Below are 42,353 nucleotides of genomic sequence, written 5' to 3' on the forward strand. Positions count from 1 at the left end.
AAGCTAATGTGTAATCACGCTGTGTGCGCTTAGGTCTTTGATTACTTGAAGTTGTCATAAAGAAGTCCTCTTTATGTCAACGTATTTTAGGACGGGACAATAGAAATAAAAAAGCCCAGCACGTGGCTGGGCTTAAACTTTTAGCCATTAAGGTTTATGACTTCACACGTTTGCGAGCGAAAAACATACCACCTAAAGCCAGAAGCGAAAGCGCGAAGGTACCTGGTGCAGGTACTTCTGCAATACTGAAACTTGCGCTACTTACTTGTATAGGCGTCAGCTGCCCCCCTTGAGAGCCTTGAAAAATGTAAGAACCTGACAACCCATCAATTGTAATGTCACCAACAGACTGTGCGATAAATTGCACGGTGTATAAACCAATCACTGGTGTCTGCAGTTGATAGAACAAATCAATTTGTTCCAAGTAAGCTAGTGAACCTATCTCTAAAATTCCCCCCGGTAGAAAAGGAGGTAGAAACATCTCTAACACTGGGTTCCCCAAGCTGCTAACTGAGCCAAAAGGATTTAACGTAGAAGCGCCAATAAAACTCAAGAGCGAATCGTTAAAACCAATTGTCGTGTTATATACATCAAACGGTTGAGGAAACGGTACGATACCTAAAAAAGCATCTTCATTAGAAAAGCTTACCGTCGCCGTGATAGTTTCTCCTACTTGATAAATTGATTTATCCGTAGAGATTTCAATTATTGCGGCATTTGCATTAAAAGTAGCAATTGCCAATACCATTAAAATAATTTTTTTCATTTTCTTTCCAACTACTGAACTGCACATGCGGTACGTGTACACATAGACATTAACGCGTATAAATCGTAGATATTTAATCTGCCGTCATTGTTAAAGTCGTGCTCTTCAACCGTCGCTTGACGTTGCAGAAGCAAGGTGTAGAACGCCACAATATCGGTGTTGTCTATGTCACTATCGCCATCAAAATCACCAACTACTGGCTCCGGCTCACTCGTTTCAGGGAAATCCAGCACAACAATTACTGGATCGTGATCTGACGAACGATAAGCATCAGCTCCGTAATAGCTAGAAAGCTGTGTTTCTGACTTATATTCAACGTTGTAGTCGAAGACACGAGGCTCATCAGCATTGATATGCCAAACCGTTGCGTCTGCCACATACTCAGTCAAAGTTGAGCTTGATAGCGCGTGATCTAAGTAACCCATTTCGCCGCCGAAGCTATAAGAATAAGCACTTTCGCCGTGGAAGAGGTTCACCAAGTTGCTGTAACCGGCGTCTTCGAGAGCAAGAATTGGATCTTCTTTCGCATAAGCATTTAGGTCACCCATTACGATAACTCGGTCAGACAAACCTTCACTGTTTTGCACAAGCGCTGTCAGCCCTAACGCAGCTTGGGTACGTAGCTCGTTCCAGCAGCCTTGTCCATCACCCAAATCAGCATCATTACCTGTTGCACTGCCACAGCTTCCTTTTGATTTGAAATGATTTACCGCGAGCGTAAACGCTTCGCTGTTACTATTTACGCTAAAGGTTTGTAACAGCGGCTGGCGGTTACCGTAGTCAAAAGGAGCATCAGAGGAAGTAACCGCTGCGCCTTGTGGTGTAACCGTTGCAGGCTTATAAATAATACCTACCGCAATTTCATCACCACCAAGTAATGATTCAAGTGCTACATAGCTATACACTTCACTACCAAGTTCAGCATTTACGCTATTTACAAGAGAAGCAATGGCAGAATCACTCCCGTATCCATCGTTTTCGATTTCTACTAAGCCAAGTACATCTGCGTCCATCGCAACGATGGCTGCTACTGTCTTCGCTTGCTGGCGGGCAAATTCATCTTCTGAGTCTGCACCACGAGAGGTAGGGAAGTTCGGACCATTAAAGTAGTTAAGCACGTTAAAGCTAGCCACTTTGACATCGCCTTGTACGTCTAACTGGGGCACATCTGTTCTTGGGTTTGTGCGTACAGTTTGAAGAGCGCCAACTGGAATTAAGTTATAAGCACCAAATGCGTAGTGCATTACACCTTCCAGGCCTTCTACACTGTCGCCTAAACGCAGAGGATTCGCATGAGATAAACCTCCAACTGGGAAAGGAATATCGTCAGCATTTTGTGCGCTTGAGCCATCATCAACCAACAATGTGTTGCGTGCATTCGCTTCAGCCAAGGCAATAGCTTCACTTGACCCCGCGGCATATTGGTTTGTAGGAATCATCAGGCGGCCTGATGACACGTTGAATTGCCCATATCGACCAAGATTGTAAACGTCTGTCACGTTCAAAGTTTGCTGGAATTGAACCTGCATACCTTCAAGTGACTCCAGGTTAACACTCTCGTCAAATGGCATTTCAATGCTTGTCGTTAGTATATCAGCACCTGCACCTAGCGTTTCAGCATTGGCGCTTAGTACAATTTCTGTAATGCCATTGTATTCAGCCACTGCACCGCTAACACGCACAGCATCACCAACAGATGGGTATTCAGTGAAGGTTGTCGAATAGGCAAATACACCTTCAGACGTCGCAGCATTGCCATCAGAGTCGGCGGCTTCTTCTTGAATAAAGAATCCGTTCATTTCCGGCACAACTTTAGTCACTACTGCCTCAATAACAACGTCATTGCCTGTAAGTGGCGAGGTATCGCCTTCGCCTTGGATAGCGCTAATTAAGACTACTTCACCAACTGGGTCAGTTGGGTCTGTAGGGTCGGTCGGGTCAGTTGGATCCGTAGGCTCGCTAACAGATCCATTGTGCGAACCAAAATTGTTAAGCGTATCTTTTGGTAGGCTATCCCATTCTTCAAGGGTAAACGCTGGGTTGCGGTTAGGATTGCCTGCTGTTACTGAACTCTTGCGTACCAAAGTAACGTCTTTACCCCAGTTAGTTTTAACGCCGTACGTACCTAGAGCATCAACAACCTGACCGTTAGCGACGAGCTCAATGTAGTCATCGCCATTGAAATTAATCACGAAGCTGCTAATCGTTGAGCCGGCAGTTAACAGTGCATCTGCACTTCCGTGAGCGAATGTTGCTACGCCACCTGCTGGGATTGTGCCTTCAAGTGCTAACACTTTACGGTCAGCATCTGCGGTCTCACCATTGGAGAGTAAAACTAACTCATAACCCGCTAGACTTACCGGTTGTGTCGAGCTATTGAAAAGCTCTATACCTTTATTGAAACCGCCGCCTTCGATGTATTCTGAAATGTAAATACTGCTGGTAGAAGGTGTTGTGTCACCGCCGGTATCACCACCTGTGTCGCCGCCGGTATCGCCACCCGTGTCACCGCCAGTATCACCACCTGTACCATCACAACTCTCGTTGAAGATAAGTGAAGCAAGTTCAGGTTTGTCAATAAACGGATTTCGGTTTCCTTGGAATTCATAAACGCGCTCGTTACGACGACGTTCGAAATCATCCACTGGATCACTTTCATGCCATTGAAGCAAAACGCAAAGCTTACCAAACGCGGCTTCGCTAGTAGAGGTAAGGCGATTTACTAACACTAAGTCGTCTTCGGTATCACCAGCTGTATTGCCATCGTAACGCACGTCCATGTATAGCATTGAGCGTGCTACATCTCCTTTTACTGCGTCACGAGGCTCAAAAGAGTCACCATCAACTCGGTTTAACGGAGCTTCAGAAAGCACGCTATCACTAAAATCAAAATCTAAGTTGCCGCGCGAGCTATTTACAGAAATATCGGTAGGACGCAGGTGCAGAATATCGCTGTATGCCGTTAGGCTTGAGCTAGGAAAACCATGGCTCTTAGCCCAAACATGTTCGCGATTCCAATTGTCTGGGTTGGTGCTTTGACTACCGCTACCGTTGGTAAACTTGCCTTGTGATATGCCTTTGTAGAACAAGATAACGTTATCGGTGTTAGCAGGATCTTCATCAGTGTAAGTGAGTGCTGTCCACACTTCTGAGTAAGAAAGCGTACGATGACCATTTTCAATGATGTTATGCGCCGTGTCTTTTAACGTTTGCGCACTTTCACCGTTTGCAATAGCTGTGTCGAGAGCTGCGTAATAGTCAGATGCAACAAAGTCGCTGGCTAGGTTAACTGCTTCCAAATCAGGGCAGTTAAAACAAGTACCACTTAAGAAAAGAAGTTCATTTGAAGGTTCACCGCCGTTGTCAGGGTCACCGCCAGTATCCCCACCATCGGTAGTTCCATTTCCACTTACTGAAATACTGTCTAAATTGAGATATTCGGTACCCGAGTTGTTAGCCATGGCTACTTTCAGTTCTAAAGTGCTTCCGCTACCTATCGTTTCGGTCAGTGTTGCAGAACCAAAGTCTTCCTGTACCGTATTCGTTGCCCCTTCTGAAAGCGTAATAAGCTCGAATGCGCCACCATCTAATGAGTAAAATACATCGATGTAGTCTGTCGACTCAAAATTTCCACTTTGAGAAAGCACGGCATTTATGGTGATATCACCGGCACCAGATATATCGATAGACTCGCTCAACCAGACTACTTCACCGTCAGTATCACGTGCTTGCATTGCGCCGCTTTCAACACGGAACCAGTCTGAAGTGGCACTTAGCTCACTCGCTGACACGTCTACTGACCAACGATCAACACCTTCAAGATCAACAATTGCTCCCGCTGGGTCTGAGCCAGTTGCGCCCTTGCCTTGCAGTTCATTTGCTTCGAAGTCCTCTTGCCATACTGTATCTGCAGAGGCATTAATAGAAACAACGCCTAACGACAATGCGCCCGCCAACAACGCGTTGACTACTTTAGCTGATTTCCTCAGCTTATACTTTTGTGTGTTACCCTCATGAATCATTTTGCTTTCCGCTTTTTTGTATAAGGAAGGTATAAATTCTTATACATACGTATATACAGCAAGCACTTAATAAAAATAATAATATAAACGTCACAAACGTTAAAAATCAGAAACTTAGACGTTTAAAATAAACTTACTTATTGATTAACTCTGCTGAACTTTGGTACAGGGAAAGTTGATTTGTCACAATGCGTAAATGTTTCAGCTTTGAAATATTTTAGTGACTCGCCGTGGTGCATGTTACAGTTTTATGCACAAAAAAAGAGCGCCTAGTGGACGCTCTTTCAATCATAACTTTAGGACAAAAAGCGCTGGGTAAACGCCTTTTCGTTGTTGCCTATAACTGCTCGTTTAAGAAGGCGTTAAAGTCTGCCTGAAATGCAGATTTCAGCCGCATACACTGTTGAGACTCGTCCTGCATAATTTCGACACCGCGTGCCATTCCTTGATAGGTCTCGCTAATTGGCGCGTAGAACGCATTGGCCATTTCTAAGTTTTCAGCCGAACAGGTTGTTGAAACAAATTCCGGCATTCTGCTTACATGGTAATCAGGCATTTTTGCTAGTAGCGCGTCTTTATTCTTACTAAGCCACTCGTACAATAGCGTATGATCGTCTAAGTTACGTGCCACTCTCACCACCATATACATGGTATTTGCAGGCGTAATATCATCGGTAAGCGCTAAATCTAACATTTTAAAGACGGTTGCTTTGTCTTCAAAGTACATCGAATACACCAGCGTGCTTTTCACATTTGGCAACTGTGCTTTTTTAAAAGCCTCTACAATTGTATTAAACCATGTGCCCTGCTCGCCTTGTTCACTATTTCGCGTAGCAATTTCAATTGCTGTACCGGCAATACCGGAAGGAACACTGCTAGTATCTGCAAGGTACTGTTTCGCTATTTTAACGCTTTGTTCAACAAGTTGATCATTGTTCGAATGAGTACCCAGCAAGCTGTATAGCTGGTTACGCAGGCGGATGACATCTGCGTTATCCTGCTCACTTTGAGACAAGGTTAGCTTGTTTAACAAAGGCATATAATTTTGATTTAGAAGCTTTGCATATGCGGCTTTATTGTCTTCATTTACTAAATAACTAAACTCAGCTAACACGCCAACAGCCGCACGAATGACCGCAGGGTCATCATCTTTTGACAAGCTATTAAGCACCTTCATCACGCTGTCTACACCTACTTGATCTGCGTTTAACAGCGCCTGGTAGTTGTAAAGCACATTTTTCTTTTCACGCTTATTTAGCGCATCAATGTTATTTAGCAGTGCGTTTAACTGAGCTGGTTCAATTGACCAACGGAAGTAACCTGTTGCATTGTCATTAGGGTATACCCAGTCTGCTTCAGCAAGCTGAGGTAAAACTGTGGTTTCTTTATCAATAAAAACCACTTCGTTTAGTATTTTTCCGTTTGATTGATAAGTCAGCTTTAATGGAACTGCCCATGTCTTATCTTCCACGGTCGCGCCTGCAAGGTGAAAACGGGACTGGGTTAATTTGCCATCTTTTGAAATATGAATAAGTGGGTAGCCCGGCTGTTCCAAGTAGGCTTTCATCATGGCGCTTAAGTTGAAATCGGACACTTCATCTAGAGCGCGCCACAAATCGTCTGCTACGGTATTACCCCAAGCATGGGTATTCATGTAGTTTTGAACGCCTTCACGAAACTTTTCTGTACCAATTAGCGATTCAATCATTTGTAAAATTGATTCACCTTTTGAGTAGTTCAAGCCCAACCCATCCATCACATCTGGCTGACTTTTCACTACCTTTTTAACAGGTTTCACCGTGGGACTAGCATCTGCACCAAATGCTCCCTCTTGCACTATGCGATCGGCGTAGTTCAACTCTGGATACAAGGTTTTCATGGTATGGCTTGCAGCCCAAGACGCAAACGCTTCGTTCAGCCATAGGTCATCCCACCATGCCATTGTTACCAAGTTGCCAAACCATTGGTGAGCAAGTTCATGCGCAATAACATTTAGCGGTCGTGAACGCTCTGTGACGCTTGGGTTATCTTCTAGCAGTAACAAACTATCGCGATAGGTAATTAAACCTACGTTTTCCATTGCACCGTGGGTAAAGTTGGGTACGGCAACAAAATCCATTTTTTTATAGGGGTACTTGATACCGAAAAAATCTTCTAGCGAGGCTAGGATTTCTGGGATGTGTTTGATAACAAATTTGGTTTTATCGGCATACCCTGTTGGAACGTATATTTTTCCTGGCACCGACAGCCCAGAAATTTCAGCACTATCAAAAGGCCCTACGGTATAGGCAATAAGATAAGTCGGCATGGGCTTAGTTTTTTCAAACACTACGGTTTTTATCCCGTTTTCCACTGTCACCTTTTCAACAGGTGTATTACCCACAATTTCCTGATGTTCAGGAGAACTGATGGTCATTTGATAAGGAATTTTGAAGTTTGGCTCATCAAAACTTGGAAACGCTTTTCGCGCATGCATATCTTCAAACTGGGTAAATATATAGTTGGTCTCTTCAAAACGTGACAGATACATGCCATCTGAAGACGTGTTCACTTTCCCTTCAAACGTAATCTCTAACGTATACTTCCCAGGCGCAATCTCATCTTGCGATTCGCCCCAATTGATGTCGTATTCTCCAATCGTAACATTTAGAGGAAAGCTGCTGCTTCCAGACACTAAACGCGCAGAAGTCACGGTCAAATCTTGCTGATAAAAGCCCACTTTCTTAGTTGGGGTTTTAACCGTTACATCAATATTCGTTTTTCCAGAATATGTAGGGTTATCAGGGTCTATATTTAAGTGAATACGTTGAAAAGTGGGAGCGATCGTTGACGGTAAGCGGTATTCAACATCAGCAAGTGTCTTTTTCGCGGGTGATACGACTGCAGATGCAGTTTGCGCTTCTTGCGCCACTACTGCCGTTGTCGATAGCGATGTGAATGCAAAAACACTCGCAACCACACCGGCTAGTGTAGATAGTTGTTTCATTATGGTTTATCCATGTTATGGGAAGATCCCTATATTCATCCATGGGTAAGAATAAATATCAAAAAGGGCCTTAGCAATCTAAAGCCCTTTTGGCATTGGTTCAAATTGTTACTATTCATGTCAACCGCAAGAATTGTGCATTTCAGCGTACATTGACTCTGGCGATTTATCTTGTTTCTGCTTCGCTGCCTGCTGACAGCCAAATCAATTGAATAAGCCAGCAACTCTAGAAATGGTATCGTCGCAACTGCATTTGCATTTGCTTAACTTGCTGAACTAAGGCTTCACAGTTATCTACCACTTCTTTTGCATAGGTAGTATTGGCATTGCCCACCTGTTGAATACTGCTTACCCCTTTATTCACATCGTTAGCAACCTCTGTTTGTCCTTCAGCCATTGTGGCAGCGTCTTGGTTTAACGTTGTGATGCGTGCAACAGCGTCAAGCGCCTGCTTTAACGAATCGCCAGCATGTTTTGTGGTGTCCACGGTTTTATAGGCGGTTTCTTTATTTTGCTGCATTTTCTCAGAAGCCACGCGGCTACCTTGCTGAAGGCGTTCAATCATATTGCGAATTTCTTCCGTGGAAGACTGCGTTCTGCTTGCTAGCGAGCGGACTTCGTCAGCGACAACGGCAAAGCCACGTCCCTGCTCACCAGCGCGAGCCGCTTCAATAGCTGCATTGAGCGCAAGTAGATTCGTTTGCTCTGCGATATTCCTGATAACTTCCATTACACCGCTAATTTCTTCACTTGCCTGAGCCAACTCAGTGATAACCTGTACTGACGCGTCCACATCGCTTGCCTGAGACTGGATGTCTTTAATGGTTTGCGCCAAAACGCTTACGCTGTTTCGCGTATCTTGATCGGCAGCGTGTGCCGCTTCACTTGAACTGCGAATGGTTGACGACACCGTTTGTGCATTCTGCTGCATTAATGAAATGGCGTTATTAATTGACTCCGTTTCTCGGCTAAGTTGTGAAACGGTATCTTTGGATTGCAACGCTGTTGCATTTAACCTTTCTGACTTTGCTAGCATGTGGTCGGTGGCTTCGTCCACACTCTGCAATGTGTCTTGTAACTGGCTAAGAAGCCCATTAAACGCTCTTGCCATGGTGCCAAACTCGTCGCTTCTTGATGCCTGAAAACGGAACGTTAAATCTCCCTCACCAGAAGACAAGTTGTTTACTACCCCAATGAATTCTTCAAGTGGCTTGCCAACAATATACTTAACGAGCAACCAAATGGTGATCAAAATTCCCACGCTCGCCAATACGATTTTAAGTACAACAACCAACACAGAGCTTCGAACCATAGCCGATTTTTCTGACGTCGACGCCACTAATATAATATCGTACCCCCAAGGCGAAAACGGTACCACTTCTACAACCCAGTCATCATTAGGTTGAAGGGCGTCGGCCACCTGCCGATCATTCACATGTGCGGAATGCATGCGAATGTTACCTTTTGCATCACGAAGGGCAACAAAGCCTTCTTTTAGCACGTGACTTTGCTTAATGGCTTGCTCTAAGACGTTAAGGTCGGCTGAGTATCCCACATACCAGATGCCCACAACGTCACCACTGCTGTTAAACATTGGCTCGTAACCTGTTAAATAAGGGCTACCCAAAATATCAACCGCACCGTAATACGCTTCCTGCTGATTAATCTTTTTGATCGCCTTGCCATCAGGGGCCAACTTAGTGCCAATCGCCCTCTCGCCATTTTTAATGACATTGGTACTCACGCGAATATAGTCGTCTCCTGTTTTACTAAAAAGCGTGGCTGTGCCTCCCATTACGCTTGTCAGGTTATCGACCAAATCGAATGTGTTGGCTTGCTCCGCATTGCCCAACCTAAGCTGCCGAGCCTGTGTATTTTTAACGGTAACAATATCGGTTTGATTAGGCTCACCGATTGCCTCACCTCGTTGTTTAAGCAACGCCATACTGCTTTTGACGCGTTCAAGCATGATAGAGTCAGTCACAGTAAGAATATTCACTAAACGATCGGCGGTGTTCTTCTTTTGCTCTTGAACAAGGGTTGAAACATTTGAGGAAGTGGTGATAACCGTTGCCACGGCAACAATTAAAGCGAACAAAGCGATAACAGCAGAAATAGAAAATAGAAACTTTCTTTGAATGGACATTTATCATCTCGATATGTAGACGTTTAATACAAAGCCATTCCGTTGCGCTTTCTAACCTCGGCCTTAAATTTTTTTACCAAACAGCACAACGGCTTGAGGCAGCAATCCCTTTATATTAATTTAGGCAAAAATTACGTAAGAGCAAATTATCCAAACGTTTATATTTTAAAAAAGTTGTCCAATTAACAACCGATTATCAGTCAGTGCTACTTCATGGTCACCTTTGTGCCAACAATTTTCAGGGCCGGTGCACCTCGAATTAAGGCATTCCTTGCAAACTGTCCGTGACAAGAAGGACATATTCCTTCTTCATGAGTAAAGTCCTCAACTATTCTCTCTTTAAAGCATTTAACCAACGCGCCTTTGCCGCCTTTTCGATATTTAAATAGCTGGAATTTGCACTTGGAGCAATAAATTTGCACGGTTCTGACCGGCCCTTTTGCATTAGGTTTTGCCATAATTTCTCTTTGTACGTTTTAGGATCCTTCAAATTTCACCTTTTGTCGAAATGCGACAAATTGTAAATCTCGGTTATACTTTCGTGAGGGCGCGTCGCCCTTGGGTACAAACCACTAGCATGCTTGCCTCGATGTTAGCGAGTTAAGAACGAAGGTAATATCAATGAAGATAGTTGCAGCCCTGTGCTTTTTAATGTCTGCGCCGATTTATGCCGGTACAGCCGTGATAATAAATGCCAACAACAATTCTGGGATCGATATCGATACCGTCAAGAAAATATATCTGGGAAAAGTAAAAGCATTTCCCGATGGAAGTCGCGCAATTCCCCTTACCTTCGAACAAGGTAATAATATCAGAGACGCTTTTAATAATAATGTGCTTGGAAAATCTGAATCACAATACTCTGCATTCTGGTCGAAGCTTGTGTTTACTGGCAGAGGCACACCACCTGAAATGATAGCAACTGAGGATGAGATGTTAAATCTCGTCGCGACCAACCCCAATACCATAGGTTTTGTGGATGAAGGTAAAGTTGATGGCACGGTAAAAGTTGTTGGTACATTTTAGGGCCTGCTGTTGTTTAATATTCAGCAAAGACCAACAAGCCCTGGTTATTTAAACTAGGAACAATTGGCGACGCCTTGTCTAAATGCGTCGCCCTTTTTAGGCGTCTAGCTTCAATCAGGAAGTGTCGAAAGATAGTTAATGTTTGCAAAAGCCATTATGACATCTTTGGCGAAGTCGACCCTAGGATGACGAAGCGCTCCCTTTTTCCACACTAAATAAACATCATTTTCTGGGCCTGGCTTGCCCAGCGCGACCAATTCGCCTTTTGCAATACCTTCTTTACATAAGTAGTCAGGCAAAACGGAATAACCAATTCCCGCTTTGATAATACTACTTATTGCTCTTATATCAGGGCAAACAGCCGCGACAGGCGACTCACACGCGGCATTAAATACCTCCGAAAAGTATCGCCGAACAAGCGGTAACTGTTCATCATACGTCACTACTTTATGTTGGTTGAGTAGCGCTGCCGATATTTCTCTTTCTCCCAGCAACTTTCCCTGCACACGGTTCATCACTAAGATTAAGCGCTCTTTATCCAACTTCTGATATTCATACATCGCGTCAGTTGGCTCAGAGGCGGTAATGGCAAGCTCCGCTACATCGTTCTCCAACAAATGATAAATATTACTTTTGTTGCCGGTATGGATCACTAAATTCACTTTATCGGCCTGAAGCAAGTTAGCGAGTGCCGGACCTGCCACCAGACTGAGGTACTCCGCAGGGCCTGCAAGGTGTAACGTGCCGTGATCGGTGGAAGCACGACTGCGAATAGAAGCCACTTTCTGCTCTAACGTATCAATGTGACTGGCGACCTGCAGCGCCAAGTCATCAGCGATAGCCGTTGGCTCAACGCCTCTCGCTTTTCTTATGAACAACTCTTTACCGACAATATTCTCCATGGCTTGTATGTGAGAAGTGACCGCTGGCTGAGACATATGAAGGCGAGCTGCAGCACGTGTAATGTTGCCGCTTCGATAAACTTCTACAAAGGTTTTTAACTGTGTTAAGTAAGACATAATCCCTACCCATCAGATTTTTGATGACTCATCACAATTTATCTGACTTCTCGATGTAAGCCAACCTCTCTAAGATACACGCACTTTCTAATGCGACAGGAGCTGCACATGAAATCAGCATCATCAATTTTATCGCTCGCCATTATTGCGGGTTTATCACAGTCGGCCTATGCGGCAGACGTTAAAGCTGCGAATGCCAGTAAAGGCGAAATACTTGTACTACTTTCAAGTGAAAATGTAATGCAGCTTGCAGATGGCAAAACAGAGCCTACAGGCTATTACCTTAACGAGTTTGGTGTGCCGGCAAAAGCATTGGTAGACGCAGGCTACAAACTGGTATTGGCCACGCCAAAAGGCAATGCGCCATCTGTAGATAAAAAGTCAGTAATACCGCAATACTTTGATGGCGGCGAATCGCAAATGCGAGACATTCAAACGTTTGTAGCGTCAATAGAAGGCATTGATGACACGCTGTCATTGAGCGAAGTGATTGGACAAGGGCTGGAAGAGTTTGAAGGCGTATTCATTCCAGGCGGTCATGCACCGCTTATCGACCTGGCAAACAATCCTCAAGTGGGTGAAATTTTGTCTCACTTTCACAATGAAGGAAAACCTACTGCCGCTATCTGCCATGGCCCAATTGCCTTACTTTCTGGGCAATCTAACCCGCAGGCATTTGAACTGGCATTGAAATCCGGTGAGCAAGCCTCATCTGAGAGTTGGATTTATGATGGCTACAAAATGACAATCTTCTCCACACCGGAAGAGGCCTATTTTGAAAGCACGTTAAACGACGCAACGTTATTGTACTACCCAGCAGACGCCATGGCGCAAGCGGGTGGCAAGATGGAATTCAAAGAAATGTGGGCGCCCAATGTAGTAGTAGACCGTGAGCTTATTACAGGCCAAAACCCGTTTTCTGATGAACTGTTAGCTGAAAAGCTTTTACAACAGTTAAATTCACAATCTAATTAAGGACAGGCAACACTATGCTTAATTTTACGTTTAAGAATCAAACCGAAATTCTGTTCGGCAAAGGGCAACTAAGTGAAGTGTCTTCACGTTTGCCGAAACAAGCAAAAGTCCTCTTCCTCTACGGTGGCGGCTCAATTAAGAAAAATGGTATTTACGATAAAGTAACGACTGCACTAGCAGGTGCTGAAGTCATTGAATTTCAGGGTGTTGAACCAAACCCAGAATTTGAAACACTGATGAAAGCTGTGAATGTCGCCCGTGAAAATGACGTGAACTTCATTCTTGCGGTTGGCGGTGGAAGTGTTATTGATGGCGCGAAATTCGTAGCTGCTGCCGTTAATTTTGCAGGCGATCCGTGGGACATACTTGTTAAAGGTGCAGCATTTGAAAATCCATTACCTATTGGCGCAGTACTTACTTTACCTGCGACAGGGTCTGAGAGTAACGGTAACTCGGTAGTAAACAGAAAAGAAACGTCGCAAAAACGCGCGTTTTCTTCTGAAACAGTTCAGCCTGTTTTTGCCGTACTTGATCCTGAGTTCACCTATTCACTTCCACCACGTCAAGTATCGAACGGCGTAGTTGATGCTTTTGTTCACGTGATTGAGCAATACCTTACCTACCCTGTAAACGCACCGCTTCAAGACCGCTTTGCAGAAGGAATTTTACAAACCTTAGTTCAAGAAGGTCCTAAAGCGTTAGCGACGCCTGAAGATTACGATGTGCGTGCAAACGTAATGTGGTCAGCAACAATGGCGCTTAACGGATTAATCGGCAAAGGTGTACCGCAAGACTGGGGCACACATATGATAGGTCACGAACTTACTGCGTTACACGGTTTAGATCACGCCGTGACCCTAGCAATTGTTCTACCGTCGTTAATGTTCGTGCAGCGCGACAAAAAGCAGGAAAAAATTCTGCAGCTAGGTGAGCGCGTGTTTGGCATTCAGGAAGATGACAAAGAAAAGGCCATAGACTTAACCATAAAAGCGGTTCAGGACTTTTTTGAAACTATGCAGGTTAAAACCCGCCTGTCAGACCACAACATTGAAAAGTCTGCCATTGATGGGCTAATCGAGAACCTTGAACGCAACGGCTTAACAGCGCTTGGCGAGCATGGTGACATCGACCTTGCTAAAGCCCGTGAAATTCTAACTCTCGCGGCATAACCCCTAGGTTTTAAAGCACTCAGCCTTCGCTGAGTGCTTTTTTGTTTATTTAAAAAGAGAGAAATATGACTGCATTATTTGAACAATTTTCGTTAAAAGACGTGACGCTTCGCAATCGTATTGCTGTGCCTCCTATGTGCCAATACTCTGCAGAAGATGGGTTTACAAATCAGTGGCATGAAGCAAACTACCAGTCATTTGCCCGAGGCGGTGCTGGATTGGTTATCGTTGAGGCAACCGCCGTCTCGCCAGAAGGACGCATCACGCCAAATTGCTTAGGTATTTGGAAAGATGAACACGTTAGTGGCTTAAAAAATGTTGCTGATCGGATAAAAAGCCAAGGCGCTGTTGCAGGAATTCAAATTGCACATGCCGGGCGCAAAGCGAGTGCTAACCGCCCTTGGGAAGGTGATGACCACATTCAGCCAAGTGAAGAAAAAGGGTGGCAGCCTATTGGACCTTCGGCAGAAGCCTTTGGGGCACACTTACCTGTTACGCCTACAGAAATGACCAAAGCCGATATTGAGCGCGTTAAGAGTGACTTTGTGAAAGGTGCCCAGCGCGCGCTTGAAGCTGGATTCGAGTGGCTTGAACTGCATTTTGCCCACGGTTATTTGGCTCAAAGCTTTTTCTCGAAGCACGCCAATAAGCGTACCGACGAATACGGCGGTGATGCGCAAGGCCGTGGTCGATTCTTACTTGAAACACTGAGCGCAGTGCGCGCGGTTTGGCCTGAAAACCTACCGCTTACCGTACGCTTTGGCGTTATCGAATACGATGGTGATGACGAACAGACGTTGAGCGAGTCTATCGAACTTGTAAAACAGTTCAAAGAAATTGGTACTGATTTCGTTAGCGTTAGCGTTGGCTTTAACACACCTGATGCGAATATTCCTTGGGGCCCGGCTTTCCTTGCTCCAATTGCTAAAAAGGTACGTGATGAAGCCGGGATCCCGGTTGCTACAGCGTGGGGAGTAGACACACCAGAGCTCGCCAATGATACCATTGAAAACCAACAACTTGACGTTGTTATGGTAGGTAGAATGCATCTTACTAACCCACACTGGTCTTATTTTGCAGCGAAAAAGCTAGGCGTTGAAAAACCATCTTGGGTAATGCCTGCACCATATGCACACTGGTTGGAGCGTTACGCACCATCAGACGAAAGGTAGTTATTGACTTTACAGGCAGCAGTGCTTTCGAGCACTGCTGTGTTTTTCCTCGTCTTTTGCCAATAACGTATAACGTTGCGTCTCTGCACTTGCTTTTTTCCAAGTTAGGTTTAAGGTTGCTATAAACCTCCTTCAAGATTTGGAAGAATGCAGGTTAAAGATTTTTTTTCCTCATCAGCAAAGCTTGCTGACCTAACGTCACTCCGAAGGCGCCGTGTCATTCAAATAAGCGCGGTAACAGGCTTCGGGCTTTTCGCTTCGTCTCTGGTCGCGAGAGGCATAACTTTTGATATCTTTTTACTGGGCTTGTTCTCATTAATCGTCACTGGCTCGCTCGCATACAAGTATTACGTTACCACCAGCAGTTACCTACTTTTAGGCGCTATGTCGTCAATGCTCTTTGCCCTATCCACAACAGGTGCAGGCGTATTTGATATCGCCATGATTGGCTATCCTGGCGTCATCATATTTGCGGCTTTATTAGGTGGAATTGCCCTATTTGGCACCGTTTTATCTTTAGTGCTTCTTCAGTGCATTACGCTTACGTGGTTGATAATGCAAGATGTAGTAACACCAAACCCGCCTATTTTGAGCTGGTCTCACGTGCTCTTCATCATGGTTATTTACGTTATTACGGGCTTCAGCGTTTTTATTTTGATACAGGATATTCGTCGGCTTATGCAGTCACTGCAGCAAGAGGTGTCTAAAGTTGAGCAAAATAGAGCACATATCCAGCACTTAGCACATCACGATCCGCTCACAAACTTGCCAAATAGGATTTTGGGCGAGCGACTTTTCAACGAAAAGCTACGCGAGAGTGAAGAAAAAGGGCTTCAGCTCGCGCTGCTGTTTATAGACTTAGACAACTTTAAACCCGTGAATGACGCTCTTGGCCATGCTGCGGGCGATCGGTTTCTTCAAAAAATATCTCAAACCATCACCGACCACCTATCCACAAAGCAAAGTTTAATACGCTTTGGTGGCGATGAGTTTATTGTGTTGGCGCCAGAAATATCAGACAAATCTGAAATCGATGACTTATGTAAGAACTTAATTACGTGGTGTTCGAACGAATTCGAAGTGCTGCAAACCAAAGTGGTAGTATCGGGTTCAATTGGTATAGCACAAGCGCCTTATGACGGAATTAAATTTAAACAGCTGTGCCGAAAAGCTGATATTGCCATGTACGAAGCGAAACGCAACGGCAGAAATAAATACGAATACTATGACGTGCGCTTTGACGAAGAAAACGATGAAAAATTCACACTTATTCAGCGTTTGCGCCCGGCCGTACAGGCCAATGAATTCGAAGTGTACTACCAACCGTTGATAGACCTTGCCTCTAACAAGGTTCAAGCAGTAGAGGCGCTTTTGAGATGGCCTCAGAAAGACGGCTCAATGATATTCCCCGACAAGTTCATACCTTTAGCGGAAAGCAGTGGCCTGATCATCCCTCTTGGTGCTTGGGTATTAAACCAGGCTTGTGAATTTTGCGCTAAACAGCATGAGAACGGTCATACTAATCTTACGGTTGCCGTAAACTTATCCTTTGCACAATTCAAAGATGGTACGCTCCCCGCTGTCGTTGAGCAGGCATTGCAAAATTCACAATTAGCACCGCAATTTTTAGAGCTGGAGCTAACTGAAACCATACTCGCGGATGAAAATGGCACCACTGGCGAACAACTCGAAGCCATTAAATCGTTAGGCGTGCACTTTGCTATTGATGATTTTGGTACCGGTTACTCTAATTTAAATTATCTACAGACATTTAGCGCTCGCAAACTCAAAATAGACCGCATTTTTATCAACACTTTGGGCATCGGGGAAAACGACGCACCTTTAGTTGCAGCAATAATCAGCATTGCCGACAGCCTTGGCATGAAAGCGGTAGCTGAAGGTATTGAAAGTAAACCCGCTTTAGAAAAGCTAATAAAAATGGGATGTGACTTGGGGCAAGGCTATTATTGGAGCAAGCCACTCCCCGCGACCGAGATAGAACGATTTTTAAGTAATCATCCAACAAAGTAACCACTTATACTAAAAATTCGGAAATGTTTCGCTGTGAAGGCACCGTTTTAGAGGCTCATGATATTTCAAATGGACGTTTTCATGCCGATGGCTTATCGCAGCATTGGCTTGCTGAAAAAATAACAATCTGCCTAAATCGAAAAACGCTAAAACCCGTGATACGTCACAAACTCTTCGTTGTCTGCGCGAGTTGATCGAACCTCGTTTGCAGCGAACTCTGGGTCTGGATAGCCCAAGGCTATGCAAATCATAATGGCCTCATCATCAGGGATGTTAGCGTGCTTGTGTACCACATCGGACTGCATAATGCCCTGACCATTGATAACACAACCAAGCCCTAAGTCCCATGCAGCTAGCACGATGCCATACGCCAGCGACCCTAAACCAAACTGCGTGATCCCTGCTGGCTCTAAAGCCTTGTCATAGGTAAGCACCAAAGAAACGGGCGCATCAAACTGCCTAAAGCCGCGCATCATCCAATCCATACGCTTTTCCTTGTCTTCTCGGGTTATTCCCATTACGTCGAACAGCTGTATGGCTACATCAATTTGACGCTGACGGTGAATCCCCTCGTAGTCCTCTTTGTAGGGAAAGTCTCGAACGTGCGGTTTACCTTCAAGTGTATTTTTGGTGTTGCCTTCACGAATTTTATCAAGCACGTCGCCTGTTACTGCATGAATTTTCCAGGTTTGCGTGTTATAGGACGATGGCGCCCACTTCGCTGCGTTGATAATCGCGTCTACTGTTTCCTTAGTAACAGGCTGTTTAGTGAACCCTCTAACACTCTTTCTCGATGCTGCAAACTCGGCAAAATTCATACACTTCCTTAAACGCGGTAATTGAACTTGTTAAGTTAGAGTAAACACGACGAGTTTGCTCTTCAATAGGTGGCAAACCTAATTCAGATTGTTTGTTTTTATAGATATATATAGAAGTTTGTAAACCCTTTCATTTAGCAGTGCGTAGCAAAAGCATGTCATGAGTCAGGCACACATGATGTTTATGGAAGTTTGGCTTTCAAAAGAAGCATACGAAAGGAGTTTTATAATGGCTAAGAAACCGCAATTAACCACGTCGGCAGGCGCCCCCGTAGTAAGTAACGAAACCACTAAAACAGCAGGAGAGCGCGGCCCCGCCCTCTTACAAGATTATCAACTAATCGAAAAGTTAGCGCATCAAAACCGCGAACGAATTCCAGAACGTGTCGTTCACGCGAAAGGCTGGGGTGCACAGGGCACATTTACGGTCACGCACGACATTACCGATTACACATGCGCTGACTTATTCTCAGAAGTGGGTAAACAAACTGAAGTATTAAGCCGGTGGTCTACGGTAGCGGGAGAATCAGGCGCAGCTGATACCGAGCGTGACGTGCGAGGCTTTAGTTTGAAGTTTTACACACAACAAGGCAACTGGGATATGGTAGGTAATAATACTCCTATCTTCTTCATTCGTGACGGATACAAGTTCCCTGACTTCATTCGTACGCAAAAACGTCATCCGAAAACTAACCTGCGCTCACCAGAAGCCATGTTCGACTTTTGGGCTGCACAGCCAGAAAGCGTGCATCAAGTTACCATTTTAATGTCGGACCGTGGTATTCCGGTGTCACCTATGCACATGAACGGCTATGGCAGCCACACTTTCAGCATGTGGAATAAGGAAGGCAAGCGTCATTGGGTGAAGTTCCATTTCAAAACTCAACAAGGCATTAAAAACTACACCAATGAAACGTCTGAAAAAATCATTGGAAGCACTCGGGAAAAATATCAAGAAGAGCTATATAACGCCATTGAAGAAGGCAATTTCCCAAAATGGACAATGTACATTCAGGCCATGCCAGAAGAGGAAGCAGGACAGCAAAGCTATAACCCGTTCGACCTAACCAAGGTGTGGCCGCACGATGACTATCCGCTTATTGAAGTTGGTGAACTGGAAATGAACAGAAATCCAGAAAACTATTTTCAAATGATAGAAAACGCAGCATTCAGTCCGTCAAATGTTGTCCCTGGTATTGGCTTTAGCCCTGACAAAATGCTTCAGGCTCGCATATTTTCTTATGCTGATGCCCATCGCTATCGTTTGGGCACACACTATGAAGCACTCCCCGCTAACGCGCCGAAAAATAGCAAGGTAAACCACTATCACAAAGACGGCGCGATGCGCTTCTTTACCAATGATTTTGGTAACCCTGACGCCTACTATGAGCCCAATCAATACGAAGGTCCGGTGGCTGACTTTTCAGTGAAAGAGCCTCCGCTCCGCATTGATGGAGACGCTGATAGATATCATCAAGATGAAGCAGATGTGGACTACGTGCAGCCGCGAAAACTGTATGAGATGTTTTCTGATGATCAAAAAGAACGGCTGTATAAAAACTACGCTGCCGCAATGGGCCCGTGCTCAGATAGCGTAAAAGAGCGTTGGTACGCCGTGCTAGAAAAGGTACATCCAGACTACGCCGCAGGCGTACGAAATGCGGTAGAAAGCTTAGATACCGACGTAAATACGGTACCGATTACTGAAAATACCCCTATCGAAGATAGCTAAACGCTATTGTTGTAAGGTATCGCGGCCCAGCAGTTTTTTCCTACTGGAATCTGCTGGGCTCCACAATTTAACAAACATGGCATATTTTTAATACTTGCCTAAAACACATCTAACTGATGATAAAGAGACTTCTGTCATCAAAATATGCTCATTGAACTTTAGAACAAAACTTGTCGAGTAAGTTTGCGAGATTGAAAATTGTGGCTTACGTTTAATGTATCTAAACGTTTATAGCGCTATGTATGTCGTTATTTAAGAAGTCAAAAACAGAACAATCCACCTCTCGCCAAGCTCCATGGAAAATAGCCATAATCGATGATGAAGAAGGCGTACATGAGGTCACTAAACTCACTCTGCGGAAATTTAATTTCGAAAAACGCGGGGTTGAATTTCTATCAGCTCACAGTGGCGCTGAAGGCCTAGCACTTTTCAAAGCAAATCCAGACATCGCTCTCGCTTTCGTTGATGTGGTGATGGAAACTGACGATGCGGGTTTGAATTTGGTTGAGGCCATTCGCAACGAGCTCAATAACCATACCGCCCGCCTTATTCTGCGAACAGGTCAACCTGGTCAGGCGCCGGAAGAAGAGGTAATCAGGCGTTACGACATAAACGACTACAAAGCCAAAACTGAATTATCATCGCTTAAACTTAAGTCTTGTGTGTACACAGCAATAAGGTCGTATCGGGATATTCAGACTATTGAGCAAGGTAAGCGCGGTATGGAAGACGTTTTAAAATCCTCGTCTTCCGTTTTAGCAAGCCAGTCTTTAGCCCAATTTGGCACCGCAGTGTTGAAACAGACACTTACACTGCTTAACCTAAACAACTCTGTACTCTACTTGTCTACTCAGCACACCGACTTATATGGCGATACGACCATGACGGTGCTAGGTGCCAGCGGCGACCTAGTTGGATTATGCGAACCTGGAATTTCTAGCCGAATTCCTGAAACCATCGAAGAAGAAATCAAACAAGTCTTAGAAAGCAAAAGTCACTATCAGTCTAAAGATTTATTCATCGGCTACTACCCTACTGGAGAAGATAGCCACAACATCTTGTATGTTAAGTTAGATCATCCACTGGATGCTCTGCAGCGCAAGACCTTAGAGATGTTTGCCTCTAATGTGGCGGTAATATTCCAAAATCTCACGCAAAAAGAAGACATACAAAAAACCCAAAAAGAACTCATTATGGTGCTTAGCGACGCAATCGAAATGCGGAGTAAAGAGACCGGTGGTCATGTGAGAAGGGTCATTCTTATGACCGAATTTCTCTCTGAAAAGCTTCACATGAGCCGAGAGTTTATTGAGACCATACGGTATTCAGCCGCACTTCATGACGTGGGTAAAATTAGCATCCCTGAGACTATTTTACATAAGCCGGGCAAACTCGACCCCGAAGAATGGGAGATCATGAAGACCCATGCACAAAAAGGCTACGAGCTACTTGCGGGATCTGATCGCATCGTTGCTAAAATGGGCGCCATCATTGCGAAAACGCATCATGAGCGGTGGGATGGTCAAGGTTACCCTGAAGGATTAGCTGGAGACGACATTCCCGTGGAGGGTCGTATTATGGCAATTGTCGACGTTGTCGACGCATTGCTATCTAAGCGCTGCTATAAACCGACATGGAGTCCTGAGGAAGTAAAAGCCTATCTTCATGAGAATTCCGGGAAACAATTCGATCCGCTAATCACCCACATTATGATAGAGCACTTCGACAGGATCCTTGAAATCCGAGCCACAGAACCGGACGAAGATGAATGAAAGAATCGCTAGAACTAATCTTATTACGCGTTAGCCAAAGCGCAGATATTGATAAAGGTGAATTAGACGTTGCTTCTAGACTTATTATCAACTCGGTGTGTGAGGGTTTGCAAATTACTCGAGCTGGCATTTGGTTGTATGATGAAATGCAAACACTGGTACAGTGCACATTGCTCATTGATAAGGGTAATGACCTGGACCACGAAAGCTTAGTACTTACCCGAAAAGACTTTCCTCATTATTTCGAGGCGCTAGATTCAGAGAGAACCATTGCGGCCCACGACGCATTAACAGATGTTGCAACATTTGAATTTGCAGAAGTGTATTTAACGCCGCTTGGGATTAGCTCTATGCTTGATGTCCCTATTCGCCACCGCGGCAAAATGATTGGGATAATTTGCTGTGAACATCAAGGCAAAGCCCGTGAATGGCATGCCGATGAAGTTGTATTTGCGGCGTCACTGGCAGACCTTTACGGGCGTGCAGTGAGTGCAAATGAGCGCGCAGATTACGAGCAGAGGCTAATTGAGGCGAACCAAACCCTTGAGCAAAAAGTAATAGACCGCACGGCTGAACTTGAGGCCGCACAAGAAAAGCTCGTCGAGTCAGAAAAAATGGCGGCGTTAGGAAATCTAGTCGCAGGCATTGCTCACGAAGTAAATACGCCGTTAGGCATTGCACTTACCTCCGTCAGTAACTGCAAAGAAGAACTAAAAGACATCTATCGAGACTTCGAAAACGATGAATTAACCGAGCAGGGTTTTAAAGACTTTGAAGCTATTTGCTCTGAAGGGCTAAACTTGGCTGAAACGAGCCTGATGCGGGCAGCGAATTTAGTACAAGACTTTAAGCGCACTTCTGCTGACCAAACGTCATTAGAAATAGAAGAAATTGCATTAGACGAATATATCCCTAGAGTCTGTAACCCTTTAAAGCCCATGCTTCGCAAAGAACAAGTTGAGCTTAGCATAGACGTTACGCCCAATTTAGTAATAACCACCTGCCCCGGTATTATTGCCCAATTGCTAACAAATTTAATCTCGAATGCTCAGCGTCACGCTTTTGGTCCATCGGTAAATAACGACGTAAATAGAGTGAGTGTGAGCTGCAGTAAAAATGCCAAAGGCATTGTGATTAGCGTACAAGACAATGGCAAAGGTATACCAGAGGCACTTCACAAGAAGGTATTCGAGCCATTTTACACCACGGCTCGTGATAAAGGCGGTACAGGGCTGGGCCTAAATATTTTATACAACTTAGTACGACAAAAATTTAACGGTGAGATTGACTTAACATCAACCCCAGGAGAGGGTACGAAAGTAACCGTGTGTATTCCGGTTGAAGCCTAGCGTGCCTCTCATTTTCCACAACCTATACCCTGCGTTATAAATTCCCTGTGCAGCGCGCGACATTATTAAAATGTCGCCCTCACGACAGACCTAACATCAAAGGCTGGGCAAGCTAAATACAAAAGCATAACAAGGCATGTAGAAATGCAACTTTCACAATGGCGAAGTTCCGGCCACTTTTTAAACGTCGACGGTCAGCAAGTTTTTTATAAAACAGAAGGCACGGGACCAGTACTATTACTCATTCACGGATACCCCACCGCAAGTTTTGATTGGGCTAAAATATGGCCAGCACTTACAAACAAGTATCAATGCGTGACGCTCGATATGCCGGGGTTTGGTTTTAGCGATAAGTCACCAAAAAAATACTTAATTAAAGAGCAAGCCGACACGATAAGTGAGGTAATAAGGCATTTAGGTATTACAAGTGCCCATGTTCTATCTCACGATTACGGTGATACGGTTGCGCAAGAAATGATGGCGCGGCAATTGGAAAACGACCTTGCCTTTCGCATCGAATCGCTGCACTTACTTAACGGTGGGCTTTTTCCTGAGACACATCGTGCTCTGCCCATTCAAAAGCTGCTGCTCTCTCCAATTGGTGGTCTACTCATTCGCTTTTTAAACAAAAATGCAATTCGAAAAAGCATGCACAACATATTTGGCCCAAACACACCTCCTTCAGATCAAGACATCAATGATTTTTGGATACTTATCAGTACAAATAATGGTCACCAACACATGCACTTGCTTTTGGACTATATGAAGCAGCGTAAACAATACCGAGAGCGCTGGGTAAGTGCACTGCAAAATGCCAATGCCCCTCTTCGACTAACCGCAGGTATGGCTGATCCAATCTCTGGCGCGCATATGGTGGCGCGGTACAAACAACTCATTCCCAATGCAGACGTAGTTGAGATCGAGCAAATTGGGCACTATCCGCAAATTGAAAGTGCTGAAGCCGTGGTGAAATCTATAACAAGCTTTTTAGGTCGCTACGCTAACTAAACGTGAAACTTTGTCTTGATACGGCACGCGACAGGGGTAATATAAAGCTTCACTGATTTAACTCTAGACTCGCAACCAACGTTTATGGACGCTTCAACCAACAACGAAATTATTCCTGCCGCTAGCTTTAAGCAGATTGATATTGGTTTCGTGACCCCTGCTGCTTCCATAAAACGGTTTGTACAATGCATATGGGTGATTGATAACCCAGAAGGCTCAGCTACAACGCTAAACGAAAAATTTTATCCCGATGCAGGTTCTAGTTTGACTTTTTATCTCGATCAAACTAACTGTGAAGCACAATTGTTTTACCATACTCAGGTCTGCGCCATGCCGTGGGAACTGGCTTGCAGACAAATAAGTGTAAGATTTAGGCCCGGTGCCTTGAAATACTTGTTCGGTTTAACCTTTGATGACAGTAAAAACCAACAAATCGACATCGCGTTTGCTATGGTTAAGCAGCGTGATTCTTATCAACGACTGCAAGCCTATCTTATTGGAAAAACTATTAGCCAGCAGTGCTTAGCAATACAGCACTGGTTGATTGAGCTAGCAGAAAATACTGATGGAGCCTTTCAGAAATGGGAGCGCATGCTTTATCAGTCGATGAATTTACTGGTGCCCCCACAACATCTTGCCGATCAGTTCGGCGTCAGCCGAAGAACGCTGGAGCGCCAATTTCGCACTAACTTTGGTTTCTCGCCAAACAAACTGTATCAATTTGCTCAAATACGCCATGCTCGATCGTTATTAACCTCAAATTCTGAAGCGCTGAGCCACGTCGCATTGGCATGTGGTTACTTCGACCAAGCGCACTTTACGCATTCGTTTAGTGATTTCGCGCTGGAAACGCCCCTTCAGTATAGAAAGCGAAAGTTGTCGCAAATTTACAATTAAGCGTTTTGCTTAGACTTTATAGTTCTCCGCAGTTTAAAGGAGATCACTATGAAAAAACGTATCACACCATCTGAGCTATATTCTGAATATCCCCATATTCTTGAGCACCTCACAGGCTTGGTTAAGCCTTCAGTCAAAAGTACTTTAAGTCATAAACTCATACATTTAGTTAAGCTTCGTGCGTCACAAATTAATCAGTGCGGCTTCTGCCAACACATGCACGCCGAAGAAGCGAGAGAGTCTGATGAAAATCAGTCAAGGCTTGATGTATTGTCTGCATGGAGAGAGCTAGATTGTTTCAGTTTTGAAGAGAGAACAGCATTAGCGTGGACGGAAGCGTTAACGCTTATCCACTCTTCCACTATTACTGAAGAAATGTATAACAGTGTAGAAAGCACCTTCGGAAAAAAAGGGCTGATAGAACTCACGTCTATTATTCTTCAAATTAATAGCTGGAACCGTATTTCAGTAAGCCTTCAGTTTCAACCTTCTATTTAGTAGTAAGGAAGACGTGAAAATGACTATCATGAAACAAGTACAAAATAACAAATTGGGTGTAGCCGCCTGCTTGTGCTTTTTTTGGGGAAGTACCCTTTTCTTGCCAGCCTTCAGCAAATTTGCAACCGCTGGAGTATGGTTATTTATGGCGGGTTCTCTATTGATGCTTTTAGACATCTTGAGCATTAAAACCAACTAGGCTTTGCGCTAATAGTGTTTAAGAGTGTATATACAACTATGCACTCTTTTATTGAGCGAAATTTACTGCTGTATATTGGTACAAGAAAAGTGAGTTTCGATTTTACTTTGATATATATGGCATAAGCCATTGAATGGGGAGAGAGAAGTTGGTCGGTGTGAGAGGATTTGAACCTCCGACCCCTGACACCCCATGACAGTGCGCTACCAGGCTGCGCTACACACCGACCGAAAGAGCCGACAAGTCTACTCAATTTCAACGACTTTGCAATGTAAAAAAACCAAATAACCGCCTAAACGATTATTTGGTAATCAAAACCCATCTAAAACGAAGCTTATTACAAGTCGTCTGCACTTACATCTTTGATTTCTGGCCATTCTTCATTCGCCTCATCTATATGAGTAGGAATGTTCTTGGCCCATGCTTTGTATACACTTTCGTCTTTATTCACGTAAAGTACGCCATCAACAATTTCAAACGCTTTGCCGTTTATTTCGAATTTCTTACCAAACGTTGCGCCGTAGGCACAAAAGCCGCCATACGCTGGTGCGTATTTGTCTGGGTTGCTTACAAACATGTCTCTATTTTTCTGCGATGAAAATCGGTAAATAGCGTCGTTGTGGACAGCCGTTACAGTCGCTTTACCCAGCACTGGCTTACCTTCAGTAAAATAAGCTACAGCGTCGTGCCCGGCTAAAATAATTCCGTTTTCGTCGGTCTCTGTATCAACGCCAGCGAATACCGCGCCACTAGCAATTAGTGAAACTGCAAATAAACTACCTTTTAAGAATACTCTCATGCTATTTCTTCTCCACATTGGTGTTTCGAGTGTTTTCACACTATCTCTGTATAAGTTCGAAGAATATGGTACGTACTTCGGTCTTATACAAACATGCTCCAAACGCTTAAATACTTGTCCAAAACACCATGAAAAATTTAGAAAGCCTTTTTGACCAACTTCAAATAACCACCAATGTATTTCACAACGGACAATATTGCGGTAACTGGCAAATTGACACTTCTGGCACCGGCTTTATTAATTTTCACGCCGTTACTCACGGTCAATGCTACTTACACCGTAACGACGACGGCCCAGTTTTGTTAGAAAAAGGCGACATGGTTTTACTGCCTGTTGATAGCCCGCACCTTTTAAGCCCTACAAAAACTCACACTTACAAAAATGTTAGCGCAAGCTCTATTCCTGTTAGCGAGAAACTAGGAGCTGAAGGCCCGGTGCTACTTTGCGGTTACTTCGAGTATCAGCACCCTTTAATGAGAGTAGTAACAAAAGAACTGCCAGAATTTTGGATAATTAAAAAAGCATCAAAAGAAAGTAGAGTGCTGCATGAAAGTCTGCAGTTACTTATCAGCGCGTCGTTAGAAGTGTCGGACTCAACCTTCACTTCGTCGGTTCTGCTAAACAAAATCGCAGAGGTTGTATTCCTTTTGATTGTGAAGCATTTAATGAGCAAGTACTCATCAACATTAGGGGCTCTACTGCATCCGGCCATAGCCAATAGCCTTCAAGCGCTTCATAACGCGCCTGAACAACATTGGAACGTAGAAATGCTGGCGAGTATTGCGAATATGTCTAAATCTAACTACGCAGCAAAGTTCAAAGCCTGTGCAGGCGTAACTCCAATTAAATACCTAACGCAATGGCGCCTGCGTTGTGCCTGCACAGAAATAATCCAAAGCAACAAGCCGTTAATTACCATTGCAAACCAATATGGTTACGAAACGGAAGCTTCTTTTTCAAAGGCTTTTAAAAGAGAGATTGGAGTGTCTCCTTCACAAAAGCGCGTTCAAGCTAGGCCAGCGTAACGTAACACACCCCAGTGACTACCAGTGCAACTAACACGTTTAGCACCACACCCTCTCTGGCCATAGTTTTTATGTCGAACTTTTCCGTTGAGTATGCAATGGCGTTAGGCGCTGTAGCTACTGGCAGCATAAAAGCGCAACTTGCGCTAATTGCCGCGGGGATCATCAACAACTTAGGATCTACGCCCACAGCCATACCCGCGGCCGCTAGAATTGGCATTAGTAGTGTAGATGTTGCCGTGTTAGAGGTAATTTCCGTCAAGAAGGTAACGAACAAGCAAATTCCAAGTACCAATAGAAGAACAGGAAGCGTAGAAAGTCCCGTTAGCCATGTTCCCATAAGAACACTTAAGCCTGATGACATAAATGCTTTGGCAATACAAATGCCGCCAGCAAACAATAACAACATGCCCCACGGAATATCGTTTGCGGTTTTCCAATCAAGCAGTTTGTCGTTGTTTCCTTTTTCGTCTACTTCACCGTTATCGTTTCCGCTGTTGGTAAAGAACATAGCCGCAACACCCGCCACGGCAATAGTACTGTCACTTATCGTGCTTATGCCTATCCAAGCAGTCCAAAAAGGTCTGAAAATCCAAGCTAAAGCGACAGTGCCAAAAATAGCAAGAACACGCTTCTCGGCTCTTGTCCATGTGCCTGGGACAGGTAAATCGATGTTCCCCACTTGTTTAATACCGCGCGCTAACCATAAGGCCATAATAGGTACGCCTAGTATTACGATTGGTACGCCTGTTTTCATCCAGTCGATAAAGCTGTATTCAATACCTTGGGTTTCTTCATACACGCTCATAAAGATAATATTAGGTGGCGTCCCAATCGGTGTCCCTACCCCACCTAAGCTTGCCGAATAAGCGATACCAAGTATAAGCGCCACGCCAAATCGGGGATTGTCTACTGCGTTGATAATAGCGATAGCCATTGGCAACATCATTAGGATTGTTGCCGTATTACTAATCCACATACTGAGTACTGCGGTTGTTAACATGAAGCCCAGTACCAGTTTGAGCGGGCTGCCGCTGCCCGTTATACGCAACATGTAAATGGCGAAACGCTTGTGTAAGTTAGCGCGCTCCAACCCTTTTGAAAGCATGAAAGCAGCCATTAATAGAATGATAACGTGGCTTCCGAGAGCAGAGGCAGCTTCGCTGTGAGACAACACACCAAATAACGGGAATAGCGCGAAGGGTAAAAGTGAGGTAGCGGGAATGGGGAGCGCTTCAGTCACCCAGAGCACAGCGACAAACAGCGTAATTGCTGCGGTAAAAATGATCTCGCTGGGCTGATCAATGGCCCACAATCCCAAGCCACATAGTACTGAAGCGATAAAGGCAAATAGAATTATACTGTTTTTACGTGTTGGCTTTCGTTGTAGAGTTTCTGAAGAAGGTTCAGAGTTTGTGTGCATTGCGCTTCCCGTTACTAATAGCTTTATTATAAGTGCTAGTTATTGCTCTTATATTTTCTATCAGTAATTAGCGGGAAACGCACTACGCTTTTGCGAAAAAAACGTGTTTTTAAGACGGTTTCTTTTATTTACTCTCGTCGTCTGACGAGATTCGGCTTGCAACTGCGCCTGCTTGGCCTTTGTATTTAGCGTCCACTCTTGCGTTGTACGGTTTTTCAGCTGGCGCTGACAACACTTCGAAGCTAAGCGCCCCTATTTTCATTTTAGGGCGAAGCGCCAGCGGTAACTTACCACTGTTGTAAAACTCAAGAACGATGTTGCCCGACCAGCCTGGATCTATTCGATGCGCGGTCACGTGAACCATTAAGCCCAAACGCGCAAGCGAAGAACGCCCGTCTAACCAACCTACGATGTTGTCAGGCAAAGTTACTGACTCGTGGGTAATAGCAAGCGCCAGTTCCCCGGGGTGTAGAAAGAAGGCTTTACCCTCTTCTAGTTCAATTTCATCGCTCATAACATGGTCGAGCGCCTCTTGAACCTGTGCTTTCGGCCCACTTAAATCGATAAAAGGCGCTTGGTGATCTTCAAACACGCGAAATTTATTACCTAGGCGGATATCTACCGTTACACCACTTATTTGATCGTAGCTGGGTGTAGGGTCAATTTTAATTTTTCCATCTTGCAGATGTTGGTAGATATCGCGGTCGCACAAGCGCATGGTGTATTCCTCATTTCGTTAGGCCGCTATTATGCGTATGTCGCCGCATGCATTCAACTGCTCAAAGGCTTGTTTTATCTGCTTTTGCGCAATTTTCGTATAGTTTTATCAAATTTTAAATTTAAGTAATCGAACCTGACTATAATTCACCTTTACTACACCTGTCTGAATTTACCTATCCGTCGGGCATTCCTGATATTTGTTACCTAGATATTTCAAGCTAGTTACTCTTTACCAACAATGCCAATAGGGTTGCCCTTAATGTGTTTAACTGCCCCTTTTCGTGGCGCAACAGTAAAAGCCAATTGCATAGACAGGGCGCGAGCAGCCTCGCGATAACTTTCACTCAATGCACTTTCAGGCGAGGTAATTAACAAAGGCGTGCCGGCATCGCCATGCTCGCGAATATGGATATCAAGCGGCAGCTGACCTAAAAGCGGCAAACCGTGGCGTTCGGCAAGCGCCTCGCCCCCGTCTTTTGAAAACACATAGTCTTTGGTACCACAGGCTCTGCACTGGTAATAACTCATGTTTTCAATAAGCCCTAATACAGGTACGTTCACTTTTTCAAACATGCTTATACCTTTTTGAGCGTCGGCTAGTGCTAAGTCCTGCGGCGTTGTAACTACCACTGAAGCAGTCAACGGTACTTGTTGCGCCATCGTCAGTTGGATATCGCCGGTACCCGGTGGCATATCTACAATTAAGTAGTCCAGCACGGGCCATAGGGTTTCATCTAGCAACTGCTTTAACGCTCTGCTTGCCATCGGCCCTCGCCATACCGCCGCATCTTCTTGAGGCACTAAATAACCAATTGAGTTCGCCACCAGCCCATGTGACATAAGGGGCTGCATGTGCTTATTATCTTCGCTTTCAGGATGTGCATCGGGGTTGCCCAACATAATGGGAATAGACGGCCCATAAATATCGGCATCTAAAATCCCAACTTTCGCGCCTTCTTGCATAAGCGCAAACGCTAAATTAATACTGGTTGTCGACTTACCTACACCGCCCTTGCCAGAGGCCACCGCTATGATGTTTTTAATGTTGGTAACCGGCGCTACTTCTGTTTCTCCACTCGCTACGTTTTGTTTAAACGTAAGCTGGTCATCGCCAAGCTTCCCTTTTAGCTGGTTAAGCACTTCTTGTTTAAGCGCGTCTAGCTGTGTAGCAATACAAAACGGTAAAGTAACTGTCACGCTGGCATCTTCATTTTCTGGCTGGCTAAAAGCACACCATGGCAAGGTATCTTCAACATCTAAAGAAAAATACTTGGCCAAAATTACAGCAACTTTTTGAGTTGCCGGCTCTGCTTTGCGAGAAAAGAACATAAAATGCCTTACTAGTAGTAGAATTGTGTGAATTACGTAATGCAAAAAACGCGGTTTTCCGCTAGTATTTGCAGCCATTTTGAAACGCAAAGAATCAATAACGTCATTATGTCAGAAAAACGCCGAATTCTGGTAACCAGTGCGTTGCCATACGCAAATGGCTCTATTCATTTAGGCCATTTGCTAGAACACATTCAAACCGACATCTGGACTCGTTTTCAGCGCCTTCGCGGAAACGAATGTTACAGTGTTTGCGCCGACGATGCACACGGTACGCCGGTTATGCTTAAAGCCCAAGAGCTTGGCATTACACCTGAAGAAATGGTGGCAAGAACGCGTGCTGAACATCACCAAGACCTTGTTGATTTTCACGTAGATTACGACAACTACTATGTAACCCATTCGCCAGAAAACAAGGCGCTGTGTGAAGCAATTTACACCCGTTTAGATAATGCAGGCTACATCAGCAAACGCACCATTAATCAGCTGTTCGACCCTGAAAAAGAAATGTTCTTGCCAGACCGTTTCGTTAAGGGTACCTGCCCTAGCTGTGGCGCAGAAGATCAAAACGGCGACAGCTGTGACGTATGTGGCGCAACGTATAGCCCAACAGAAGTGAAAAACCCTCGCAGCGTAGTATCGGGTGCTACACCAGTACTACGTGAGTCTGAGCACTTCTTCTTTGACCTGCCAAAATTTGAAGGCATGTTAAAAGAGTGGATCCGCTCAGGTGCCCTGCAGGAAGAAATGGCTAACAAGCTGCAAGAATGGTTTACTGAAGGTCTTCAACAGTGGGACATCAGCCGTGATGCGCCTTACTTTGGCTTTGAAATTCCAGGTGCGCCGAACAAGTTCTTCTACGTGTGGGTAGATGCGCCTGTTGGCTATATGGCTAGTTTCAAAAACTTCTGCGACCAAAACAACTTAGAGTTTGATGACTTCTGGAAAGCAGACTCAGAGGCTGAGCTTTATCACTTTATTGGTAAAGATATTACCTACTTCCACTGCCTGTTCTGGCCTGCGATGCTAGAAGGTGCGGGATACCGTAAGCCCACTGGTGTAAATATTCACGGTTTCGTCACCGTAAACGGTGCGAAAATGTCAAAGTCGCGCGGTACCTTTATAAAAGGCCGTACTTACCTTGACCACCTGAACCCAGAGTATCTGCGTTACTACTTTGCGTCTAAGTTAGGCGACGGTGTTACCGACATCGACCTAAACTTTACTGACTTCGCACAAAAAGTGAATTCAGACTTGGTAGGTAAAGTGGTTAACATTGCAAGCCGCTGTGCAAGCTTTATCACTAAGCGTTTCGACGGCAAATTGTCTGACAATGTGATTGAGCCAGAGCTTATTGCAGAGTTCCAAAACGCGTCAGAGAGCATTGCTGCACTTTTCGAGAAGCGTAAATACCACCAAGCCGTGCGCGAAATCATGGCCCTTGCTGACAAAGCAAACCAGTTCATTGATAACAACGCACCTTGGGTAACCATTAAAGACGAGACTAAGCAGCAGTTCACACACGATGTGTGCTCGCTAGGTATCAACATGTTCCGTCTGTTGGTGATTTACTTAAAGCCTGTACTGCCAGTACTTGCAGAAAAAGCAGAAGAATTCCTAAACGACAAGTTCGACTGGAATTCACTGCAAACCCTATTGAAAGGCCACGCCATCAACAAATTTAAGCCGATGATGCAGCGTGTAGAAATGGAGAAAATTGGCGCCATGGTTGAAGATTCAAAAGAAAGCCTAGCGCCAGCAGCACCGGCAATCGACCCAGACAGCCCGCTTGCTAAAGACCCTATTAGCGACACTATCTCGTTTGATGAGTTCGCCAAAGTAGATTTACGTATTGCGCGTATTGCTAAAGCTGAACACGTGGAAAAAGCCGATAAGCTTCTACGCTTAGAGCTAGATTTAGGCGGCGAAACCAAGCAAGTTTTTGCAGGTATTAAGTCGGCCTACTCGCCTGAAGCCCTAATTGGTAAGCACACAGTAATGGTGGCGAACCTCGCTCCTCGTAAAATGCGTTTTGGCATGAGTGAAGGCATGGTATTAGCCGCGGGCCCTGGTGGCGACGAGCTATACATTCTTGAGCCGCACGAAGGTGCAAAGCCGGGTATGCGTGTTAAGTAAGCTGTAAAGCGCCCCCTTAAAAGTAAGGTGACATTCAGCGCTATAGCGCGACGGGATGTCACCTTTTTTATTGGGCGGTCAAAGCGGCGCTCAGATTTATAAAGCAAAAACCATTTAACCAGAATCAAAGTGCAAGCACGTAACTTGGTATGCTAATAAGCCTAATCATCCTACACTCCTCACTCACTAACCTTATCTGCCTTAGGCAAATCGGCTAGAAAATTCTTGTCAAAAAACAGCGCAGTTCCGTTCGGTTTGAATCAAGGCGATCTAACCCTCTTTTTTTAACGTAATCAACGTGGTTAATTAATAAAAGAGGTATTTATGGAAGATTTCTTCGGGACTAATATCGATTTATCGGAATTAACCGAAAAAGCTATTTCACTGGTGATGACTTACACCCCCAAATTATTATTGGCTATTCTTACTTTGGTGGTGGGTCTCTGGTTAGTGAATCGTTTTGTAAACCTATTAGATCATCGGCTAGGTAAAAAGGACCCCACGTTAAATAAGTTTCTGTGCGGACTTATCAGTGCGGTGCTAAAAGTAATGCTGTTGATTTCAGTTGCCTCAATGATAGGTATTGAAACCACCTCATTTATTGCCGTCGTGGGTGCTGCAGGTTTAGCTATTGGTCTGGCATTACAAGGCAGCCTGGCGAACTTTGCTGGCGGTGTGCTAATACTGATTTTTAAACCCTTTAAAGTGGGTGACACCATTGAAGCAGAGGGTCATTTAGGCTCAGTGTCAGAGATACAAATTCTTTATACTGTACTTAACACTTTTGACAATAAGCGCATTGTTATTCCCAATGGCAGCCTATCTAATGCCACGTTAATTAACGTTAGCGTATATGATAAACGCCGTTGCGACATGACATTTGGTATAGGCTACGATGACGATATCGATAAAGCGAAGGAGGTGTTGCAGCGTCTATTTGAAGAAGATGAGCGCTCGTTGACCGACCCTGCACCAAGAATTTGTGTAGGCGGATTAGGCGATAACTCAGTCGATTTAATGTTTAGACCGTGGGTCGCCACAGATGACTTGTGGCCTTACTACTGGGATATGCAGGAAAAAGTTAAAAAAGCCTTTGATGAAGAAGGCATTAGCATCCCATATCCACAGCGAGATGTTCACCTCTATAAAACGAGTAACGACTAACGTCTCAGTTGGGAGATAGCAGTCTATGCTATCTCCTATTCCCCTTTCAAACTTGTGTAAAAAAGCGAAAGCCACCCGTTTTAGTACAACATCTTGGTAAATTTAGAAGGTGGTTAGCGCCTGTCACCGCTTCTAAGTTAAGAGCGTGGCGTGCTCTCTTTGCACATGGCATACACATTAACAATATTAGCGCAGCGTGCGATTCATCGTAGAAGTCCTTACACTTGCCCCTACCGCGGAAAAACGCGGCTTTAAATTGCGTTTAGGTTTTATGGCCGTCATGGGGATTACCCGCTTTTTCGCGAGTATTACGTACACCGCACTGCACCATGGCAAATAAGATGCTAAATAGTCTTGAAGCTTAACCGCCCCTTTCCATTTTTGTTGAAAAAAGAGCGTTGAAAACATCACTTGACGTTGTTCAACAATTTCAAATCCCAGCAGCTGAAGCCAATCTTTAATGCGATAGGACGTAAAAAAGCGTGCATCGTGTAGGATATTTTCGCGCTTAACAGGTAGAAATTTGGCAAGTCCGGCGAGGCTTAAGGGGTTAAAGCCACTTATGATCACATAACCGTTTTGTGTAATAACGCGGTCTACTTCTCTTAATATTTCGTGAGGGTCTTGCGCAAAATCTAATTCATTAGCAAGTAGAAAGCCATCAATGCTGTTTTCGGCGAAGGGTAAGCAGTGCGACTGCCCCACTACCGTGTTTTCTCTACTTATTTTCGGTTCGCGTTTATCACCGCCTAACGATATACCCGATGCATTGTGATTGGGAAAGCCCTCTTTCGCTTCATTGTGGTGTGGCTGCTCGCTAGCTAGGTCATTAAACGGAACGTGATTGATGTGGTGTCGAATTGGGCTGGTATCGAGATTTATATCGGCACTTAGCGAGCCTAGTTTGGCAAAGTGATACCCAAAAATTCGCTCAGCATAATCGCTACAAACTGCATTGACCGCATGTCGAATGTGCTCTCCCGCGGGGAAATCATTCCAATTTGTAGGGTAGCGTGGCGGTTTGGCTTTAAACGCCGATCTCATTAACACTGCGCGCTCTTAGGTTGCTCTGCTCTTCACAAGTCCCTATAGTAACGCATAATTCTACCTACACAAGCAGGTACTCTTATGACGGCAGAAACACTTCCTTCAGGCGTAGCCATTCATCCTATTCCCGCTTTTACCGACAATTACATTTGGTGTATTTATAACGAGAGTAGCGCTATTGTTGTCGACCCAGGTGATGCTGAGCCAGTGTTGGCCTTTATTAAAGCCAAAGGCTTAACGCTGAGCGCAGTTCTCATCACTCATCACCACAGAGACCACACAGGTGGTATTGCTAAATTAGTATCTGCAGTACCAGATTTGCCAGTTATTGGCCCAAGAGGCAATCACATAAGAGGAATAACTAAATCTGTTTCTCAAGGCGATACTGTCTCGCTACCTGTTTTTAAAATGGCGCTGCAAGTAATGGAAGTGCCAGGTCATACCCTTGATCACATTGCTTTCTTCGGGCATGGCGCATTGTTTTGCGGCGACACGTTATTTTCAGCAGGTTGCGGACGATTGTTTGAAGGTTCGCCAGAGCAAATGCATCATTCACTGAATAAGTTAAAGCGACTGCCCGACACCACGAAAGTGTTCTGTACACATGAGTATACTCAGGCTAACGTCCAGTTTGCTTTAGCCGTAGAGCCAGACAATAAAGCGCTGTGTGACTACGCACAGTGGGTGGCAGAAAAACGCGCTCAAGGTCAGCCTACACTACCAAGTAATCTCAAAGAGCAAAAAAACATAAACCCATTTTTACGGGCTCATGAACTTTCTGTGAAAACTGCTGCCGAAGCCTATTGCGAAAATAACCTGGCTGACGATGTAGCGGTATTTGCTGCAGTTCGCCGCTGGAAAGATGAGTTTTGATGCAAAAGTAAGCCGATTATCGTAACATGGTCGGTTTGCAGTGCTCCACGAGGTTTCTTCATATATGCAGTTGAAGTTTTTCCCACTGTCGCCACTGATATTGGCGCTAGGTTTAACGGGTTGTCAGTTAACCGATAATAATAACGACAATGCACAATTAGAAAGTAACGAAACCGCTTCGCTAGAAGCGTGCAGTGAAATTCATAACAACGAAGAAGCCATTTCTGATTGTGAAATTGCAAGAGACGGTGTTATTGATGTTGTTCACCCCAATGATGATACGCTAGAAGAAGGCGCTGAGCTTACCGATACACCGGATATGCATACGCAGGCGGTCGTTACTGACGTATGGGAACGTGCAAGTGCGAATTTCGCCTTACCTATCCCTGACGACAAACGCATTAGCGCACAGCGTAAATGGTACCTGAAGCACCCAGAGTATATGGCTCGCGTTGTAAAACGTGCCAAGCCTTTTCTTTATTACATTACCGAAGAAATTGAAAAGCGCGACATGCCGATGGAGCTTGTGCTTTTACCAATAGTAGAAAGTGCTTTCGATCCCTTTGCTTATTCCCATGGCCGAGCGGCTGGTATGTGGCAGTTTATTCCTGGCACAGGCAAGCGCTTTGGTATGCAACAGAATTGGTGGTATGACGGACGTCGAGACGTTGTTGCGTCTACTCAAGGTGCACTTGACTATCTAACCTATCTAAACGAAATGTTTGATGGTAATTGGCTGCACGCACTTGCCGCCTACAATAGTGGCGAAGGCCGCGTTCAAAGGGCTATTAAAGCTAACAAACGCGCGGGTAAACCTACCGACTTTTGGAACTTAAATTTACCCAAAGAGACACGTGCTTACGTGCCTAAATTGCTTGCACTGGCTGATATTCTAAAAAATAAAGATGAATATGCGTATGCGTGGCCTGAAGTTGAGAATGTAGCGGTTATCGAAGTGGTTGATATCGGCTCACAGGTCGATTTAGCGTTTGCCGCCGAACTTGCTGGTATGTCTTTAAAAGAACTACACGGGTTAAACCCAGGGTTCAATCGTTGGGCAACGTCACCAGAAGGACCACATAGATTAATACTTCCCCTTGATAAGGCTGCTGCGTTCTCTCAAGCACTGGCTAAAATTGATCAAAAAGAGCGATTGAACTGGGTACGCCACTCGGTGAAGCCCGGCGACAGCTTAGGTAAAATCGCTAAGCAGTATCACACCACCGTGAAAGTTCTTAAAAAAGTGAATGAGCTAGACTCGTCCATGATCCGCGTGGGTCAAGCGATAATGGTACCAGTAGCACTTCAAGAACTGGACAGCTACACATTATCTCAGGAACAGCGTCTAGCCAGCTTGCAGAACGGCAACACGTCTAAGCAAAAAGTACGTCATACCGTACAATCTGGTGATACGCTTTGGGATATTGCCCGTAAGTACAATATAGGCACTAAACAATTAGCTAAATGGAACGGTATGGCCCCTGGCGATATGCTTCACCCTGGCAAAACCTTAGTTATCTGGCAGGAAGGTAAAGCGCAAGACGGTGTTACCAAAAAAGTGACCTACACAGTAAGAAATGGCGATTCGTTGTCTCGTATCGCCAGCAAGTTCAATGTTAGAGTAAGCGACATAGGCAAGTGGAACTCACTTAATACTAAGCGCTATCTACAACCTGGTCAGAAGCTAAAACTTTATGTAGACGTAACAAGGTTGAACGCATCAAGCTAACCTTTAATACTTAAAGTTCAATATTGTTCATGCCTAACTGCATTTACGTTACGCTTTAAGTCAGAATACAGGATAAGGAAATGCTAAGAATTAACCGAGAAAATTTGCGAAACAGTCATGAAACGCCTTGGTTAATCTTAGATTTAGTCATGTTAGGTATACTTTTTGTGAACCTAACATGGCTCATTTTCGATGCCTTATACGCCACCGACTTTGTCTATGGTCTATTGGGCACGTATTTTCCCGCTTTTCTTAGTGCTTACGATCCCGTTCACAACAACTTTCTGTTGGTCGACTTGGTGTTTATCGCCATTTTCTTCAGCGAATTTTGCTTCCGGTGGGTTGTAGCTATTGTGCGTAAAGAACACTTACGCTGGTACTTTTTTCCGTTTTTGCATTGGTACGATATCATAGGTCTAATCCCTACTGGACCTACCCGCCTATTTCGTTTCTTGCGCATATTTTCTATTTTGCACCGCCTGCACAAATTCGAAATCATCGACTTAAATCAAACCGCGGTCTTTCGCTTTATTGCGTTTTACTACGATGTATTTGTCGAAGAGTTAAGCGACCGAATTGTTGTAAAAGTGCTCAGCGATGCGCAAAAAGACATCTCAGCAGGTTCGCCTTTGTTAGACGATATCAACGCACAGGTACTGGCCCCCCGCCGTCCTGTCATTACCCAATGGATGGCTGGCGTTATCAACCATTTAGGCCAGTCAATTCAAAGCGAAGAGCACGGCGAGGTGATACGGGAGCACGTGCGCAAGAGCGTGGGTAAAGCGGTGAGAAGTAATGCACAAGTTTCTTCCCTGCATTACCTACCTGTTATCGGCAAAACCATTGAGAATACGTTGGAAGAGTCAGTCACCGATATCGTGACCACATCGCTAGTTAACCTGTTAAGCGACTTAGACGCAGAGCGCATCGACCATTTCATTTCAGTCGGCATGCACGACTATACCCCTACCGCCGATGCACTTGATAAAGAAGTACTTAACGTTGTAAACGAATGCTTAGAACTGGTGAAAGCGCACGTTGCACAGCAGCGTTGGAAGTCACATCTCACCGAAAAAGAATCGGCAATCCCCACTGGCAAGCCCGAAATTTAATTAATTTGCAAAGCGATAGAGTCAAGGTGAACGCTAGCAGTATTCTGTTCAGCCACTGTTCATACAAATAAGCTAATATAAAGTCCTTACGAATATAATTATAACGATTAGAGGGACTTATGATGAAAATTAAACGCTGCAGAATGTTCAGCCGCTCATTTAACCACGCAATACTTGCAAGTTGTATAACGGCGTTTGCTTCAGGCTGCATGGTGATCTTGCCGACCTATTCTATTTCCACCAACCAAGAACCTGAAAAAATAGTCGAGCGCATTGAATACAATGCAAACCGATGCTGGTCCACACTGCATCAGCCAATCCATAGCGATATAGTCGTAAACACGTATACAATACAAAACGGCTACAAACTCACGGCCAGTCGTAAAGAAGGGAGCACCCCGCAATATCCTTTTTTACACGTCACCGTTACCCACTCAACCTACGGCAGCGAGGTATCTGTTCGAGAAGGTGAGTTTAACTTGGGCACAGACTTAAATTTAAGTGATGATGTAAATCGATGGATAAATGGCGACAATAGCTGCTAAAACTGATAAGGCGTACACACTATTTTTCAGTAGTAGACAGAATAATACTCGTCTCACTATTAAGCACGCCTTTAACGCCGCGCACTTCTTTTAAAATGCCATCTAAGTGCGCGAGACTTTCGGCGGTTATAACAATAAGTAAATCCCAATTTCCGTTTGTAGTATGAAACCGCTCAACACCATTCACCTGCCTAAGCTTACTAATAAGCTGTGTTGTACTAAGCCCTTCAAGCTCGACTGACATAAGAGCTTTTATTTTGTCTGGTTGCAGCTGCTCGTTAACACGAATAGTAAAACCGTCGATCACCCCCGAATTTACTAACCTGTCGATTCGTTTTTGCACCGTATTTCGCGATAACGAGAGGACTTCAGCTAGCACGGTTACAGGTGTTCGCGCATCGCGCTTCAATATATCGAGAAGCTCGCGATCTTTCGCATCTAAATCTACATACATGGTCGTTTCCCCAATAGATAAACAAATCGTCGAGTCATTAACTCGTTCTCCAAGACTAATTAGCGAAAAGCATAATGATAAAACAATTGAGCAATATGCTTAAACTAAATAACAACTTGCAACACCTTGAGCATGGTTAAGTGAATTCGCCAGAGAATAAAATACACGCTCTTTTCAGTGGAAATATTTCAGCTAAGGGCTGTAGGACGTTATATGCAAGCCAGTCACATCAAAAACTCACGATTAACTACACCAAATTCCGTTTTAATGGTACGCCCCTGTGCCTTTCGCCCCAACGAACAAACAGCCAAAGACAATAGTTTTCAGAAGCCCCTTGTATCGACGGGAAAAAATAGAGCGAAAATATCAAAGAATGCGTGTACGGAATTTGATGAGATGGTTCGCACTTTACGTATGAACCACATAACGGTAGAGGTGTTTGAAACAGAAGGGGAAAACACGCCCGATGCCGTATTTCCAAATAATTGGTTAAGTACACATCCCAACGGTTTGCTTGTCACCTACCCTATGTACTGTGAAAACCGCCGAGCGGAGCGTCGTGACGATATTGTCAGTTATCTGCAGCAACACTATATCGTACAGCAAGCTAAAGATTTATCTTTCCTTGAAGATGACGGAGATATTGTTGAAGGTACAGGGGCTATGGTGATCGACCATGTAAACGCGCTAGCCTATGTTTGCCTATCCCAACGAGCCAATAAGAGAGCTGTAATGTCGGCGTGTAAAGCTATTGGTTTAACGCCTATATGTTTTAGCGCCTTTGATACTGCTGGTACGGCGATTTACCACACCAACGTAATGATGTGTGTGGGCAGTGATTTTGCCATTGTTGCTACTAGCATGATAGAAGAAAGCGACAAAAATGTGGTGCTTTCAACACTTAAGGAGACAGGTAAAAACGTCATCGAAATTAGCGAAGAACAAGTGAATAGTTTTGCCGGAAACTGCCTAGAGCTTTTGAATAGCAATGGAAAACGTTTATTACTTATATCAGACACTGCTTTTAGTTCAATGAACGAAGAGCAACTAGCTTTACTACCCAGCGATCTTACTTTACTTCCCATCGCAGTGCCTACTATTGAAATGGGAGGAGGCTCCGTTCGCTGCATGGTCGCGGGTATTCACCTTGAGTGTAAAACGATTGGCGCTGAACAAACTACGACTAATAACATCAGCTTTGACACCCGCGTGAGACTAGCAAAAGGTGATGACTTTGAAGGCTTGCTTGCGTTAGCTGAAGCTGCATCGCCAGGTATGACAACCTTCCCACCGGATAGAGCAACGCTTGACAACAAATTAAAGCGTTCCATTAGAGAAGAACAAAAACTTATGCGTCAAGAGCGTCCAGACTACCTTTTGTTTGTATTAGAGGACCTTCGAACTGGCAAGCTTATTGGTACATCTGCAATTTTTGGTGAATTAGGAAAAGAAGACAGTTTTTATAGTTACAAACGAGAAAAAGTCGCACAGCGAAATAAATCACTAGGCGCACACTACACCCATGACATACTGCACCTAAGTCACCATTTTGAGGGTTACGCGGAAGTGGCATCGCTCTACTTACTGCCTGAATACAGAAAACACTTCAACGGAAAACTACTTTCAAAAGTACGCTACCTTTTTATGGGCTTACATCAGCATGTATTTCCAAAGCAGGTCATGGCTGATCTACGAGGCTATGTAAATACGCATGGGGACTCGCCTTTCTGGAATGCCGTCGGACGTCACTTTTTTCCTATGACATACGCTGAAGCGGATTTATATGGCGCCGTAAACGGAAATCAATTTATTGCTGATTTAATGCCTAAACTTCCGCTGTATGTAAATATGTTACCCAAAGAGGCTCAGTTGGCTATTGGTAAACCACATAACGACGGCCAACCCGCTATGGCAATGCTTGAAAAAGAAGGGTTTAAATTCACGAACTACATCGATATTTTTGATGGTGCGCCAAGTATGGAAGCTGAAGTTTTAAGCCTAAAAACTGTCAAATCAACAAAGCAAGTAAGAATAAAAGTTGGCGAAGGTACAAGGCGCGGCACCGAGAGTAAAATGACGCTTGTCGCCACGTTGAGCCAGCCTTTTTATGCAATGATGGCAGAAACCGAAGAACAAGACGAAATAGCTGTTATCTCTCGCAAAACAGCACAAGCATTAAACGTTAGCTCGGGAGATACCATCTTAATTTCAGATGTTTAGTCTCGTGCGTATATCCAAAAACCGCTGTTCAATGACGAAAGCTCGGTGTGCGCTTTACGCTTAACTAAAAAGAAAGCCCGCAAATGCGGGCTTCAGACTGTTGAAAAAGCCCTAGACGAAAGTCTGGGGCTTTGATCTAATAGGCATAGTGAAATTCGGAGTGTTCACCATGCTAACCCCAAAGTCCCCACA

General features: G+C 44.5%; 33 protein-coding genes and 1 tRNA gene. 20 read left to right on the top strand and 14 right to left on the bottom strand.

The window, feature by feature from the left end:
- Positions 1-154 precede the first annotated feature (154 nt).
- The 5 genes from MHN02_RS17900 to MHN02_RS17920 form a co-directional block, all read right to left on the bottom strand.
- The gene (locus tag MHN02_RS17900; protein WP_014949888.1) at positions 155-766 is read right to left on the bottom strand and encodes a PEP-CTERM sorting domain-containing protein; all 612 of its coding nucleotides are present in this window, start codon (positions 764-766) and stop codon (positions 155-157) included.
- A gap of 11 nt (positions 767-777) precedes the next feature.
- Positions 778-4,788 (bottom strand): ExeM/NucH family extracellular endonuclease, encoded by a 4,011-nt coding sequence (locus MHN02_RS17905; protein WP_239247569.1) that lies wholly within the window; start codon positions 4,786-4,788, stop codon positions 778-780.
- A gap of 337 nt (positions 4,789-5,125) precedes the next feature.
- Positions 5,126-7,774, bottom strand: coding sequence for a M1 family metallopeptidase (locus MHN02_RS17910; protein ID WP_239247570.1), 2,649 nt, complete (start codon positions 7,772-7,774; stop codon positions 5,126-5,128).
- A 226-nt stretch (positions 7,775-8,000) separates the two neighbouring features.
- Positions 8,001-9,920 carry a Cache 3/Cache 2 fusion domain-containing protein gene (locus MHN02_RS17915; protein ID WP_239247571.1) on the bottom strand — a complete coding sequence of 640 codons (1,920 nt, stop codon included), beginning with the start codon at positions 9,918-9,920 and terminating at the stop codon, positions 8,001-8,003.
- Positions 9,921-10,126: 206 nt separating this feature from the next.
- On the bottom strand, positions 10,127-10,378 hold the full coding sequence (locus MHN02_RS17920; protein WP_014949892.1) for a hypothetical protein: 252 nt from the start codon (positions 10,376-10,378) through the stop codon (positions 10,127-10,129).
- Positions 10,379-10,541: 163 nt separating this feature from the next.
- On the opposite strand from MHN02_RS17920, the gene MHN02_RS17925 reads away from it, so the two are divergent.
- On the top strand, positions 10,542-10,946 hold the full coding sequence (locus MHN02_RS17925) for a phosphate ABC transporter substrate-binding protein (protein ID WP_014949893.1): 405 nt from the start codon (positions 10,542-10,544) through the stop codon (positions 10,944-10,946).
- Between the two features lie 110 nt (positions 10,947-11,056).
- Here MHN02_RS17925 and MHN02_RS17930 read toward each other — a convergent pair whose 3' ends face one another.
- Positions 11,057-11,965, bottom strand: coding sequence for a LysR family transcriptional regulator (locus MHN02_RS17930; protein ID WP_014949894.1), 909 nt, complete (start codon positions 11,963-11,965; stop codon positions 11,057-11,059).
- A 108-nt stretch (positions 11,966-12,073) separates the two neighbouring features.
- On the opposite strand from MHN02_RS17930, the gene MHN02_RS17935 reads away from it, so the two are divergent.
- The 4 genes from MHN02_RS17935 to MHN02_RS17950 all read left to right on the top strand — a co-directional run bounded on the left by MHN02_RS17935 (position 12,074) and on the right by MHN02_RS17950 (position 17,312).
- Entirely contained in the window at positions 12,074-12,940 is an 867-nt protein-coding gene (locus MHN02_RS17935; RefSeq protein ID WP_053103812.1) for a type 1 glutamine amidotransferase domain-containing protein, read from the top strand.
- A gap of 14 nt (positions 12,941-12,954) precedes the next feature.
- Positions 12,955-14,109: an iron-containing alcohol dehydrogenase gene (locus MHN02_RS17940; protein WP_014949896.1), complete on the top strand. Its 1,155-nt coding sequence runs from the start codon at positions 12,955-12,957 to the stop codon at positions 14,107-14,109.
- A gap of 65 nt (positions 14,110-14,174) precedes the next feature.
- The gene (locus tag MHN02_RS17945; protein WP_014949897.1) at positions 14,175-15,281 is read left to right on the top strand and encodes an NADH:flavin oxidoreductase/NADH oxidase; all 1,107 of its coding nucleotides are present in this window, start codon (positions 14,175-14,177) and stop codon (positions 15,279-15,281) included.
- A gap of 147 nt (positions 15,282-15,428) precedes the next feature.
- Positions 15,429-17,312, top strand: coding sequence for a bifunctional diguanylate cyclase/phosphodiesterase (locus MHN02_RS17950; RefSeq protein WP_239247572.1), 1,884 nt, complete (start codon positions 15,429-15,431; stop codon positions 17,310-17,312).
- 146 nt (positions 17,313-17,458) lie between these two features.
- Here MHN02_RS17950 and MHN02_RS17955 read toward each other — a convergent pair whose 3' ends face one another.
- Entirely contained in the window at positions 17,459-18,130 is a 672-nt protein-coding gene (locus MHN02_RS17955) for a nitroreductase (RefSeq protein ID WP_039225304.1), read from the bottom strand.
- 229 nt (positions 18,131-18,359) lie between these two features.
- Here MHN02_RS17955 and MHN02_RS17960 point away from each other — a divergent pair, with 229 nt between their 5' ends.
- From MHN02_RS17960 to MHN02_RS17990, 7 genes are all read left to right on the top strand, one after another.
- The gene (locus MHN02_RS17960) at positions 18,360-19,862 is read left to right on the top strand and encodes a catalase (RefSeq protein WP_039225577.1); all 1,503 of its coding nucleotides are present in this window, start codon (positions 18,360-18,362) and stop codon (positions 19,860-19,862) included.
- 242 nt (positions 19,863-20,104) lie between these two features.
- Positions 20,105-21,634, top strand: a complete 1,530-nt coding sequence (locus tag MHN02_RS17965) for a DUF3369 domain-containing protein (RefSeq protein WP_239247573.1) — start codon at positions 20,105-20,107, stop codon at positions 21,632-21,634.
- Complete coding sequence (locus MHN02_RS17970) at positions 21,631-22,983, top strand: GAF domain-containing sensor histidine kinase (protein ID WP_069944535.1); 1,353 nt, start codon at positions 21,631-21,633, stop codon at positions 22,981-22,983. Before MHN02_RS17965 ends, MHN02_RS17970 begins: the two co-directional genes overlap by 4 nt.
- 144 nt (positions 22,984-23,127) lie before the next feature.
- Positions 23,128-23,991: an alpha/beta hydrolase gene (locus MHN02_RS17975; protein ID WP_239247575.1), complete on the top strand. Its 864-nt coding sequence runs from the start codon at positions 23,128-23,130 to the stop codon at positions 23,989-23,991.
- Between the two features lie 84 nt (positions 23,992-24,075).
- Positions 24,076-24,888 (top strand): helix-turn-helix domain-containing protein, encoded by an 813-nt coding sequence (locus MHN02_RS17980; RefSeq protein ID WP_239240795.1) that lies wholly within the window; start codon positions 24,076-24,078, stop codon positions 24,886-24,888.
- A 48-nt stretch (positions 24,889-24,936) separates the two neighbouring features.
- On the top strand, positions 24,937-25,386 hold the full coding sequence (locus tag MHN02_RS17985; protein ID WP_239247577.1) for a carboxymuconolactone decarboxylase family protein: 450 nt from the start codon (positions 24,937-24,939) through the stop codon (positions 25,384-25,386).
- A gap of 19 nt (positions 25,387-25,405) precedes the next feature.
- Positions 25,406-25,585, top strand: coding sequence for a YrhK family protein (locus MHN02_RS17990; protein ID WP_014976860.1), 180 nt, complete (start codon positions 25,406-25,408; stop codon positions 25,583-25,585).
- Between the two features lie 149 nt (positions 25,586-25,734).
- Here MHN02_RS17990 and MHN02_RS17995 read toward each other — a convergent pair.
- Positions 25,735-25,811: transfer RNA gene (locus MHN02_RS17995), tRNA-Pro, on the bottom strand.
- Positions 25,812-25,922: 111 nt separating this feature from the next.
- Complete coding sequence (locus MHN02_RS18000) at positions 25,923-26,384, bottom strand: YHS domain-containing (seleno)protein (protein ID WP_239247579.1); 462 nt, start codon at positions 26,382-26,384, stop codon at positions 25,923-25,925.
- A 128-nt stretch (positions 26,385-26,512) separates the two neighbouring features.
- Here MHN02_RS18000 and MHN02_RS18005 point away from each other — a divergent pair, with 128 nt between their 5' ends.
- A complete protein-coding gene (locus tag MHN02_RS18005; RefSeq protein WP_239247581.1) occupies positions 26,513-27,409 on the top strand; it encodes an AraC family transcriptional regulator in 897 nt (298 codons plus the stop codon).
- Here the strand turns inward: MHN02_RS18005 and MHN02_RS18010 are convergent.
- The 3 genes from MHN02_RS18010 to apbC all read right to left on the bottom strand — a co-directional run bounded on the left by MHN02_RS18010 (position 27,396) and on the right by apbC (position 30,881).
- Entirely contained in the window at positions 27,396-28,832 is a 1,437-nt protein-coding gene (locus MHN02_RS18010; protein ID WP_239247583.1) for an SLC13 family permease, read from the bottom strand. The two genes, MHN02_RS18005 and MHN02_RS18010, sit on opposite strands and share 14 nt — an antisense overlap.
- Before the next feature lie 124 nt (positions 28,833-28,956).
- Positions 28,957-29,550 carry a dCTP deaminase gene (gene dcd / locus MHN02_RS18015; RefSeq protein ID WP_014976864.1) on the bottom strand — a complete coding sequence of 198 codons (594 nt, stop codon included), beginning with the start codon at positions 29,548-29,550 and terminating at the stop codon, positions 28,957-28,959.
- A gap of 224 nt (positions 29,551-29,774) precedes the next feature.
- Positions 29,775-30,881, bottom strand: a complete 1,107-nt coding sequence (gene apbC, locus MHN02_RS18020; RefSeq protein ID WP_239247584.1) for an iron-sulfur cluster carrier protein ApbC — start codon at positions 30,879-30,881, stop codon at positions 29,775-29,777.
- 108 nt (positions 30,882-30,989) lie between these two features.
- Here apbC and metG point away from each other — a divergent pair, with 108 nt between their 5' ends.
- Positions 30,990-33,017: a methionine--tRNA ligase gene (gene metG, locus MHN02_RS18025; protein WP_239247585.1), complete on the top strand. Its 2,028-nt coding sequence runs from the start codon at positions 30,990-30,992 to the stop codon at positions 33,015-33,017.
- A 324-nt stretch (positions 33,018-33,341) separates the two neighbouring features.
- A complete protein-coding gene (locus tag MHN02_RS18030; RefSeq protein WP_239247586.1) occupies positions 33,342-34,181 on the top strand; it encodes a mechanosensitive ion channel domain-containing protein in 840 nt (279 codons plus the stop codon).
- A 186-nt stretch (positions 34,182-34,367) separates the two neighbouring features.
- On the opposite strand, the gene MHN02_RS18035 is transcribed toward MHN02_RS18030, so the two are convergent.
- A complete protein-coding gene (locus MHN02_RS18035; RefSeq protein ID WP_239247587.1) occupies positions 34,368-35,225 on the bottom strand; it encodes a methyltransferase domain-containing protein in 858 nt (285 codons plus the stop codon).
- Positions 35,226-35,309: 84 nt separating this feature from the next.
- Between MHN02_RS18035 and gloB the strand changes: the two genes are divergently transcribed.
- The 4 genes from gloB to MHN02_RS18055 all read left to right on the top strand — a co-directional run bounded on the left by gloB (position 35,310) and on the right by MHN02_RS18055 (position 39,487).
- Positions 35,310-36,101, top strand: a complete 792-nt coding sequence (gene gloB, locus MHN02_RS18040; protein ID WP_039225290.1) for a hydroxyacylglutathione hydrolase — start codon at positions 35,310-35,312, stop codon at positions 36,099-36,101.
- 64 nt (positions 36,102-36,165) lie between these two features.
- Positions 36,166-37,830 (top strand): LysM peptidoglycan-binding domain-containing protein, encoded by a 1,665-nt coding sequence (locus MHN02_RS18045; RefSeq protein WP_014976869.1) that lies wholly within the window; start codon positions 36,166-36,168, stop codon positions 37,828-37,830.
- Positions 37,831-37,910: 80 nt separating this feature from the next.
- Positions 37,911-38,942 carry an ion transporter gene (locus MHN02_RS18050; protein ID WP_239247588.1) on the top strand — a complete coding sequence of 344 codons (1,032 nt, stop codon included), beginning with the start codon at positions 37,911-37,913 and terminating at the stop codon, positions 38,940-38,942.
- Between the two features lie 119 nt (positions 38,943-39,061).
- Positions 39,062-39,487: a halomucin gene (locus tag MHN02_RS18055; protein WP_239247589.1), complete on the top strand. Its 426-nt coding sequence runs from the start codon at positions 39,062-39,064 to the stop codon at positions 39,485-39,487.
- A gap of 19 nt (positions 39,488-39,506) precedes the next feature.
- On the opposite strand, the gene MHN02_RS18060 is transcribed toward MHN02_RS18055, so the two are convergent.
- On the bottom strand, positions 39,507-39,941 hold the full coding sequence (locus tag MHN02_RS18060; RefSeq protein ID WP_014949919.1) for an Lrp/AsnC family transcriptional regulator: 435 nt from the start codon (positions 39,939-39,941) through the stop codon (positions 39,507-39,509).
- 213 nt (positions 39,942-40,154) lie between these two features.
- Here MHN02_RS18060 and MHN02_RS18065 point away from each other — a divergent pair, with 213 nt between their 5' ends.
- Positions 40,155-42,161, top strand: a complete 2,007-nt coding sequence (locus tag MHN02_RS18065) for an arginine N-succinyltransferase (RefSeq protein WP_239247590.1) — start codon at positions 40,155-40,157, stop codon at positions 42,159-42,161.
- Positions 42,162-42,353: the final 192 nt, after the last annotated feature.

Origin of the sequence: Alteromonas sp. CNT1-28 (assembly GCF_022348345.1) — a bacterium.
GTDB lineage: Bacteria > Pseudomonadota > Gammaproteobacteria > Enterobacterales > Alteromonadaceae > Alteromonas > Alteromonas macleodii.

Coding starts and splice junctions, on each gene's coding strand:
- MHN02_RS17900 (WP_014949888.1), bottom strand. CDS start 766: ATGAAAAAAATTATTTTAATGGTATTGGCAATTGCTACTTTTAATGCA.
- MHN02_RS17905 (WP_239247569.1), bottom strand. CDS start 4,788: ATGATTCATGAGGGTAACACACAAAAGTATAAGCTGAGGAAATCAGCT.
- MHN02_RS17910 (WP_239247570.1), bottom strand. CDS start 7,774: ATGAAACAACTATCTACACTAGCCGGTGTGGTTGCGAGTGTTTTTGCA.
- MHN02_RS17915 (WP_239247571.1), bottom strand. CDS start 9,920: ATGTCCATTCAAAGAAAGTTTCTATTTTCTATTTCTGCTGTTATCGCT.
- MHN02_RS17920 (WP_014949892.1), bottom strand. CDS start 10,378: ATGGCAAAACCTAATGCAAAAGGGCCGGTCAGAACCGTGCAAATTTAT.
- MHN02_RS17925 (WP_014949893.1), top strand. CDS start 10,542: ATGAAGATAGTTGCAGCCCTGTGCTTTTTAATGTCTGCGCCGATTTAT.
- MHN02_RS17930 (WP_014949894.1), bottom strand. CDS start 11,965: ATGTCTTACTTAACACAGTTAAAAACCTTTGTAGAAGTTTATCGAAGC.
- MHN02_RS17935 (WP_053103812.1), top strand. CDS start 12,074: ATGAAATCAGCATCATCAATTTTATCGCTCGCCATTATTGCGGGTTTA.
- MHN02_RS17940 (WP_014949896.1), top strand. CDS start 12,955: ATGCTTAATTTTACGTTTAAGAATCAAACCGAAATTCTGTTCGGCAAA.
- MHN02_RS17945 (WP_014949897.1), top strand. CDS start 14,175: ATGACTGCATTATTTGAACAATTTTCGTTAAAAGACGTGACGCTTCGC.
- MHN02_RS17950 (WP_239247572.1), top strand. CDS start 15,429: ATGCAGGTTAAAGATTTTTTTTCCTCATCAGCAAAGCTTGCTGACCTA.
- MHN02_RS17955 (WP_039225304.1), bottom strand. CDS start 18,130: ATGAATTTTGCCGAGTTTGCAGCATCGAGAAAGAGTGTTAGAGGGTTC.
- MHN02_RS17960 (WP_039225577.1), top strand. CDS start 18,360: ATGGCTAAGAAACCGCAATTAACCACGTCGGCAGGCGCCCCCGTAGTA.
- MHN02_RS17965 (WP_239247573.1), top strand. CDS start 20,105: ATGTCGTTATTTAAGAAGTCAAAAACAGAACAATCCACCTCTCGCCAA.
- MHN02_RS17970 (WP_069944535.1), top strand. CDS start 21,631: ATGAAAGAATCGCTAGAACTAATCTTATTACGCGTTAGCCAAAGCGCA.
- MHN02_RS17975 (WP_239247575.1), top strand. CDS start 23,128: ATGCAACTTTCACAATGGCGAAGTTCCGGCCACTTTTTAAACGTCGAC.
- MHN02_RS17980 (WP_239240795.1), top strand. CDS start 24,076: ATGGACGCTTCAACCAACAACGAAATTATTCCTGCCGCTAGCTTTAAG.
- MHN02_RS17985 (WP_239247577.1), top strand. CDS start 24,937: ATGAAAAAACGTATCACACCATCTGAGCTATATTCTGAATATCCCCAT.
- MHN02_RS17990 (WP_014976860.1), top strand. CDS start 25,406: ATGACTATCATGAAACAAGTACAAAATAACAAATTGGGTGTAGCCGCC.
- MHN02_RS18000 (WP_239247579.1), bottom strand. CDS start 26,384: ATGAGAGTATTCTTAAAAGGTAGTTTATTTGCAGTTTCACTAATTGCT.
- MHN02_RS18005 (WP_239247581.1), top strand. CDS start 26,513: ATGAAAAATTTAGAAAGCCTTTTTGACCAACTTCAAATAACCACCAAT.
- MHN02_RS18010 (WP_239247583.1), bottom strand. CDS start 28,832: ATGCACACAAACTCTGAACCTTCTTCAGAAACTCTACAACGAAAGCCA.
- dcd (WP_014976864.1), bottom strand. CDS start 29,550: ATGCGCTTGTGCGACCGCGATATCTACCAACATCTGCAAGATGGAAAA.
- apbC (WP_239247584.1), bottom strand. CDS start 30,881: ATGTTCTTTTCTCGCAAAGCAGAGCCGGCAACTCAAAAAGTTGCTGTA.
- metG (WP_239247585.1), top strand. CDS start 30,990: ATGTCAGAAAAACGCCGAATTCTGGTAACCAGTGCGTTGCCATACGCA.
- MHN02_RS18030 (WP_239247586.1), top strand. CDS start 33,342: ATGGAAGATTTCTTCGGGACTAATATCGATTTATCGGAATTAACCGAA.
- MHN02_RS18035 (WP_239247587.1), bottom strand. CDS start 35,225: ATGAGATCGGCGTTTAAAGCCAAACCGCCACGCTACCCTACAAATTGG.
- gloB (WP_039225290.1), top strand. CDS start 35,310: ATGACGGCAGAAACACTTCCTTCAGGCGTAGCCATTCATCCTATTCCC.
- MHN02_RS18045 (WP_014976869.1), top strand. CDS start 36,166: ATGCAGTTGAAGTTTTTCCCACTGTCGCCACTGATATTGGCGCTAGGT.
- MHN02_RS18050 (WP_239247588.1), top strand. CDS start 37,911: ATGCTAAGAATTAACCGAGAAAATTTGCGAAACAGTCATGAAACGCCT.
- MHN02_RS18055 (WP_239247589.1), top strand. CDS start 39,062: ATGATGAAAATTAAACGCTGCAGAATGTTCAGCCGCTCATTTAACCAC.
- MHN02_RS18060 (WP_014949919.1), bottom strand. CDS start 39,941: ATGTATGTAGATTTAGATGCGAAAGATCGCGAGCTTCTCGATATATTG.
- MHN02_RS18065 (WP_239247590.1), top strand. CDS start 40,155: ATGCAAGCCAGTCACATCAAAAACTCACGATTAACTACACCAAATTCC.